General features: G+C 67.7%; 37 protein-coding genes and 1 tRNA gene (1 of these 38 cut by a window edge). 26 read left to right on the forward strand and 12 right to left on the reverse strand.

Features of this window, described 5'->3' with window-relative positions; translation table 11 throughout:
• The 3 genes in view from AB4Z48_RS21350 to AB4Z48_RS21360 are tightly spaced (at most 57 nt apart) and all read right to left on the reverse strand, a layout consistent with a single transcriptional unit that may run on beyond the window.
• Positions 1-114 carry the 5' portion of a cyclase family protein gene (locus AB4Z48_RS21350; protein WP_441617583.1) on the reverse strand. 855 nt of this gene lie to the left of the window's left edge, so 114 of the gene's 969 nt are visible here — the first part of the coding sequence; it begins with the start codon at positions 112-114; the stop codon falls past the left edge of the window.
• Positions 115-171: 57 nt separating this feature from the next.
• Entirely contained in the window at positions 172-486 is a 315-nt protein-coding gene (locus AB4Z48_RS21355) for an NIPSNAP family protein (protein WP_441617585.1), read from the reverse strand.
• A gap of 54 nt (positions 487-540) precedes the next feature.
• Positions 541-1,704, reverse strand: a complete 1,164-nt coding sequence (locus AB4Z48_RS21360; RefSeq protein ID WP_441617587.1) for an iron-containing alcohol dehydrogenase — start codon at positions 1,702-1,704, stop codon at positions 541-543.
• A 483-nt stretch (positions 1,705-2,187) separates the two neighbouring features.
• Between AB4Z48_RS21360 and AB4Z48_RS21365 the strand changes: the two genes are divergently transcribed.
• From AB4Z48_RS21365 to AB4Z48_RS21385, 5 genes are all read left to right on the forward strand, one after another.
• Positions 2,188-3,471, forward strand: a complete 1,284-nt coding sequence (locus AB4Z48_RS21365) for an MFS transporter (RefSeq protein WP_441617662.1) — start codon at positions 2,188-2,190, stop codon at positions 3,469-3,471.
• 104 nt (positions 3,472-3,575) lie between these two features.
• Positions 3,576-3,995, forward strand: a complete 420-nt coding sequence (locus tag AB4Z48_RS21370; RefSeq protein WP_441617589.1) for a hotdog fold thioesterase — start codon at positions 3,576-3,578, stop codon at positions 3,993-3,995.
• A 107-nt stretch (positions 3,996-4,102) separates the two neighbouring features.
• Positions 4,103-4,178: transfer RNA gene (locus AB4Z48_RS21375), tRNA-Cys, on the forward strand.
• A gap of 344 nt (positions 4,179-4,522) precedes the next feature.
• Positions 4,523-4,963: a GNAT family N-acetyltransferase gene (locus AB4Z48_RS21380; protein ID WP_441617591.1), complete on the forward strand. Its 441-nt coding sequence runs from the start codon at positions 4,523-4,525 to the stop codon at positions 4,961-4,963.
• A gap of 57 nt (positions 4,964-5,020) precedes the next feature.
• On the forward strand, positions 5,021-6,157 hold the full coding sequence (locus tag AB4Z48_RS21385; RefSeq protein ID WP_441617593.1) for a bifunctional nicotinamide-nucleotide adenylyltransferase/Nudix hydroxylase: 1,137 nt from the start codon (positions 5,021-5,023) through the stop codon (positions 6,155-6,157).
• 99 nt (positions 6,158-6,256) lie between these two features.
• Here the strand turns inward: AB4Z48_RS21385 and dmeF are convergent, their stop codons facing one another.
• Entirely contained in the window at positions 6,257-7,264 is a 1,008-nt protein-coding gene (dmeF, locus tag AB4Z48_RS21390; protein ID WP_441617595.1) for a CDF family Co(II)/Ni(II) efflux transporter DmeF, read from the reverse strand.
• 204 nt (positions 7,265-7,468) lie between these two features.
• Here dmeF and chrA point away from each other — a divergent pair, with 204 nt between their 5' ends.
• On the forward strand, positions 7,469-8,818 hold the full coding sequence (gene chrA, locus AB4Z48_RS21395; protein ID WP_441617597.1) for a chromate efflux transporter: 1,350 nt from the start codon (positions 7,469-7,471) through the stop codon (positions 8,816-8,818).
• Positions 8,819-8,841: 23 nt separating this feature from the next.
• Here the strand turns inward: chrA and AB4Z48_RS21400 are convergent, their stop codons facing one another.
• Positions 8,842-9,762, reverse strand: coding sequence for a LysR family transcriptional regulator (locus tag AB4Z48_RS21400; protein ID WP_441617599.1), 921 nt, complete (start codon positions 9,760-9,762; stop codon positions 8,842-8,844).
• Between the two features lie 153 nt (positions 9,763-9,915).
• On the opposite strand from AB4Z48_RS21400, the gene AB4Z48_RS21405 reads away from it, so the two are divergent.
• The 5 genes from AB4Z48_RS21405 (at position 9,916) to AB4Z48_RS21425 (ending at position 15,128) form a co-directional block, all read left to right on the forward strand.
• The gene (locus AB4Z48_RS21405; RefSeq protein ID WP_441617601.1) at positions 9,916-10,800 is read left to right on the forward strand and encodes an alpha/beta fold hydrolase; all 885 of its coding nucleotides are present in this window, start codon (positions 9,916-9,918) and stop codon (positions 10,798-10,800) included.
• Positions 10,801-10,898: 98 nt separating this feature from the next.
• Positions 10,899-11,546 carry a TetR family transcriptional regulator gene (locus AB4Z48_RS21410; protein ID WP_441617603.1) on the forward strand — a complete coding sequence of 216 codons (648 nt, stop codon included), beginning with the start codon at positions 10,899-10,901 and terminating at the stop codon, positions 11,544-11,546.
• 220 nt (positions 11,547-11,766) lie between these two features.
• Entirely contained in the window at positions 11,767-12,735 is a 969-nt protein-coding gene (locus tag AB4Z48_RS21415; RefSeq protein WP_441617605.1) for a Bug family tripartite tricarboxylate transporter substrate binding protein, read from the forward strand.
• A gap of 38 nt (positions 12,736-12,773) precedes the next feature.
• Positions 12,774-13,964, forward strand: a complete 1,191-nt coding sequence (locus AB4Z48_RS21420; RefSeq protein WP_441617607.1) for a M24 family metallopeptidase — start codon at positions 12,774-12,776, stop codon at positions 13,962-13,964.
• Positions 13,965-14,552: 588 nt separating this feature from the next.
• Entirely contained in the window at positions 14,553-15,128 is a 576-nt protein-coding gene (locus AB4Z48_RS21425; RefSeq protein ID WP_441617609.1) for an acyloxyacyl hydrolase, read from the forward strand.
• Between the two features lie 58 nt (positions 15,129-15,186).
• Here AB4Z48_RS21425 and AB4Z48_RS21430 read toward each other — a convergent pair whose 3' ends face one another.
• Positions 15,187-16,701: an aminotransferase-like domain-containing protein gene (locus AB4Z48_RS21430; protein WP_441617611.1), complete on the reverse strand. Its 1,515-nt coding sequence runs from the start codon at positions 16,699-16,701 to the stop codon at positions 15,187-15,189.
• 380 nt (positions 16,702-17,081) lie between these two features.
• Between AB4Z48_RS21430 and AB4Z48_RS21435 the strand changes: the two genes are divergently transcribed.
• The 4 genes from AB4Z48_RS21435 (at position 17,082) to AB4Z48_RS21450 (ending at position 22,140) form a co-directional block, all read left to right on the forward strand.
• Positions 17,082-18,413, forward strand: coding sequence for an aspartate aminotransferase family protein (locus tag AB4Z48_RS21435; protein ID WP_441617613.1), 1,332 nt, complete (start codon positions 17,082-17,084; stop codon positions 18,411-18,413).
• A 58-nt stretch (positions 18,414-18,471) separates the two neighbouring features.
• Positions 18,472-19,989 carry a CoA-acylating methylmalonate-semialdehyde dehydrogenase gene (locus AB4Z48_RS21440; RefSeq protein WP_441617615.1) on the forward strand — a complete coding sequence of 506 codons (1,518 nt, stop codon included), beginning with the start codon at positions 18,472-18,474 and terminating at the stop codon, positions 19,987-19,989.
• Positions 19,990-20,183: 194 nt separating this feature from the next.
• The gene (locus tag AB4Z48_RS21445) at positions 20,184-21,575 is read left to right on the forward strand and encodes an amino acid permease (RefSeq protein WP_441617617.1); all 1,392 of its coding nucleotides are present in this window, start codon (positions 20,184-20,186) and stop codon (positions 21,573-21,575) included.
• A 97-nt stretch (positions 21,576-21,672) separates the two neighbouring features.
• Entirely contained in the window at positions 21,673-22,140 is a 468-nt protein-coding gene (locus AB4Z48_RS21450; protein ID WP_441617664.1) for a MarR family winged helix-turn-helix transcriptional regulator, read from the forward strand.
• Between the two features lie 66 nt (positions 22,141-22,206).
• Here the strand turns inward: AB4Z48_RS21450 and AB4Z48_RS21455 are convergent, their stop codons facing one another.
• Complete coding sequence (locus AB4Z48_RS21455) at positions 22,207-22,983, reverse strand: enoyl-CoA hydratase-related protein (RefSeq protein ID WP_441617619.1); 777 nt, start codon at positions 22,981-22,983, stop codon at positions 22,207-22,209.
• Positions 22,984-23,100: 117 nt separating this feature from the next.
• Positions 23,101-24,507: an aminotransferase-like domain-containing protein gene (locus tag AB4Z48_RS21460; RefSeq protein WP_441617620.1), complete on the reverse strand. Its 1,407-nt coding sequence runs from the start codon at positions 24,505-24,507 to the stop codon at positions 23,101-23,103.
• Between the two features lie 209 nt (positions 24,508-24,716).
• Here AB4Z48_RS21460 and AB4Z48_RS21465 point away from each other — a divergent pair, with 209 nt between their 5' ends.
• The 4 genes from AB4Z48_RS21465 to AB4Z48_RS21480 all read left to right on the forward strand — a co-directional run bounded on the left by AB4Z48_RS21465 (position 24,717) and on the right by AB4Z48_RS21480 (position 30,268).
• Positions 24,717-25,049: a DUF2917 domain-containing protein gene (locus AB4Z48_RS21465; protein WP_441617622.1), complete on the forward strand. Its 333-nt coding sequence runs from the start codon at positions 24,717-24,719 to the stop codon at positions 25,047-25,049.
• Between the two features lie 420 nt (positions 25,050-25,469).
• Positions 25,470-28,772: a fused isobutyryl-CoA mutase/GTPase IcmF gene (icmF, locus tag AB4Z48_RS21470; protein WP_441617624.1), complete on the forward strand. Its 3,303-nt coding sequence runs from the start codon at positions 25,470-25,472 to the stop codon at positions 28,770-28,772.
• A 133-nt stretch (positions 28,773-28,905) separates the two neighbouring features.
• Entirely contained in the window at positions 28,906-29,337 is a 432-nt protein-coding gene (locus AB4Z48_RS21475) for an HIT family protein (RefSeq protein WP_441617626.1), read from the forward strand.
• A gap of 76 nt (positions 29,338-29,413) precedes the next feature.
• Positions 29,414-30,268 (forward strand): 3-hydroxybutyryl-CoA dehydrogenase, encoded by an 855-nt coding sequence (locus tag AB4Z48_RS21480; RefSeq protein ID WP_441617628.1) that lies wholly within the window; start codon positions 29,414-29,416, stop codon positions 30,266-30,268.
• Positions 30,269-30,440: 172 nt separating this feature from the next.
• Here AB4Z48_RS21480 and adeC read toward each other — a convergent pair whose 3' ends face one another.
• The 4 genes from adeC to AB4Z48_RS21500 form a co-directional block, all read right to left on the reverse strand.
• Positions 30,441-31,898, reverse strand: coding sequence for an AdeC/AdeK/OprM family multidrug efflux complex outer membrane factor (gene adeC, locus AB4Z48_RS21485; RefSeq protein WP_441617630.1), 1,458 nt, complete (start codon positions 31,896-31,898; stop codon positions 30,441-30,443).
• Positions 31,895-35,041, reverse strand: coding sequence for an efflux RND transporter permease subunit (locus AB4Z48_RS21490; protein WP_441617632.1), 3,147 nt, complete (start codon positions 35,039-35,041; stop codon positions 31,895-31,897). Before AB4Z48_RS21490 ends, adeC begins: the two co-directional genes overlap by 4 nt.
• 40 nt (positions 35,042-35,081) lie before the next feature.
• On the reverse strand, positions 35,082-36,227 hold the full coding sequence (locus tag AB4Z48_RS21495) for an efflux RND transporter periplasmic adaptor subunit (protein WP_441617634.1): 1,146 nt from the start codon (positions 36,225-36,227) through the stop codon (positions 35,082-35,084).
• Between the two features lie 689 nt (positions 36,228-36,916).
• Positions 36,917-37,585, reverse strand: coding sequence for a Crp/Fnr family transcriptional regulator (locus AB4Z48_RS21500; RefSeq protein WP_441617636.1), 669 nt, complete (start codon positions 37,583-37,585; stop codon positions 36,917-36,919).
• 245 nt (positions 37,586-37,830) lie between these two features.
• Here AB4Z48_RS21500 and AB4Z48_RS21505 point away from each other — a divergent pair, with 245 nt between their 5' ends.
• The 7 genes from AB4Z48_RS21505 to AB4Z48_RS21535 all read left to right on the forward strand — a co-directional run bounded on the left by AB4Z48_RS21505 (position 37,831) and on the right by AB4Z48_RS21535 (position 46,592).
• On the forward strand, positions 37,831-39,798 hold the full coding sequence (locus AB4Z48_RS21505; protein ID WP_441617638.1) for an AMP-dependent synthetase/ligase: 1,968 nt from the start codon (positions 37,831-37,833) through the stop codon (positions 39,796-39,798).
• 14 nt (positions 39,799-39,812) lie between these two features.
• Positions 39,813-40,724, forward strand: a complete 912-nt coding sequence (locus AB4Z48_RS21510; RefSeq protein ID WP_441617640.1) for an ABC transporter ATP-binding protein — start codon at positions 39,813-39,815, stop codon at positions 40,722-40,724.
• Between the two features lie 66 nt (positions 40,725-40,790).
• Entirely contained in the window at positions 40,791-41,705 is a 915-nt protein-coding gene (locus AB4Z48_RS21515; protein ID WP_441617642.1) for a branched-chain amino acid ABC transporter permease, read from the forward strand.
• Between the two features lie 29 nt (positions 41,706-41,734).
• The gene (locus AB4Z48_RS21520) at positions 41,735-42,811 is read left to right on the forward strand and encodes a branched-chain amino acid ABC transporter permease (protein ID WP_441617644.1); all 1,077 of its coding nucleotides are present in this window, start codon (positions 41,735-41,737) and stop codon (positions 42,809-42,811) included.
• 85 nt (positions 42,812-42,896) lie between these two features.
• Complete coding sequence (locus tag AB4Z48_RS21525; protein WP_441617646.1) at positions 42,897-44,231, forward strand: ABC transporter substrate-binding protein; 1,335 nt, start codon at positions 42,897-42,899, stop codon at positions 44,229-44,231.
• Between the two features lie 123 nt (positions 44,232-44,354).
• Positions 44,355-45,170, forward strand: coding sequence for an ABC transporter ATP-binding protein (locus tag AB4Z48_RS21530; protein ID WP_441617648.1), 816 nt, complete (start codon positions 44,355-44,357; stop codon positions 45,168-45,170).
• 171 nt (positions 45,171-45,341) lie between these two features.
• Complete coding sequence (locus tag AB4Z48_RS21535) at positions 45,342-46,592, forward strand: phenylacetate--CoA ligase family protein (RefSeq protein WP_441617650.1); 1,251 nt, start codon at positions 45,342-45,344, stop codon at positions 46,590-46,592.
• The last annotated feature ends 871 nt before the right edge of the window (positions 46,593-47,463 follow it).

The raw sequence follows: 47,463 nt of genomic DNA on the forward strand, positions 1-47,463 counted from the left end.
CAGGTAGTTCAGCGCGCCGACCTCGTCGTCCGGGCCCCACTTGCCCCAGTTGGTCGGCAGGCCTTCCAGCAGTTGCTTGATGTCAGGATTGTTGTTCGAACCGTGTACGCACATCGTGGTGTCTCCTCGTGGCGGCCGCCGCCCGCCCGCTGCGACGGCGGCCTTGTCTTGTCAGCGGATGGGCGAAAAGGCCGCGGGCCTGAGCAGTTTCGATTCCTGCCTGATCAGCATGGGGAAGGCCTTGGGCACGAAGCGCTCGAGCCAGTCCGGGTCCCGGTACAGCGCGGCACGGCGCTCGATGCGGTCGTCCAGGCTTTCATAGGCCCAGATGTGCACGACCTGGTTCAGTTCGCCGATCTCGGTGTACCACCAGCCCACCAGCGTGGCGTAGCGGGAGATGACCGGCAGGCCTTCCTTCTCGAAGTGCTGCAGGTATTCCTGCATCTTGCCGATCTGGATGGTGTAGGTGCGCATTTCGTAATGCATGGACAGTTTCCTTGTTGTCGGTGGAATGGGGCGCGCGCGCCGTGGCCGAAGCGGCTACAGCACGCCGTGATAGGCGTTGGTGATGATGCGTTCGATGTCCGCGGCGGTGGTCAGCCTGGGATTGACCAGCACGTTGCCGCTGCGCATCGAATCGCTGACCATCTGCGGCAGGAAGGCGAGGTCGACGCCGAGTTCGCGGATGGTGGCCGGGATGCCCAGCGCCTGGTTCAGCCCGACCACTTGCTGCACGACCGCGCGCGCCGCCTCCTCCGCGGACATGGCGCGGGTGTCCACGCCCATGGCGATGGCGATGTCGCGTAGCCGCTCCGGGCAGGCCGGCGCGTTGAAGGCCAGCACGTACGGCAGCAGCGCCGCGTTGGCGATGCCGTGGGCGATGTTGAACACGCCGCCGAAGGTGTGGGAGATGGCGTGCACATTGCCCAGCTTGGACTGCGAGAACGCCACGCCCGCCAGGAAGGAAGCCAGCAGCATGTTCTCCCGCGCGGCCACGTCGGAGCCGACATAGAAGGCCTTGCGCAGGTTCTCGCTGATCATGCGGATCGCGCCGATGGCCAGGGCCTGGCTGACCGGATTGGCCTGCTTCGATACATAGGATTCGATCGCGTGCGTGAGCGCATCCATCCCGGTGGCGGCGGTGATCGACGGCGGCAGCTTGAGCGTGAGGCTGGCGTCGAGGATCGCCAGCCTGGGGAACAGCGCCGGGCTGATGATGACCGTCTTGAACAGGGTTTCCTTGTTGGTGAACACGGTGGACGCGGTGCATTCGCTGCCGGTGCCCGAGGTGGTGGGAATGGCAAACACCGGCAGCGGCGCGTTCTTCAGGCGGTCATAGCCTTCGTAGTCGAGGATGCTGCCCGGGTTGGTGGCCATGGCGGCCACGCCCTTGGCGGTGTCGATGCTGCTGCCGCCGCCCACACCGATCACGGCGTCGCACTCGTGCGTCTTCAGGAAGGCCACGGCCTGGTCCAGCACGGCGGTGCTGGGGTTCGGCTCCACGCCCGGGAAGACTTCGTAGGCGATGTCCTCGGCGCGCAGCGACTGGAAAAAGCCCTCCAGCAGGCCGGAGCCCGCCAGCCCCGCGTCGGTGACGACCAGCAGCCTGCGGCGCAGGTGCGGCTTGAGCAAGGCGCCGGCCTGCGCAGCCAGGCCGATGCCGGACTTCAGCATGGTCGGAAAGTAATAGTTGAATGCGTTCATGGCGATCTCGTACAGGTTTGCCGCGACGCGCCGGCGGCGCCGAAGGGCATGGACATGGGAAGGCAGGCTGCGGCCAGGCGTGCCTGGGGGCGTGGCAGTCTTTCGGATCTGCTTGTGGGCCGGATGCCGGCGCGCCGTGCGCGGCGCCGGATGTCATCCACGGCCCATACCTTACAAACCGCGCCACCGCGGCGGTAATGAAAAGACCTGATTGGCGGATAACCAGCGCTTATCGCCGGTCCGTCGCGGTGCCGCGCCGGCGCCGCCGGTTATCGGGCGATGACGAACTCTCATTAGGCAAGCCGCCGGCGCGGCCCTACATTGCCGCCAATCCGCCATGGCCGGCACGGCATGGCGCCACCGCGCGCGCTCCGGCCGCGGCAAAAAACACAATCACAAGGACGAGACAACATGAAATCCGTTGATGCCTTCGACACCGGGGCCTCCGACGTGCCCGACGCCGCGGCCGAGATTCGCTCCGACATGCGCGCGCAGCCGCGCGCGGCCGCCCGCCCCAGCAACGTGCGCTGGCGGATCTTCCTCATCATGCTGCTGCTGACGGCGATCAACTACATCGACCGCGCTTCGCTGTCGGTGGCCTTGCCCCTGATCGCACCCGAGTTCGACCTCTCGCCCGCGGCCGAAGGCCTGGTGCTCAGCGCCTTCTTCTGGTCCTACGCGCTGATGCAGGTGCCCGTGGGCGCGCTGCTGGACCGCTATCACACGCGCGGCATCATCGCCGCGGCAACGGTGGCCTGGGGCGCCTTCCAGGCGCTGGGCGCGACTGCCCACAATGGTGTCATCCTGCTGCTTACCCGCATGGGGCTGGGCGTGGCCGAATCGCCCATCATGCCCGCCGGCGCCAAGCTGACCGGCGCGTGGCTGACGCCCAACGAGCGCGGGCGCGGCGCGGTCCTGGTCGACGGCGGCGCGCCGCTGGGCAGCGCGCTCGGCGCCATCATCATCGCGGGCCTGATCGCATGGCTGGGCTCGTGGCGCATTGCCTTCGTCATCTCGGGCGTCGGCACCATGCTGGCGGGCTGGCTGGCCTGGTACTACATCCGCAACCATCCGGCGGATCACCCCGGCGTCAACGCGGCCGAGCTCGAACACATCACGCGTGCCAACGGCGAGCGCGAGGGCGGCACGGCAGCCGCGCCGCCGCTGCGCGAACTGCTGCGCGACCGCTCCATCCTCGCCATGTTCGGCGGCTACAGCTGCGTGCTGAGCGTGTTCTACGGCCTGCTGACCTGGATGCCGAGCTATCTGCACAAGACGCACGGCCTCAATATCTCCAGCATGGGCGGCGCCACGTTCGTGATCTTCATGTCGGGCTTCGTCGGGGAACTGGTCGGCGGCTATATCGGCGACAAGTGGAAATCCTCGGGCGCGTCGCCCAACCTCGTGATGCGCAGCATGTTCAGCGGCTCCTCGCTGGTGGCGGCGGCCTGCATCCTGGCGGCGGCCTACACGGCCGATGCCGCCCGGGTCATCGTGCTGCTTTGCACCGCCATGTTCTTCATCCGCTGGTGCGGGATGTACTGGTGCCTGCCGGCCCTCATCGGCGGCACGGAGCGCACCGGCGTGCTGGCCGGCATCATGAACTTCTGCGGCAACATGGCCGGGGTGGTGGTGCCGCTACTGATCGGCGTGATCGTGCAGTGGTCCGGCTCCTACTTCCTGGCGCTGCTGTTCTTCGTGGTGATGGCGGTGCTGCTGGCTGTCTGCTCGAGCCTGATCGACTACCGGCAGCGTCCGCTGGCCTGAGGGCCACGCTGCGTTCGCCGTGGGGGCATGCCCACGGTCCGGCAGGCGTCTGACTTAGAATGGTGCGCCAGACGACAACGGATAACGAACAAGGGAGACCGTGCATGTTGTGGAAATCGACCCCATCGCTGGAAACGCTCCAGGCTCGCCACGAGGACACCGCCGTGGCGCAGCTCGGCATCGAGTTCACCGAGGTAGGCGAGGCGTCTCTCAGCGCGCGCATGCCGGTGGACCGTCGCACCGTGCAGCCCTATGGCATCCTGCACGGGGGTGCCTCCGTGCTGCTGGCGGAGACGCTCGGCAGTTGCGCGGCCAGCCTGTGCCTGGACAACGAGGCGCAGTACTGCGTGGGGCTCGACATCAACGCCAACCATGTGCGCGCGGTGCGCAGCGGCTTTGTGACGGGCACGGCCACGCCGGTCCATGTGGGCCGTACCACCCACGTGTGGGCCATCGAGATCCGCGACGACGAAGGCCGGATGGTGTGCATCTCCCGCATCACCATGTCGATCTTGTCGCGCTGATCGCCCGCGGCCGCGCCCGCCGAAGGCGTGCCGTGCAGAGTTTCCCGTTTCCGGATACACTGCGCCCGCACTGAACGAGGACGCGCATCGCAGCGTCCTCCAACAGCGGCGGGGTGGCAGAGTGGTTATGCGACGGTCTGCAAAGCCGTACACGGCGGTTCGATTCCGTTCCCCCCGCCTCCAGCACCTGGCGGTAGCGCAGGTCCAGGGCCGGATGCCGCGCCGGTGCATGCCGCGCGCGCCATGTTTGCCATGCGAGCTACGTGTACCGTGCGTGGCCGTTGCATCCCGCCAGCGGCCACCGCGCCAGCACTTTTTCCTTTCCCCCAAGTCCTCCCCGCCACGTCCTTTCGCCTCACGTCCCCCAAACGCGTGATGCATGCCGGTATTCGCACAGCATGGAAGAGCACGCCCCGATTCCTGCCGTATTCCCGGCTGGAACAAGTCCGCCGAATCATGTAGTGTGAAGTCAACGCAGTCCATCCATGACAACCTCCGCCATCGTGCGTGGCGGATAGATAATTGCAATGACAAGAGATCTGCGTGTCCGCGCAGCACAACCGGCCGACTGGCCGGCAATCGCGGAAATCCTGGAATCCTGTGGCCTCGCCAGCGACGACCTCGATCCCTCGCTGGCGCTGTTCCATATTGGCTTGCTCGACGGCAAGATCGTCGGCTGCGCCGGCACCGAGGGGTATGACGAGACCGTGGTGGTGCGCTCGGTGGCCGTGCTGCCTCCCTACCGCGACCGGGGCATCGCATCCCATATGGTTGCCGCCGCGCTGATGCGCGCACGCTCCAACGGCTGTACGCGCGCGGTGCTGCTCAGTGCCAGTTGCCCCAACTATTTTGCCCGCTATGGATTCTCGCTGATCGCGGCCGAGCGCCTGCCGCCCGCGGTGCGCGCCTCGCGCGAGTTCCAGCGCCAGGAAGGCTTGCCGCTTTGCATGTACTGCGAACTGAAGTAGGCGCATGCCCCGGGATATCCGAAGTATGAAGTCCGATGTCATGAAGACGAAACACCGATGACCTTGCCCACGCCGACGGCGCCCGCCGCCCAGCCGGATCCGGCGCCATTCGACTGCCTGGTGTACATCGGCCGTTTCGAGCCTTTCCATGACGGGCACTTCGCCATGCTGCGCCAGGCGCTGTCGCAGGCGCGCGTGGTGATCGTCGTGCTGGGCTCGGCAGGTGGGGCGCGCACGGTAAAGAATCCGTTCACCGGCGACGAGCGCCGCCGCATGATCGAGGCCGCGGTGGCCGCATGGGACGCTGCCCGCGTGCCGGATCTGCGCTTCGTGGCCGTGCGCGACTACTACGAGGGCCCGCGCTGGGCTGCCGCCGTGCGCGCCGCCGTGGGCGCGGTCCTGGGCGAGTTCCTGGGCGAGTTCCCGGGTGCGGAGCCGGGCCTGCGCGCCGAGGCGCGCGTCGGGCTGTTCGGGCATTTCAAGGATGCATCCTCGGGCTATCTCAACGACTTCCCCGGCTGGCCCCTGGTGCCGCAGCCCAGCTTCGGACAACTCAATGCGGCCGATGTGCGCGGGCAGTGGTTCGCACAGGCGGGCGCGCTCGATGGCGTGGAGCGCGTGCTGCCGCCCCCGGTCGCTGCCTTCCTGCGCGAGTTCGCCGCGCGCGAGGCCTTCGCCGTGCTGCTGGCTGAGTACCGCTTCCTCGAGGACCATCGCCACCGTTGGGCGGCCGCGCCGTATCCGCCGGTCTTCGTCACCGTGGACGCGGTGGTGCGCTGCTGCGGCCATGTGCTGCTGATCCGCCGCGGCGGCCAGCCCGGGCGCGGCGCATGGGCGCTGCCGGGCGGCTTTCTGGACCAGCACGAGCGCGTGGCCGACGCGGTCCTGCGCGAGCTCGACGAGGAAACCCGCTTCAATCTGCCAAAGGCCGAGTTGCAGCAGGCATGCCGCAGCCAGGCGCTGTTCGACCACCCCGAGCGCAGCCAGCGCGGGCGCACGCTGACCCACGCCTTCTTCTTCGACCTGCCGCTCGATGCACTGCCCGGGGTGGACGCCGCCGACGACGCGGCGGCGGTGCGCTGGCTGCCGCAGCAGGAGTTGCTGGCGCTGGAAGGGCAGATGTTCGAGGATCACCTGCTGATCCTCGACCACTTTCTCCACCTGTTCGAAGCAGGGCCCGCCCGGCCTCGCTGACCGCCCGGGTCGGCCAGCGCCAGGGCCAGGGGCGCCGTCTGGTCCACCAGCCGGATGCCGATCGGGGCCTCGCGGGCCCGCAACCGCCCGCATCCCGATTCATCCGTGCCGGTGCGCCAGCCTTTCATCCTCCCCATGTCCGCATCGGTGAATTTCCACCGTCACATGCACAAGCTCCTCGTGCACGGATAGTGCCTCCCTGACCTGCGCCGGCGTGAGCGCATTGTCGTGCGTCACCAGGCTGGCAATCACCGCGAACTTCTGCTTGCCCACGCGCCACACATGCAGGTCGGTCACGCGCGTGCCTTCGGGTCCCTGGTCGAAGCTGGCCAGTACCTCGCGCACTTCGTCCACCACCGGGTGGTCCATCTCGCGGTCCAGCAGCACGGTGCCGGTCTGCCTGAGCAGGCCGAGCGCCCAGTGGCCGACCAGCGCCGCGCCGACGAGGCCCATCACGGGGTCCAGCCAGGCCAGCCCGAGCCACCAGCCACCGGCCAGGGCCAGCACCGCCAGTACCGAGGTGGCGGCATCGGCCAGCACATGCAGGTAGGCGGAGCGCAGGTTCAGGTCGTGGTGGTGCGCACCGCCGTGACCGTGGTCGTGATCGTGATCGTGGCCGTGGTGATGGTCATGCCCGTGTTCATGCCCGTGGTGAGCGTCGCCCAGGATCAGCGCGCATGCCAGGTTGACCAGCAGCCCGACGATGGTCACCGCCATCGCTTCGCGATAGTGGATGGCCTGCGGGCTGAACAGCCGCTCCACCGAGCCGTACACCATCAGCGCGGCCACGCCGAGCAGGACGATGGCGCTGGCAAAGCCGGCCAGCACTTCGATCTTCCACGCGCCGAAGGCAAAGCGCTTGTCGCCGGCGTAGCGGCGGGCGGCGGCGTAGGCAAAGGCGGCCAGGCCGATTGCCAGCGCGTGCGAGCTCATATGCCAGCCGTCGGCCAGCAGCGCCATCGAATTGAACCACAAGCCGGCGGCGATCTCGGCCACCATGGTGGCGGCGGTGATGAGCATCACCAGGCGGGTGCCGCGTTCGGCGGCGCGATTGCCTGTGTCGAAGACGTGGCTGTGGGTCCAGCGGGAGAGGTCCTGGGTATGCATGATGGCTTTGCCCTGCGTGGCGAAATGATGTGATTGGCGCAAGCGTAACAGCGCCGGCGCGGCAGGCCGCCTTCGTCCATGCCGGCAGCGTGGTGTTGGCCCGTGCCGCCTCGCGCGGGGTTGCCCCCGGGCTGTCACGCCCATCTGCTATTGTTGGCACGCTGCCTGCCACCGTGCAAGGCCCCGACAGCCCCACACAACCCAATGCACGCCACCACCCTCGCTCCCGCGGCCGCCCCGGCGCCCATTTCCCTGCGCCAGGCTTTCTGGTACTGGCTCAAGCTAGGCTTCATCAGCTTCGGCGGCCCCGCCGGGCAGATCGCCATCATGCACGAGGACCTGGTCGAGCGGCGCCGCTGGATCTCCGAGGCTCGCTTCCTCCATGCGCTCAACTATTGCATGGTGCTGCCCGGGCCCGAGGCGCAGCAACTGGCGACCTATATCGGCTGGCTGATGCACCGTACCTGGGGCGGCGTGATGGYGGGCGGGCTGTTCGTGCTGCCGTCACTGCTGATCCTGATGCTGCTGTCGTGGGTCTACCTGCGCTTCGGCGAGGTGCCCGCGGTGGCCGGCGTCTTGTACGGCATCAAGCCGGCGGTGACGGCCATCGTGATGTCGGCGGCATGGCGCATCGGCTCGCGCGCCCTGCGCAACGGCTGGCTCTGGGCCATTGCGGCGGCCTCGTTCGTCGCCATCTTCGCGCTGGCATTGCCGTTCCCGCTGATCGTGGTGGGCGCCGCCCTGATCGGCCATGTGGGCGGGCGCCTGGCGCCTGCGCGCTTTGCTGGCGCGGGCGGGCACGGCGCCGCCAGGGCGGGCCACGGCCCCGCGCTGATCGACGACGGCACGCCGACGCCCGAGCATGCCAGTTTCACCTGGCCGCGCTTTGCGCGCGTACTCGGCGTCTTCCTGGCGATCTGGGCGCTGGCGCTGGGCGCGCTGGCATGGCGCTACGGCTGGCAGGGCACGCTCACGCAAATGGGCTGGTTCTTCACCAAGGCGGCGCTGATGACCTTCGGCGGAGCCTATGCGGTGCTGCCCTATGTGAACCAGGGCGCGGTCGAGCATTTCCACTGGCTCACCGCGCCGCAGATGATCGACGGGCTGGCGCTGGGAGAAACCACGCCCGGCCCGCTGATCATGGTGGTGGCCTTCGTGGGCTTCGTCGGCGGCTGGACGCACGCGGTGCTTGGCGCCGGCAGCGAACTGGCCTCGGGCGTGGCGGCGGCCGCACTGGTGACCCTCTTCACCTTCCTGCCGTCCTTTCTGTTCATCCTGCTCGGCGGGCCGTTCGTGGAGAGCACGCACGGCAACCTGAAGTTCACCGCGCCGCTGACCGCCATCACGGCGGCGGTGGTCGGGGTGATCGTCAACCTGGCGGTGTTCTTTGCCTCGCACGTGCTGTGGCCGGCCGGGCTGCAGGGCCGCTTCGACTGGCCTTCGGCCCTGATCGGGCTGGCCGCGGCGGTGGCACTGTTCCGCTTCAAGGCGGGGGTGATCCCGGTGATCCTCTGCTGCGGGCTGGCGGGCATGGCCATCACGCTGCTGCGCTGAGCGCCGCCAGCCGCCACCGACCGCTACCAGCCGCTGTGGGGCACGCCGGGCTCGCGGTGCGCGGCGAAGTGCTGCGCGAGGTAGTCCACGAAGGCGCGCACCTTGGCGGTGAGCTGGTCGCGCGTGAGGAAGACCGCGAACACATCGGCGGGCGGTGTCGACCAGTCGGGCAGCACCTGGCGCAGCCGCCCTGACCTGAGCATCGGCGCCACCTCCCATTCCGAGCGCATCAGGATGCCGTGGCCCTGCAAGGCCCAGCCTAGCGCCACCTCGCCATCGTTGGTGCTGGCGGGCCCGCGCACCTTCACGGTTTCCTGGCGGCTGGCCGAGCGCAGGTGCCAGGTGCCGTAGGTGGCGTCGCTCTCGCGGATCACGATGCAGCGGTGCTGCTGCAGCTCGCGCGGCGAGGCCGGCTCGCCGTGGCTGGCCAGGTAGCGCGGCGAAGCGCACAGCAGGCGGCGGTTATGTGCGATGGGGCGCGCGCTCAGGCGGGCATCGGGCAGGTCGCCCACGCGGATGCCCACGTCGAAGCCGGCCTCGGCCAGGTTGAGCGGCCGGTCGGTCAGTTCCAGCTGCACCTCCACCTCGGGGCAGGCCAGCAGGAAGGCGCCCACCGCGGGCGCCACGTGGCGCCTGCCGAAGCCGAGCGTGGCGTTGACCCGCAGCAGGCCGCGCGGTGCCACGCGGCTGCCGCCCAGGCCTTGCTCCAGCTCCTCGAGCTCGGCCAGGATGCGCGCGCCGCGTTCGAGGTAGGCCTCGCCTTCCTGCGTCACGCTCAGCCGGCGCGTGGTGCGGTTGAGCAGGCGCACGCCCAGGCGGGCCTCCAGCGCGGCCAGCCGCTTGCTGGCCGCGGATGGCGTGATGCCGAACTGCTGCGCCGCGCCGGCCAGGCTGCCGCGCTTGACCAGGGTGACGAAGAAGGCGAGGTCGGAGAAATTGTCCACGTGGCGAGCGGCGGTCGATGGCGGCGGCAAGGCGCCAGGATTGCTGAAAATGAAGACCGAATGAAAGTCTGTGAATGAAATTATAGCGGCGGGTTCAATGCTTACACTGGCATCTACGCGGATCTGCACCTGATCCCGACAGGAGGACGAATCGTGTTCGAAGGCTTCACCCCGCGCCGCGTGCAATGCGGCGACGTCGAGATCCATGCCGTGGTGGGCGGGCAGGGCCCGGCCCTGCTGCTGTTGCATGGCCATCCGCAGACACATGTGATCTGGCACAGGGTGGCCGCCACGCTGGCGCGCCATTTCACCGTGGTCGCCACCGACCTGCGCGGCTACGGCGACAGCGGCAAGCCCGCCGGCCTGCCCGACCATGCCAACTACAGCAAGCGCGCCATGGCGCAGGACCAGGTCACGGTCATGCGCACGCTCGGCTTCGAGCGCTTCCTGGTGATGGCGCACGACCGCGGCGGCCGCGTGGCCCACCGCATGGCGCTGGACCATCCCGATGCGGTGCGGCGGCTGGTGACGCTGGACATCGCGCCCACGCTGGCCATGTACGAGCAGACCAGCCTGCAGTTCGCCACCGCCTACTGGCACTGGTTCTTCCTGATCCGCCCGGCGCCGTTCCCCGAGACGCTGATCGAGGCCGATCCCGCGCTCTACCTGCGCAGCACCATGGGCAGTCGCAGCGCCGGCCTGGCGCCATTTACCGACGAGGCCATGGCCGAGTACCTGCGCTGCCTCAGGCAGCCCGGCGCGGCGCACGGGCTGTGCGAGGACTACCGGGCCAGCGCCTCGGTCGACCTCGAGCACGATCGTGCCGACATCGCCGCCGGGCGCCAGGTCGAGTGCGGGATGCTGGCCTTGTGGGGCGAGCAGGGCGCGGTGGGCCGCTGCTTCGCGCCGCTGGAGGAATGGCGCAAGGTGGCGCGCAACGTACAGGGCAAGAGCCTGCCGTGCGGCCACTATATCGCCGAGGAAATGCCGGAACTGCTGCTGGAAGAAACGCTGCCGTTCCTGCTGGCGGAGCGCTGACGCCGCGCGGCCGGGTGCTGCGCGATCGGCCGGGCTGGCATACACTCGCTGGCTTCATCCGCCGGCCAGGCGCCGGCCAACCGCACGCGATTCCGCCCATGCCGCCTCGCAAGACCGCCGCCCGTCCGGCCGAAACCCCCGTCGCCGAGCCCGCCGAAGGCCGCGCCACCAGCGACCAGGCCATCCAGCTGCTGGATGGCGCCGTGCGCCATGTGCTGGAGCACGGCATCGGCGATCTCTCGCTGCGCAGCGTGGCCGAGGCGCTCGGCACCAGCCACCGCATGCTGATCTACTACTTCGGCTCGGCCGACGGCTTCTGGGAGGCCGTGCTGCGCCGCATCCGCCATGCCGAACTGGAGTCGCGCGCCAGCCTGGCCACCGCCGAGACCGATCCGGCCCGCGCGCTCGAATTGGCCTGGGCCCGCTACTCGGCGGACAACTACCTGCCGGTCATCCAGCTGCTGTTCGAGATCTACGGGCGCGCCATCCGGGATCGCGAGCGCTTCCAGGCCTTTCTGGACGACGTGATCGGCAGCTGGATCGGCGCGCTGAGCGAGCGCTTCCACAAACAGCACGGACTGAGCGCGAGCGAGGCGAAGCTGCGCGCGCGCGTCGAGCTGGCCACGGTGCGCGGCCTGCTGCTCGACCTGGTCACCACCGGTGACCGCAAGGGCACCACCGCGGCCCTCAAGTATTTCGCGCGCATGCTCAATGCGCCGGGGGCCGCGCAGGCGTCTGACGCCTGAGCGCCTGACGACCTGATGCCACGCGGCGCCTCGATGGCGCCGCGCTGCTTTCTGGCGCGGCCACCCTCTCCGGTTCCTGCCCGGTTCCTCTCCGGTCACTTGCCTGCCGCGCGCACGCGGCCCGCGTCCGGCCGTCTTCTCTTCTTCGTGTACCACGTGGTACAGTAAACCGCATGCCGCCCTGAAGACCATGGCGGCGCGGAGGAAAAAGGAGACCGATGTGAAGAGACGCAAGCTGATGCTGGCTGCCGTGCTGGCAGCCGCGGGATGGACGTGCGGCGCGCCCGCGTACGCGCAGGACTGGCCGCAGCGCCCCGTGCGGCTGGTGGTGCCGCAGGCCGGCGGCAGCGGCAACGACGTGCTGGCGCGCGCGCTGGCCGAAGCGCTCGGCAAGCGCTGGGGCCGCGCCGTGGTGGTGGAGAACCGCCCCGGCGCCAACGGCGTGCTGGCCATCAACTACGTGCTGCAGCAGCCGGCCGACGGCTACACGCTGTTCTTTGCCGGCGTGTCCAACCTGGCCTTCAATCCCTTCCTGTATCCGTCGCTGCCCTATGTGCCGCAGCGCGACCTGGCCGGCGTGGCGATGCTGGCCAGCTCGCCGTTCGTGCTGGTGGTGGCGCCGTCGCTGCACGTGGCCAGCTTTGCCGAATTCGTGCGCCAGGCCAAGGCGCGTCCGGCCGCCATCAGTTTTGCCTCGGGCGGCATCGGCAACTCGACCCACCTGGCGATGGAACTGGTGGCCGAGCGCGCCGGCATCCGCCTGCAGCATGTGCCGTTCAACGGCGCGGGCGGCTCGACCAGCCTGTTGTCGGGCGAGACGCCCGCGATGATGAACGTGGTCGCCGGCGTGCAGCCGTATATCGCCGGCAAGAAGCTGGTGCCGCTGGCGGTGACCGGGGAGAGGCGCCTGCCGGCGCTGCCGGACGTGCCGACCTTCCGGGAACTCGGCTATGACGTGGCCGTGCCCGGCTGGTATGCCATCGTGGCCAAGGCCGGCACGCCGGCGGCGCTGGTCGGCAGGATCAACGCCGACATCAACGCGGCCCTGGACGAACCCGCCTTCAAGGAGAAGCTGGCCAGCCAGTTCCTCGACCCCATCAAGGGCCCGCCCGCGGAAGTGGAGCGCCATATGCGGCGCGACGCCGAGGCGTGGGGGCCATTCATCCGCAAGCTCGGCATCGCGCTCTGACGCACAGGGCGCAGGACACAGGACACAGGAGACAAGACATGCCCCGTATCACCACCGCCGTGCGCGACTACCGCATGGCCATGATGCACCAGCTGATGGACCGCCTGCGCGTGGACGCGCTGGTGTTCGGCACCCCGGACTTCTTCCAGTTCGCCACCAACTTCCAGCTCGACGTGTGGCCGTGGGAGCGGCCCGTGTTCGTGTTCGTGCCGCGTAGCGGCGAGCCGTTCGCGGTGATGAACGAGCTGTCCACCAACCATATGCGGCTGAGCACGGAGAACGAATCGGTGTGGCTGCGCGATGTGACGTACTACGCCGAGCATCCGCGCGTCTCGCGGCGCCTGCCGCTGGCGCCGCAGCTGCCCGAGGTGGTGGCGTCGCTGCTGGCCTCGCACGGGCTCGGCGGCGCGCGCATCGCGGTGGACGTAAGCCACCCGGTCCTGGCCGCGGCGCAGCGCCATCTGCCGGAGCTGGTGCTGCGCCCGGCCATGGCCGAGATGCGCGGCATGCGCTGGGTCAAGCATGCCGAGGAGCTGGAGGTGATGCGCGCGCTAGGCGCGCTCACGGACTGGGTGCAGGACCGCTATCGCGAGCATATCCGGCCGGGACGGCTGGTGCAGGAGCTGGACCATGCCATGTCGGCGCTGATGGTGGAAGAGGCGGCGCGCCGCTTTCCCGGCGAGGATTTCGAGATCCTCAAGTGCTGGACGCTGACCGGCGCCGCCTCGGCCTCGCCCCACGGCGACGGCGCGTCGTGCGGGGCGCGCATCGCATCCGGCGATACCATCGTCAACCTGATCCTGCCACGCCTGAACGGCTACTACGTGGAGAACGAGCGCACCTGGTTCTGCGGCAAGCCCGGCGAGCGGCAGGCGCATTGCTACCAGGTGGCCGCCGAAGCCACCGATGCGGCGGTGGCTGCCGCGGTAAGCGGGCGCCGCGTGTGCGACATGGACGCTGCCGCGCAGGCGGTGATCGAGCGCGCCGGCCTGGGCGAATACATCTTCCACCGCACCGGGCACGCGGTCGGGCTGATGCTGCACGAGTATCCGGAGGACATGGCCTTCAACACGCGGCCGTTGCTGGCGGGCGAGGTCTATTCGGCCGAACCCGGCATCTACGTGTATGGCCTCGGCGGCTTCCGCCTCGACGACACCGTGGTGGTGGGCGAGCGGCCCGAGGTCATCGTGAAGACGCCGAAGACGCTCGCCTACGCCACCGTGGCGTAGGCCTCGACCGGTCCCTTGTCGCCCCGCCCGGCCGCGCGGTGATTGCGCGGGGTGATCGCGCAGGCGCGCCCGCCGGGCCTGAGCAGCCCCGCTGATGAAGTGGATGTTGGAGCGCAAAATCGACTTCCGGCCGAGGAAGCCTGCGACGCCGCCCGGGGCAATTTGCTCGGCAGGCCGCTGCCGCCGTCGGCGTCTGCCAGCCTGGTGCGGGCGGATGCGCTCCCTGACGCGGCACGGCAACAGGGACCGGGATGGGCCGAGCAGGATGCAGCCCGGAGGTGCATAATCGCTCACCAGTACGACGAGCCCTAGCCGGAGTGGTCGACCGGCGTCCAACATACATTCATGAATGGATGTATAATTCCGGAATTATTCGCCTGGCGACAGGCGTTTGTTGCGGAATTTGACCATGACTTACCGTTTTATTGCCGGATGTATTGGCACCTGGCTTGCGATCGCCGTGACCGCGGGCTTGGTGGTGGAACGTCTCTGGTCCTGAGTACGGGTGGTCGGCCTTGCCGCGGGAGAGGTGGCAAGGTTTTCGCTAGGACTTGCCACTCTTCGCGGTAAATACCACCCACCATGCTCATGACCAATCAGAAGAAGACCGGCCTTGCCCGCCGGTTCGCATCGCAATTCAAGGCGCTTGCCGCCGTTGCCGCTTTCGGCGCCTGCGCGTCCGCGTACGCCGACCCCGCCGTCCACTTTGCCTTCGGCCGTGATCCGGGCCACAACATCAACAAGTACGAAGTCGGCGTGAACTGGGATTCCGGCTTCAACTGGGGCAACCCGCAGGGCTGGCTGTTCAAGTTGCAGTGGGAGGCCGAACTGGCCGAATGGAACACCCTGAGCGGCACCAACCACCATAACGTGACCGAGTTCGGCTTCTCGCCGATCTGGCGCCTGGAAAAGCGCGGCGGCGCCTGGGTACCGTTCCTCGAAGCGTCGGTCGGCGTGCGCATGATGAGCAGCAAGTACACCTCGGAAGAGCACCGCTCCGGCAGCCTGTTCCAGTTCTCCGACATGCTTGGCCTGGGCGTGGCTTTCGGTCCCAGGACCGCCTATGAAGCCGGCTTCCGCTACCAGCACGTCTCCAACGCCGGCATCAAGCAGCCCAATCCGGGCAGTGGTTTCTACACGGGCTACGTGCGCTATCGCTTCTGATCGCGCTTGCGGCGCCCCGGCGGCCGCGGCGCGACCCGCGGCCGGGCCGGCCTGACACTCAGGCCAGCCGCGCCAGCCCCGCTCGCGCGTTGCGCGCACCGCGCCCGATGCCCTCGGCGCTCCCTGGCGGCGTGGCCGGGCTTTGCACGCCACGCAGCGCATCGAAGAAGCGCCACAGCGCTGGCGCATCGCTCGTTGCCACATTGAAGCGGATCCACGGCGAATCCCCTTCCTCCGGCACGAAATACGAACCCGGCGCCAGCCAGATGCCATGCTCCAGCGCCTGCGTGGCCAGCCGGTTGCCGGACAGCGCGGCCTCGCCGCCGCTTTCGTCGGCGCGCACGCGCGCCCAGGCAAACATCCCGCCTTCCGGGCGCAGCAGCACTTCCAGCCCGTGCGCCTCCATCTTGTCCGTGATGCGGTCCTGCTGGCCGCGCAGCCGCTCGGCCAGCGCCGCCACGTGGCGGCCGTAGTGGCCGCTGGTCAGCACCGAGTACACCAGCCGTTCGGTCACTTCCGACGACGTCAGCCCCACCGCCATCTTGGTACGCGCCAGCGCCTTGGCCAGCTCCGGGCTGGCGGCCAGGTAGCCCACCCGCAGCGACGGCGTGATGGTCTTGGAGAAGCCGTTGACGTAGATCACGTGCGAGAGGCCGTCCATGGCCGCCAGCATCGGTGAGCCGGCCGGCGCCAGCTCGCGGTAGATATCGTCTTCCACCACCAGCAGGCGGTATTGCTCGGCCAGCTGCAGCACGCGGTGCGCGTTCATGCTGGTGAGCGTGCCGCCGGTGGGGTTCTGCAGCACCGTGTTGACGAACAGCGCGCGCGGCGCATGGGTGCGGATGGCGTGGTCGAGGGCGTCGGTGTCGAGCCCCGCGGCGGTGCGGCGCACGCCGATCACCTGCAGGCCCGCCACGCGCAGGATCTGCAGCAGGTTGCAGTAGCAGGGATCCTCCACCAGCACCGTATCGCCGGGACGCAGCAGCGTGCGCACCACCAGGTCCAGCGCCTGCGTGGCGCCCTGCGTCAGCACGACCTGCTGGGCCTGCACCGGCATGCCGTACTGGCTGAGGCCGGCGGCGATATGCTCGCGCAGCGCGGCAAAGCCGTACGGATGGCCATAGCCGGACACCTGCGCGGCGGGCACGCGCGCGGCGGCGCGCATGGCCTGGTGCAGTCCCTCTTCGTTGAGCCAGTCGCCTGGCAGCCAGCCCGCGCCCGCCTTGATCGGCACCGAATGATCGGCGAACACATCGGACAGCAGCCACGCGGCATTCAGCCCGGGCGCCTCCCAGCGCGCGGCAGGGGCCTGGCCGGCGGGGGCATGCCGATGCGCCACCGTGTAGCCCGAGCCCACCCGCGCGCTCAGGTAGCCCAGCGCGGTCAGGCGGCCGTAGGCCTCGGCCACGGTGAAGGTGCTCACGCCATGCTGCCGGGCGAAGCGCCGCACCGACGGCAGCGCCACGCCGGCGCGCAGCACGCGGCGCTCGACCAGGCTGGCGATGCCGGCCACGATCTGTTCGGTCAGGGTGTCGCCGCTACGGCGGCCGCGCACGAGTTCCAGGTTAAGCATGCATCACGCGTGGTGGGTTGGACCTGTACAGTTTAATCGCGCGGCGCGCTGGGCGGGAAGCGAGATCTTTCTCGCGTTCCATGTGGCAATGCAGCGGAATCCCGCTGCGGGCGCGGCTTTCCATGCCGCACCGCGCCATGGCACACCCGCCGGCGATGCGGCCCGGCAAACCGCCTCGTTCCTGATCTGTACGGTTGTTATAGTCGAACCTGTACGGTCAGGCGATGTTTTGTCGACCGTATATTCTTTATGGGAGGGCCTCCCGCTACAGTGGCCACATTCACCGGCAGTGCCCAAGGCAATGCCGGGATGCCCAGCGAAATAAACCGGGCGCGGCGCCGATCGCCGCCGCCCAAGACGAACCCCCTGAGGAGGAACGTATGGATGCCGCCAAGACCGTGATCCCCGATCTCGATGCCCTGTGGATGCCGTTTACCGCCAACCGCCAGTACAAGGCGGCGCCGCGCCTGCTCGCCTCGGCCAGCGGCATGTACTACACCACGCACGACGGCCGCCAGGTCCTCGACGGGTGTGCCGGCCTGTGGTGCGTGGCCGCCGGCCACTGCCGCACGGAGATCACCGAAGCGATCACGCGCCAGGTGCAGACGCTGGACTACGCGCCGCCGTTCCAGATGAGCCATCCGCTGACCTTCGAGGCCGCCACCAAGGTGGCCGCGATCATGCCGTCCGGCCTCGACCGCATCTTCTTCACCAACTCGGGTTCGGAATCGGTCGACACCGCGCTGAAGATCGCGCTGGCCTACCACCGTGCGCGCGGCGAAGGCCAGCGCACCCGCTTCATCGGCCGTGAGCGCGGCTATCACGGCGTGGGCTTCGGCGGCATGGCGGTTGGCGGCATCGGCCCGAACCGCAAGGCCTTCGCGGCCAACCTGATGCCCGGCACCGACCACCTGCCGGCCACGCTCAATATTGCCGAGGCGGCCTATTCCAAGGGCCAGCCGCAATGGGGCGCGCACCTGGCCGAAGACCTGGAGCGCATCCTGGCGCTGCACGATCCGTCCAACGTGGCGGCCGTGATCGTCGAGCCCCTGGCCGGTTCGGCCGGCGTGCTGGTGCCGCCGGCGGGCTATCTGGAAAAGCTGCGCGAGATCACCAGCCGCCACGGCATCCTGCTGATCTTCGACGAAGTCATCACCGCCTTCGGCCGCCTGGGCGCCGCTACCGCGGCCGAGCGCTTCAAGGTCACGCCGGACCTGATCACGATGGCCAAGGCCATCAACAACGCAGCCGTGCCGATGGGCGCGGTGGCGGTCAAGCGCGAAGTGCATGACACCGTGGTCAACTCCGCCGCGCCGGGCGCGATCGAGTTCCTGCACGGCTACACCTACTCGGGCCACCCGCTGGCGGCAGCCGCGGCCATCGCCACGCTGGACCTCTACAAGCGCGAGAACCTGTTCGGCCGCGCCGCCGACCTGGCTCCGGTTTTCGAGACCGCGGTGCACGGCGTGCGTGGCGCGCCGCATGTCAAGGACATCCGCAACCTCGGCCTGGTGGCCGGCATCGAGCTCGAGCCGCGTCCGGGCCAGCCCGGCGCGCGCGGCTACGAAGCCTTCCTCAAATGCCTGGAGCGCGGCGTGCTGGTGCGCTACACCGGCGACATCCTGGCCTTCTCGCCGCCGCTGATCATCACGGAAGAGCAGATCGGCCACATGTTCGATACCGTGAAGCAGGTCCTGCAGGACGTGCAGTAACGGCAAATCGCCGCGGATGCCTGCAAGGATCCGCGGCGGCAAGACAAGGAATACTGACGTGAACATCGCAGAAAACCGGCAGATCGCCGACATCCAGCATTACATCGGCGGCATCGCGCGCGCCGGTTCGTCGGGCCGCTTCGCCGACGTCTTCAACCCGGCCACCGGCGCCGTGGCCGGCCGCGTGGCGCTCGGCACCGCGCAGGACGTGGCCGCCGCGGTGGCGGCCGCGCACGCTGCCTTCCCGGCCTGGTCCGAGACCGCGCCGCTCAAGCGCGCGCGCATCCTGTTCAAGTTCAAGGAACTGCTGGACCGCCACCATGACGACCTGGCCGCGCTGATCACGCGCGAGCACGGCAAGGTGTTCTCCGACGCCAAGGGCGAAGTCACGCGCGGCATCGAAGTGGTGGAATTCGCCTGCGGCATCCCCAACCTGCTCAAGACCGATTTCACCGACAACATCGGCGGCGGCATCGACAACTGGAACCTGCGCCAGCCGCTGGGCGTGGTGGCCGGCATCACGCCGTTCAACTTCCCGGTGATGGTGCCGATGTGGATGTTCCCGGTGGCGCTGGCCTGCGGCAACACCTTCGTGCTCAAGCCGAGCGAGCGCGACCCCTCGCCCTCGCTGCTGATCGCCGACCTGCTCAAGCAGGCCGGCCTGCCCGACGGCGTGTTCAACGTGGTGCAGGGCGGCAAGGAAGCCGTTGACGCGCTGCTCGCGCACAAGGACGTGCAGGCGCTGTCGTTCGTCGGCTCCACGCCGATCGCCGAGTACATCTATACCGAAGGCACGAAGCACGGCAAGCGCGTGCAGGCCCTGGGCGGCGCCAAGAACCACCTCGTGGTGATGCCCGACGCCGACCTGGACCAGGCCGTGGACGCGCTGATCGGCGCCGCCTACGGCTCGGCCGGCGAACGCTGCATGGCGATCTCGGTCGCCGTGGCGGTGGGCGAGGTGGCCGACCAGCTGGTGCCGCGCCTGGCCGAACGCGCGCAGGCGCTGAAGATCCGCAACGGCATGGAAGCCGATGCCGAGATGGGCCCGCTGGTGACCGCCGCCCACAAGGCCAAGGTGGAAGGCTATATCGCCCGCGGCGTGGAAGAAGGCGCCACGCTGGTGACCGACGGCCGCGGCCACAAGGTCGAGGGCCATGAGGAAGGCTTCTACGTGGGCGGCACGCTGTTCGACCACGTCACGCCGGACATGACCATCTACAAGGAAGAGATCTTCGGCCCGGTACTGTCGGTGGTGCGCGTGCACGACTTTGCCCAGGCGGTGGACCTGATCAACGCGCACGAGTACGGCAACGGCGTGTCCTGCTACACCAGCGACGGCGGCGTGGCGCGCGCGTTCTCGCGCCAGATCCAGGTGGGCATGGTCGGCATCAACGTGCCGATCCCGGTGCCGATGGCGTGGCACTCGTTCGGCGGCTGGAAGCGCTCGCTGTTCGGCGACCACCATGCCTACGGCGAGGAAGGCATCCGCTTCTACACGCGCTACAAGAGCGTCATGCAGCGCTGGCCGGACAGCATCGCCAAGGGCGCGGAGTTCACCATGCCGGTGGCGAAGTAGTCCCCGGGCTGTTGCCGGGTGACAAGGAAAGCACGGGTTTGCGCCCGTGCTTTTTTGTTTTCCGGCTGGTGGCGGGCAAGCGCGGTGCCGCGGCAGCCCGGATACGGCGGCACCGCGCGAAGTGACGTCCGCGCACGGAGGCCAAGGTAAACTACGCCGCTTTTCAGAGCCGAGAAGCGCCAGGAGTGCCCGCCATGAGTCTGTTCCGCACCAAGAACATCGAGGCCATGCTGGCCGCCGCGCGCGACGACGGCCTGAAGAAAGTGCTGGGCCCCGTCGACCTGATCATGATGGGCATCGGCGCCATCATCGGCACCGGCATCTTCGTGCTGACCGGCACCGGCGCGCTGACCGCCGGGCCCGCCCTGACGGTCTCCTTCGTCATCGCCGCGCTGGCGTGCGGGTTTGCCGCGCTGTGCTACGCCGAGTTCGCGTCCGCGATCCCCGTCTCCGGTTCCATCTACACCTACAGCTACGCCACGCTCGGCGAGATCGTGGCGTGGATGATCGGCTGGGACCTGCTGCTCGAATATGGCCTGGCCACCTCGGCGGTGTCGGTGGGATGGTCGGGGTATTTCCAGTCGCTGATGGGCGGCTTCGGCATCCACCTGCCGGCGGCGCTGAGCGCCGCGCCGGGTGCGGTGCCGGGCGTGGAGACGCTGTTCAACCTGCCGGCCGCGGTGATCATGCTGGCGATCACCTGGGTGGTGTCGTACGGCGTGCGCGAATCGGCGCGGCTCAACAATGTGATGGTGGCCATCAAGATTGCGGTGGTGCTGCTGTTCATCGCGGTGGGCGTGTGGCATGTGAAGCCAGCCAACTGGCATCCGTTCGCGCCGTTCGGCCTCGACGGCATCTTCAACGCGGCGGCGCTGGTGTTCTTTGCCTTTATCGGCTTCGACGCGGTGACCTCCGCCGCCGAGGAAGTGCGCAACCCGCGCCGCGACCTGCCCATCGGCATCATCGGCTCGCTGGCGGTCTGCACCGTGCTGTACGTGACGGTGGCGGCGATCATGACCGGCATCGTGCCGTTCGCCAAGTTTGCCGGCGTCGATCACCCGGTCTCGCTGGCGCTGCAGTACGCCGGGCAGAACTGGGTAGCCGGCTTCGTCGACCTGGGTGCGATCCTGGGCATGACCACGGTGATCCTGGTGATGACCTTCGGCCAGACCCGCATCATCTTCGCCATGTCGCGCGACGGCCTGCTGCCGGAGCGGCTGTCCAGGGTGCATCCGGTGCATGCCACGCCGTTCTTCGCTACCTGGACCGTGGGCATCGTGTTCGCGGCGATCGCCGCCTTCGTGCCGCTCAACGTGCTGGCGGAGCTGATCAATATCGGCACCCTGTCGGCCTTCACGCTGATCTCGGTGGCGGTGCTGGTGCTGCGCAAGACCCGGCCCGAACTGCCGCGCGCCTTCCGCTGCCCGGGCGTGCCGGTGGTGCCGCTGCTGTCGGTGGGCTTCTGCCTGTTCCTGATGGCCCACCTGCAGGCACTGACCTGGATCGCTTTCCTGGCCTGGCTGGTACTGGGCCTGGCCATCTACTTCCTCTACGCGCGCCGCAACGCCGTGTTGCACGGCGGCTGAGGGCCGGCGCCGCAATGCTTCGCAGGCGCGGGCATCGGCGAGTCCGGGCACCTGCGGGCGTGATAAGGTTCGCATGCGAAGCGCTTCGCGCACGCTCATGTGCAACCACGGATTCGGAGACGACAAGTTGAAGGACGATTCGGAACGGCGGCTGGTCTACCTGCTGAACGTCGGCCAGCGGCGGCTGCAGCGCTGGACGCAGGCGCGCACGGCGCTCGGCGGCGTGACCGCCGCGCAGGCGGGATTGCTGTTCTTCCTGGGCAAGAACAACGGCGTGCTGATGAGCGAAGCGGCCGCCGCGCTCGACATGGGCGCGCCCGGGATGAGCGGCCTGGTGGACAGGATGGCCGTGGCGGGCCTGGTGGAGCGTCGGGCCGATGCCGCCGACGGCCGTGCTTCGCGCGTCTGGCTGACACCGGCGGGCCGCGCCGCGCATGGCCGCTCGAAGGCGGGCCTGGTGGAGCTGAACGCCCGGCTGTCCGATGGCTTCAGCGAAGCGGAAATGGCTGTCGTCGCGCGCTGGCTGCAGAGCCTGCAGGATAAATTCCCCGCAGTCGAGGACTGAGCCGCGGCGGTACCCAGGCATTCAGGGCGCAGCCGGCGTGCGCCCTGAATCTGGCCTGAACGTGGCCTAGGTGCGTGTCACCCGCGAGAAATCCGCGGGCCGGCGCTGTGCGAAGGCCGCAAAGGCTTCCTTCGCTTCCGCGCTCATCAGGCGCTCCTCGAAGCAGGCGCTCTCCGCATCCATCTGCGCAACCAGCGCCTGCCCGTTGCGCATCAGCCGCTTCATGGCCTGGAGCGCGCCGGATGGCTTCGCGGCGATACGCCCGGCCATTGCCGCCGCCTCGGCATGCAACTGGCCTGCCGGCACGGTCCGGTTGGCGATGCCCCAGGCCAGCGCCTGCGTGGCCGCGACCGGTTCGCCGAGCGCGAACATCTCGAACGCGCGGGCATGGCCCACCCGCAGCGGCATCAGCAAGCTCGACGCGGCTTCCGGCACGAGCGCCAGGTTGATGAACGGCGTGATCAGCTGGGCATCGTCGGCCAGCAGCACATAGTCGCAATGCAGCAGCATGGTGGTGCCGACGCCGACCGCCTTGCCCTGTACGGCGGCGATCAGCGGCAAGCTGGTGGTGGCAAGGCTGCGCAGGAAGCGGTGCACATGCCGCTCGGCGGGGCCGTCGCCGGCGGCCTGGGCGGCGAATTCACTGACGTCGTTGCCTGCGCTGAATGTGTCGCCGGCGGCACGGATGACGATGACGCGGACCTCCGGGTCACCCGGTGCGCCTTCGATGGCATCGGCGAGTGCGCAGTACATGGCGTTGGACAGCGCATTCTTCTTGTCGGTACGCGAGATGGTCAGCGTGAGCACGCCGCCGGCGAGGTCGGTTTCGAGTTGCGGAATCACTTCGGTCTCCTGAGATAATGTTCGCATGCGAAGTATATATGTTTCGCATGCGAAGTAAACCTCGGGGCCGCCGCCGTCGCCGCCGCTTGATGGCTGGCGGGGCAGGGGCGTTCCGCCCTATTTCTCGAGCGCGCCGGCCTCCTGCAGGAAGGCCAGCGCGCGCGGCTCCTCCACGAACGCCGAGTTGATGCGGATCCAGGGCGAGGTCTCGCCGCCGGGGCGGAAGTAGTTGCCCGGCGCCAGGGTCACGCCATGCCGCTCGGCCAGCGTCACCAGTTCGCGCGAATCTTCCACGCCGCGCGTGCGCGCCCACAGGAAGTTGCCGCCCGCGGGTTCGCAATACACCTCCCAGCCCGCGCCGTGGAGCCGCCGCACCGCGCCCGCGGTGGCCTGGCGCACGCGCAGGCGCAGGCGCTCCATGTACTTGCGGTAGGCACCGCGCTCGAGCAGCGCCGCCGTCACGGCTTCGGCGAAGTGCGAGCCGGCCACGCTGGTCAGCACCTTCACATCCACCAGATCCTTGACCAGCGCCTTGTCGGCCACCAGGTAGCCAATGCGCAGCGAGGCGGACACGGTCTTGGAGAAGCCGCCGATATAGATCACGTGCTCGAGCTGGTCGAGCGTGGCGAGGCGGTCGGTGTAGTGGGTCTGGAAGTCCGAGAAGATGTCGTCCTCGACGAAGCGGAAGCCATGCCGCCGCGCCAGCTCCAGCAGGCGGAACGCCACCGGCGGCGCCAGCGTCGAGCCGGTGGGGTTCTGCAGCACGCTGTTGGTGAAGAACAGCTTGGGCTTGTGCTCGCGCAGCAAGGCCTCGGTGGCGTCCGGGTCGGGGCCGTTGGCGGTGTGCGGCACGCCCACCAGGCGCACGCCCTGCAGGCGCAGCAGCCCGAACAGGTTGTAGTAGCCGGGATCCTCCACGAATACCGTGTCGCCCGGCTTGAGCAGGCGGCGCACCACCAGGTCCAGCGCCTGGCTGGCGCCGCTGGTGATCAGCACCTGCGGCAGCTCCGCCGTGATGCCGAGCTGCCGCACGCGCGTGAGCACATGCTGGCGCAGCTCCGGCAGGCCCATCGGCGTGGCGTAGTGGATCACGCTGGCCACCTCCGTGCGTGAAACCTGGCGGATGGCCTGGGTCAGGCCCTCGAGGTCGCGCCAGTGCTCCGGCATGAAGCCGCCGGCCAGCTTGAGCATGGTGCTCGGGTGGTTGAACTGCTCCAGGATATGGTCCGACAGGTCCTCCGCCAGGCTCGGGTCGGACCAGCCGTTGGCCGCGCGCGCCAGCAACGGGCTGTCGGCGACGAAAAAGCCCGAGCCGTGGCGCGAATCGAGCAGGCCTTGCGACACCAGCCGGTCATAGGCCTCGATCACCGGGAAGCGGCTGATGCCATGTTCCGCCGCCATCTGACGGATCGACGGCAGGCGCGCGCCGGGCCGCGCGTCGCTCGAACTGATCCAGCTTTTGACCTCGTTGACGATCTGGTCGGTGATGGGCACGCCGGTGGAGGGGACGAGGGTCAGCTTCATGGTGTCGGGGCGCCGGGGCGCGGCCCCAGCCATCGAAGTGTCAGGAAAAACTACTGAACAGTGCATGGAAAACTGTTCACAACTGTTCATGTGATTGTAGTTGCCGCCGTGAATAATAGAAGGCATGCGGAGGAGGTACCCGCGCCGGCCCCATCGGTGGTGCCGGCAGGGCCCGGAGCACACCGCAATGCAGAGACAGGAGCGGCAAAATGCGTGAACTACGAATCTTCGAACTGGATGAACCCGGCCGGCCGGTGGGCTGGCGCGCCCGCGAAGGGCAAACCGTCAAGGCGATCGAAGGGCGCCTGTGGCTGACCGTGGAAGGCCATCATGCGGATATCTGGCTGCTGCCCGGCGCCACCTGCGCGCTGCCGGCCGGCGCCATGGTATGGCTCTCCGGCGAGAGCGAGGGCGCGCGCTTCACGCTGGCCGAGAACCCGGCGCCGCTGTCGTGGCGCTGGCTGGGCGGGATGGCGCGTGCGCTGGGGCATCGGCTGGGACAGCGGCGCGCCTTCACGCAGTGCCCGGAACCCGGGATGTGACCTGACCGTGCGCCGGCGGCGAGTTGATCGCCAGCCAGGCGCGCTGCATACGCAGAGCAGCCAGGCTTGCGCCCGGACCGCCCGTCCGGCGCAGGCCGCCATTGCGCCGGCTCCGGCGGCCATCGCCGCCATGCCCGGTGTCTCGCCTCCCCCCGGTCCTCCCCCCGAACCTCCCCCCGAACCTCCCCCCGACTGTACCGGCACATTCGCCGCCAACTGTGCGACGATAGCCACCATGGTCGCCTGGGCGGCACGGCGGGCAATGCCTGTGTCGCTTGATTGCCGTTAACGTTAACGTCATATAATCAAGCGGCAGTGCCGGCGCCAGCCAGATTGCCCGCATCGCGAGCCGAGCCGCCACCAGAGCGGCCGCCGCGCCAGACCCTGCGGAAGGCCCGAACACCGAACCAGGTGGAGACAATGACCGATCTTTCCGATGTGCAGAAGGGTTCGCAGCCAGGCGCCGCCCGTCCGGCGCAGGGACCGAAGGGTCCCGTCAACAAGGTGCGTTTCGTCACCGCGGCCTCGCTGTTCGACGGCCACGACGCGTCCATCAACATCATGCGGCGCATCCTGCAGTCTTCCGGCTGCGAGGTGATCCATCTCGGGCACAACCGCTCGGTGCAGGAAGTGGTCAGCGCGGCGCTGCAGGAAGATGTGCAGGGCATCGCCATTTCCAGCTACCAGGGCGGCCACCTCGAGTATTTCAAGTACATGATCGACCTGCTGCGCGAGCGCGGCGGCGAACATATCCAGGTGTTCGGCGGCGGCGGCGGTGTGATCGTGCCCGACGAGATCCGCGCGCTGCAGGCCTACGGCGTGGCGCGCATCTTCAGCCCAGAGGACGGCCAGCGCATGGGCCTGGCCGGGATGATCGCCGACATGGTGCAGCGCTGCGATATCGACCTCGCGCGCTACGCCCCCACTACGCTCGACGCGGTGAAAGGCGGCGACCGCCGCGCGCTGGCGCAGCTGATCACGGCGCTGGAGAACGGCAAGGCCGATCCTGCGCTGGCCGAAGCGCTGCGTGCCGAGGCGGCGCACGTGAAGACGCCCGTGCTGGGCATCACCGGCACCGGCGGCGCCGGCAAGTCCTCCCTGACCGACGAGCTGATCCGCCGCATCCGGCTGGACCAGCGCGATGCGCTGTCCATCGCCGTGATCTCGATCGATCCCTCGCGCCGGAAATCGGGCGGCGCGCTGCTGGGCGACCGCATCCGCATGAATGCGATCAACCACCCGCACATCTTCATGCGCTCGCTGGCCACGCGCGAGGCCGGCTCGGAGATCTCGCAGGCGCTGCCCGATGTGCTGGCCGCGTGCAAGGCGGGCGGCTTCGACCTGATCATCGTGGAGACCTCGGGCATCGGCCAGGGCGACGCCGCCATCGTGCCGCATGCGGATCTGTCGCTATACGTGATGACGCCCGAGTTCGGCGCCGCCAGCCAGCTCGAGAAGATCGACATGCTGGACTTCGCCGATTTCGTCGCCATCAACAAGTTCGACCGCAAGGGCGCGCAGGACGCCTGGCGCGACGTGGCCAAGCAGGTGCAGCGCAACCGCGAGCAATGGCACGGCAAGCCCGAGGACATGCCGGTCTACGGCACCCAGGCCTCGCGCTTCAACGACGACGGCGTCACCATGCTCTACCAGGGCCTGCTCGCGGCGCTCGCCACGCGCGGCCTGCGCGCCGCCGCCGGCGTGCTGCCGCAACTGGCCGGGCGCGTCTCCACCGGGCAGAACGTGATCGTGCCGCCCGCGCGCAACCGCTACCTGGCCGAGCTGGCCGATGCCGTGCGCGCCTATCACCGCCGCGTGGACACGCAGAGCCGGCTGGCGCGCGAGCGCCAGCAATTGCGCGAGGCGCGCCGCATGCTGCTGGCAGCGCCCGGGCAGGCCGCGGACAGCGCAGGAGATGCCCTGCAGGCGCTCGCCGCCGGGCGCGACGCCGCGCTCGGCGCGCACGAGCGCAAGCTGCTGGCGATGTGGCCAGAGATGCGCCGGGCCTATGGCGGCGACGAATACGTGGTGAAGATCCGCGACAAGGAGCTGCGCACCACGCTGACCAGCACGACCCTGTCCGGCACCACCATCCGCAAGGTCGTGCTGCCGCGCTTCGAGGACGACGGCGAGGTGCTCAGGTGGCTGATGCGCGAGAACGTGCCCGGCAGCTTCCCGTACACCGCCGGCGTGTTCGCCTTCAAGCGCGAGAACGAAGATCCCACCCGCATGTTCGCCGGCGAGGGCGACGCCTTCCGCACCAACCGCCGCTTCAGGCTGGTGTCCGAGGGCATGGACGCCAAGCGCCTGTCCACCGCCTTCGACTCGGTCACGCTGTACGGCGAGGACCCGCACACGCGCCCGGACATCTACGGCAAGGTGGGCAACTCGGGCGTGTCGATCGCCACGCTGGACGACATGAAGGTGCTGTACGACGGTTTCGACCTGACCAGCCCGTCCACCTCGGTGTCGATGACCATCAACGGCCCGGCCCCGACCATCCTGGCGATGTTCATGAACACCGCCATCGACCAGCAGCTCGACAAGTTCCGCGCCGACAACGGCCGCGAGCCTACCAACGGCGAGGAAGCCAAGATCCGCGCCTGGGTGCTGCAGAACGTGCGCGGCACCGTGCAGGCCGACATCCTCAAGGAAGACCAGGGCCAGAACACCTGCATCTTCTCCACCGAGTTCTCGCTCAAGGTGATGGGCGATATCCAGGAGTACTTCGTGCACCACCAGGTGCGCAACTTCTACTCGGTGTCGATCTCCGGCTACCACATCGCCGAAGCCGGGGCCAACCCGATCTCGCAGCTGGCCTTCACGCTGTCCAACGGCTTCACCTACGTGGAAGCCTACCTGGCGCGCGGCATGCACATCGACGATTTCGCGCCCAACCTGTCGTTCTTCTTCTCCAACGGCATGGACCCGGAATACAGCGTGCTGGGCCGCGTGGCGCGCCGCGTCTGGGCGGTGACCATGCGCGACAAGTACGGCGCCAACGAGCGCAGCCAGAAGCTCAAGTATCACATCCAGACCTCGGGGCGCTCGCTGCATGCGCAGGAGATCGACTTCAACGACATCCGCACCACGCTGCAGGCGCTGATCGCCATCTACGACAACTGCAACTCCCTGCACACCAACGCCTATGACGAAGCCATCACCACGCCCACCGGCGAATCGGTGCGCCGGGCGCTGGCCATCCAGCTCATCATCAACCGCGAATGGGGCGTGGCCCGGTGCGAGAACCCCAGCCAGGGCAGCTTCCTGATCGAAGAGCTCACCGACCTGGTGGAAGAGGCGGTGATGCAGGAGTTCGAGCGCATCGCCGAGCGCGGCGGCGTGCTCGGCGCCATGGAGACCGGCTACCAGCGCGGCAAGATCCAGGAAGAATCGCTGCACTACGAACAGCTCAAGCACGACGGCACGCTGCCCATCATCGGCGTGAACACCTTCCGCAACCCGGCTGGCGACCCCACCCCGCAGTCGCTGGAGCTGGCGCGTTCCAGCGACGCGGAAAAGCAGAGCCAGCTCGCCCGCCTGGCCGATTTCCACGCGCGCAACGCGTCTGCCGCGCCGGCCATGCTGCAGCGCCTGCGCCAGGCGGTGATCGACAACGAGAACGTGTTCGCCGTGCTGATGGACGCGGTGCGCACCTGCTCGCTGGGGCAGGTCACGCACGCGCTGTTCGAGGTGGGCGGACAGTACCGCCGCAATATGTGACGTGCCGGCGCAGCCGCTTTTTCGGGCAATGCGCAGGGCCAGGTAGCGCTATGTAGAGACATTGCCCTGCGTTAAACTTCAAGGCTGCGCCCGCCAGAGCCGCCCGGCAAGCCAATCAGCAACGAGACCAGACATGAGCAAGACGTACGATCCCAACAATATCTTCGCCCGCATCCTGCGTGGCGAACTGCCCTGCAACAAAGTCTATGAAGATGCCGATACGATCGCCTTCATGGACATCATGCCGCAGTCCGACGGCCACACGCTGGTGGTGACCAAGGAGCCCGCCGCCGAGATCTTCGACTTGTCCGAAGCCGCGGCGGGCGCCGCCATCCGCACCACCCAGCGCATCGCGCGCGCGGTGCGCGCCGCTTTCAACCCGGACGGCATCTCGATCGGCCAGTTCAACGGCGCCGCCGCCGGCCAGACGGTGCCGCACGTGCATTTCCATATCGTGCCGCGCTACGCCGACCGTGCCCTGCGCGGCCACGGCACCGACATGCAGGACCCGGAGATCCTCGAGCAGCACGCCGAGCGCATCATCGCCGCGCTGCGCGAAGCCTGAGCGCGCGCCTGCAGCCCGGATCGGACAAGCTGAATCAAGCAATCAGAATCAAGCAACCAGCAACAAGGAAGAGAAGATGGGAATCAGGACAGTTGGCATCGTAGGCGCCGGCACCATGGGCAACGGCATCGCGCAGGCATGCGCCGTGGTGGGCCTGAACGTGGTGATGGTGGACATCAGTGAAGCGGCGGTGCAGAAGGGCATCGCCACCGTCGCGGGCAGCCTGGACCGCCTGATCAAGAAGGACAAGATCAGCGAAGCCGACAAGGACGCTGCGCTGGCATGCATCAAGGGCTCGACCGCCTATGACGATCTCAAGGCCGCCGACATCGTGATCGAAGCCGCCACCGAGAACTTCGACCTCAAGGTCAAGATCCTCAAGCAGATCGACGCCATCGTCGGCGACGACGTGGTGGTGGCATCCAACACGTCCTCCATCTCGATCACCAAGCTGGCGGCAGTCGTCAGCCGCCCGGCCAACTTCATCGGCATGCACTTCTTCAACCCGGTGCCGATGATGGCCCTGGTCGAACTGATCCGCGGCCTGCAGACCAGCGACACCGCGCACGCACTGGTCGAGGCGCTGTCGAAGCAACTCGGCAAGTATCCCGTCACGGTCAAGAACAACCCGGGCTTCGTGGTCAACCGCATCCTCTGCCCGATGATCAACGAAGCCTTCTGCGTGCTGGGCGAAGGCCTGGCCGCGCCGGAAGAGATCGACGAAGCCATGAAGCTGGGCTGCAACCACCCGATCGGCCCGCTGGCGCTGGCCGACATGATCGGCCTGGATACCATGCTGGCGGTGATGGAAGTGCTGTACACGGAGTTTGCCGATCCGAAGTACCGCCCGGCGATGCTGATGCGCGAGATGGTGGCCGCGGGCTACCTGGGCCGCAAGACCGGGCGCGGCGTGTACGTCTATAGCAAGTAAGACGGCAGGCAGACGCCAGGCGCCAAAAAGGAAAGGCCGGCGACGGGATGCCCGTCGCCGGCCTTTTTTTGTGCAGGGGGCTTGCGTCCCGCTTGACACGGTTGCTCTACCACGCGCGGGAGAGCCGTGCGCCGCGCCGTCCTCCCGGGCGATACAGCGGCCTGGAACCCGCCTACGAAGCCGGCGTCCCCGCCGCAGGCGCCGGTACCACCGACGCAGCCTTCCACCCGCCGCCAAGCGCCTTGTACAGGTTGACCTCGCTGCTCAGCTGGTTGAACCGGTTGCCGATCAGGATCTGCTGCGCATTGAACAACTGGCGCTGCGCGTCGAGCACGGTCAGGTAGTTGTCGACACCCGTGCGGTAGCGTTCCTCGGCAAGCTTGTAGTAGTCCTGCGTCGCATCCACCAGGCGCAGCTGCGCCGCGAGCTGGTCGCCGAAGGTGCCGCGCGCGGCCAGCCCGTCGGCGACTTCGCGGAACGCCGTCTGGATGGTGCGCTCGTACAGCGCGACGTTGATGTCCTTCTGGATGCGCGCGTAGTCGAGGCTGGCCTGCAGGCTGCCGGCCGTGAACAGCGGCAGGTTGATGTGCGGCTGGAACAGCCACGTGCCGGAGCCCGCATCGAACAGGCCGGAGAGCTGGTTGCTGGCAGTGCCGGCCGACGCGGTCAGGCTGATGCTGGGGAAGAATGCCGCCCGTGCCGCGCCGATGTTCGCGTTGGCCGACAGCAGCTGGTGCTCGGCCGCGAGGATGTCGGGCCGGTTCTGCAGCAGATCCGAAGGCAGGCCGGCGGGAACGTCGGCGATCAGTTTCTGGTCCAGGGCCAGGCCCGCGGGCAGGTCGGCCGGCATGCTGCTGGTGCCGAGCAGTTGCAACAGCGCGTTCTCGTCCTGCGCCACCTGCCGCGTGTAGCGCGCCAGGCTGGCGCGCGCGGTCTCGACGCTGGTCTGCGACTGGCGCAGGTCCAGGCGCGAGGCAATGCCTTCGTCGTAGCTGCGCCTGGTCAGGCGGTAGGTGCGCTCGTAGGTGCCGAGCGTGTCGCGCGTGAGCTGCAGCAGCGCCTCGTCCGCGCGCAGTGCCAGGTAGGCATCGGCCACGCTCGCCACCAGGGCGATATGGGTGCTGCGCATGGCCTCCTGGCTGCTGAAGTAGCGCTCGAGCGTGGCGGTGCTCAGGCTGCGCACGCGGCCAAACAGGTCCAGCTCCCACGCGGTGGTGCCGAGCGACACGCCGTAGCTGCTGCTGATGAGGCGCCGGCCCGTGGTCGACAGGTCGGCGGGCACGCGCTGGCGCAAGCCGGACGCGCTGGCATCCACCTCGGGGAACAGGTCCGCGCGCTGGATGCGGTACTGCGCGCGGTAGGCTTCTACGTTGAGCGCGGCCACGCGCAGGTCGCGATTGTTGTCCAGCGCGGCTTCGATGAGCCGGCGCAGGCGCGGATCGGCAAAGTAATCGCGCCAGCCGAGGTCGGCCGCTGCGGGTGCCGCCGCATCGGCCGGCGGGTAGGCCGGGCCTTGCGGGTAGGCCGCGTCCACGGGCGCGGCCGGGCGATCGTAGTGCGGGATCAGGCTGCAACCGGACAGCGCCGCGAGCGCCGCCGCGGCGGCCAGGCAAATCACGTGTTTCTTCATTGGAGCGCTTCCTTGTTGAGCGTGCCGGCGTCGTCGCGCTTCTTGCCCTTGAACAGCGAGCCTACCGCGACGAAGAACAAGGGCACCCAGAAGATGGCCAGGATGGTCGCGGTGATCATGCCGCCGATCACGCCCGTGCCGATGGCGTGCTGGCTGCCGGCGCCGGCGCCGCTGGAGATGGCCAGCGGTGCCACGCCGAGCATGAACGCAAGCGAGGTCATCACGATCGGGCGCAGGCGCATGCGGCAGGCCTCGATCGCCGCTTCGACCATGCCCTTGCCCTGCTCGTGCAGCTCCTTGGCGAACTCCACGATCAGGATCGCATTCTTGGCCGACAGGCCCACCGTGGTCAGCAGCCCCACCTGGAAGAACACGTCGTTGGACAGGCCGCGCAGTAGCGTGGCGAGCAGCGCGCCGATCACGCCCAGCGGCACCACCAGCATCACCGAGAACGGGATCGACCAGCTCTCGTAGAGCGCGGCCAGGCACAGGAACACCACGAGCAGCGACAGCGCATACAGCGCGGGCGCCTGCGAGCCCGACAGCCGTTCCTCATACGACAAGCCGGTCCACGCGTAGCCGATGCCCGGGGGCATCTGCTTCATGATCTCCTCCACCGCGGCCATCGCCTCGCCCGAGCTGCGGCCGGCGGCCGGCTCGCCCAGCACTTCCACCGCCGGCACGCCGTTGTAGCGCTGCAGCTTGGGTGAGCCGAAGCCCCACTTGCCGGTGGCGAACGCCGAGAACGGGACCATGGCGCCCTTGTCATTGCGCACGAACCACTTGTCGACGTCGTCCGGGTTCATGCGCGAATTGGGCTCGCCCTGCAGGTAGACCCGCTTGACGCGGCCGCGGTCGACGAAGTCGTTGACGTAGCTCGAGCCCCAGGCGATCGACACGGTGCTGTTGACGTCCGTCAGCGACACGCCGAGCGCGCGCGCCTTTTCGTCGTCGATATCGAGCATGTACTGCGGCTGGTCGTTCAGGCCGTTCGGGCGCACGCGCTGGAGCACCGGGTTCTTCGACGCCAGTTGCAGGAACTTGTCGCGTGCATTCATCAGCGCCTGGTGGCCCAGGCCGGCCTGGTCCTGCAGGTACAGGTCGAAGCCGGTGGCGTTGCCGAGCTCCTGCACGGCGGGCGGCGCGAACGCGAACGACAGCGAATCGCGGAACGACATGAACTTGCGCTGCGCGCGCTTGGTGAGGTCGAACACGCTGGTATCGTCTCCGCCGCGCTCCTCCCAGGGCTTGAGCAGGACAAACGCGAGGCCCGAGTTCTGGCCGCGGCCGGCGAAGTTGAAGCCGTTGACCGTGAACAGCGAGTCCACCACCTTGCCCTCGTCCTTCAGCAGGTAGTTGCGCATCTGGTCGAGCACCTTCTGCGTGCGCTCGGCGGTCGCGCCCGGCGGTGTCTGCACCTGGGCGTACAGCACGCCCTGGTCTTCTTCCGGCAGGAACGAGGTCGGGATGCGCGTGAACAGGAAGGCCATCCCGGCCACGATCGCGACATAGAGCAGCAGGAACGGCACGCGCCGGCGCAAGATCCCCTTCACGCTGCGCTCGTAGCCCTGCGTGGTCGAGATGAACTTGCGGTTGAACCAGCCGAAGAAACCTGTCTTGTGCTCGCCGTGGTCGCCCTTGTCGATTGGCTTGAGCATGGTCGCGCACAGCGCCGGCGTCAGGATCAGCGCCACCAGGACCGACAGCACCATCGACGAGACGATGGTGATCGAGAACTGCCGGTAGATCACGCCGGTCGAGCCACCGAAGAATGCCATCGGCAGGAACACCGCCGACAGCACCATCGCGATGCCGACCAGCGCGCCCTGGATCTGCCCCATCGACTTGCGCGCGGCCTCCCTGGGCGAGAGCCCTTCCTCGGCCATCACCCGCTCGACGTTCTCCACCACCACGATCGCGTCGTCCACCAGCAGGCCGATCGCCAGCACCATGCCGAACATGGTCAGTGTGTTGATCGAGTAGCCGAACGCGGACAGCACGCCGAAGGTGCCGAGCAGCACCACCGGCACGGCGATGGTGGGGATCAGCGTGGCGCGCACGTTCTGCAGGAACAGGTACATCACCAGGAACACCAGCACGATGGCTTCCAGCAGCGTCTTCACCACCTCGTGGATGGAGCCCGCGATCACCGGCGAGGTGTCGTACGGGAACACCACTTTCATGCCCGACGGGAAGAACGGCTGCAACTGGTTCAGCGTGGCGCGGATTGCCTTGACCGTCTCCAGCGCGTTCGCGCCGCTGGCCAGGCGCACGGCGATGCCGGATGCCGGCTGGCCGTTGTACTGCGCGTTGATGTTGTAGTCCTGCCCGCCCAGCTCCACCTTCGCGACGTCCTTGAGCCGCACCTGCGAGCCATCCGGGTTGACTTTGAGCAGGATGTTGCCGAACTGCTCGCTGGTCTGCAGGCGGGTCTTGCCGATCACGCTGGCGTTGAGCTGCTGGCCGCTGACCGCCGGCAGCCCGCCCAGCTGGCCGGAGGCCACCTGCACGTTCTGCGCCTTGATGGCGTTGCTGACGTCGAGCGGGGCGAGCTGGTAGCTGTTGAGCTTGGCCGGATCGATCCACACCCGCATGGCGTATTGCGAGCCGAAGACCTGGAAGTCGCCCACGCCGTAGGTGCGCGACAGCGGATCCTGGATGTTCGAGACGATGTAGTTCGACAGGTCTTCGCGCGTCACCTTCGGATCGCTGGAGACCAGGCCCACGATGACCAGGAAGTTACGCACCGACTTGGTGACGCGGATGCCTTGTTGCTGCACTTCCTGTGGCAGGAGCGGTGTCGCCAGCTGCAGCTTGTTCTGGACCTGCACCTGCGCGATGTCGGGGTTGGTGCCCTGCTCGAACGTCACGGTGATGGTCATGCTGCCGTCGGAGTTGCTCTCCGACGAGATGTAGCGCAGGCGGTCCAGGCCATTGAGCTGTTGCTCGATGACCTGCACGACCGTGTCCTGCACCGTCTCGGCGGAAGCGCCGGGGTAGTTGACCGAGATGGCGATGGTCGGCGGCGCGATCGCCGGGTACTGGCTGATCGGCAGCGCCCGGATCGAGAGCACGCCGGCCAGCATGATGACCAGCGCGATCACCCAGGCGAAGATCGGGCGATCGATGAAGAAATTAGACATGGAGGATCCTTATCCCTTGTTCCTTACCCTGCGTGCGGTATCAGGACTTGGCCCGCGCGGCGGCGTCCGATGCCCCGCCAGCGGCCGTCGTGGCTGCCGGCACGGGCCTGACCTTCGCGCCCGGGCGGACGAACTGCAGGCCGTCGACGATGAGGCGGTCGCCGGCATTGAGGCCACTGGTCACGAGCCACTTGTCGCCGACCGCGCGGTCGGTCGTGAGCGGGCGCAGCTCGACCTCATCCTTCGCGTTCACGACCAGCGCGGTGGCCTGGCCCTTCAGGTCGCGCGTCACGCCGACCTGCGGCGCCAGGATCGCGTTGGCCTTGACGCCTTCGCTCAGGCGCGCATGGACGAACATGCCCGGCAGCAGCACATGGTTCGGGTTCGGGAACACCGCGCGCAGCGTCACCGAGCCGGTGCCCTGGTCGACCGACACCTCGGAGAATTCAAGCCTGCCGCTTTCCGGGTACGCGGTGCCGTCCTCGAGCTTCAGGCTTACCCTGGCCGCGTTCGAGCCCGCGCCCTCGAGCTTGCCGTCGGCCAGTTCGCGGCGCAGGCGCAGCAGCGTGGCCGACGGCTGGGTCACGTCGACATAGATCGGGTCGATCTGCTGGACCGTCGCCAGCGCGGTTGCCTGGCCATTGACCGCGAGCGCGCCCTCGGTGACGTTGGAGCGCCCGATGCGCCCGGAGATCGGCGACAGGACCTTGGTGTAGCGCAGGTTGATCTCGGCACGCTGGACCGCCGCCTGCGCCTGCAGGAAGGACGCCCTGGCTTCGGCCGCGGCCTGCTTGCTGACCGCTTCGTCGGCGACCAGCTTGCCATAGCGCTCCGCCAGCAGCCGGGTCGATTCCAGCGTGGCCTGCGCGCTCTTGTAGGTGGCCTCGTAGGTCGAAGGATCGATCTGGTACAGCTGCTGCCCCTGCTTGACGTCGCTGCCTTCCTTGAACAGGCGGCGCTGGATGATGCCGTCGACCTGCGGCCGCACTTCGGCGACCAGGTAGGCCGAAGTCCGGCCCGGCAGTTCGGAATTGACCATGACCGATTCCGGTGCCAGCGTCACCACGCCCACCTGTGGCGGCGGCGGGGTCCCGGCTTGTTCCTTTTTGCCGCATCCGGCGAGCGTCGCCAGGGCAATCCCCAGCACGCCCGGAATCAAAGCACGCATGGTGCGCGATCGTTGCATTGCGATTTCCTAGAAGATTGAAAGACTGCGGAACCATGACGGCCGTGCGCCGCCGCGACAGTCCGTGATGCGGTCGCAGCGGTAAGCCGGCACGGTAAATTGCGTGCGCCGCCGGCGCGCGGCGGCGTGGGCGGCCCGGACGCCAGGTGCCCTCGGGACTGCGCCGGTCCCCGGCGAATCCATCAAGGAATATGCCGCCCCGGCTGTTGCCAGGGCTGGCCTGACGCTTGCCTACCGATGTACAGGTAGGCGATTCTATCCCGCCTATCGAGGGTTTTCCCGGGGATTGTCTTGCCGGAATATTTCAAACGATTAATGGCCCGTAACAAACCGGGACGACCTGCGGCAAGATGCCGCAGATTTCGCCTGCGGCCGGTCCCAGGTGCCTGATCAGGCAGCCCGGACGGCACGATTCAGGTGCGGTTTTGCCGCATTTTGCAGCTTGCCGGTGCGGCCGGGCCTTCAATCACGCCGCCGGCGCAGGCAGCTTCAATTAATTTCAATATCTGCATCAAAGGCTTTGACCCCCGGGGTCGGCAACCCGCGGTGGTGACCGGTGCGCACCGCAGGGGGCGGAGCGGAAGGCCCGAAGTGCGCATCGTGCGCATCGTGTGGATCGTGTGGATCGTGTGCATCGTGTGCATCGCCGGGAAACATGCCCGTCCCGCTCGCAGCCATTCCCGCTTCATTCACTCCCCATACTGCCGCAAGCCGTCCAGGTCGAGTACCTCGATCACCCCGTAGTCCACTTTCACCAGGCCCTGCTGCTCCAGCACCTTCAGCGCCTGGTTGGCCCGCTGCCGCGATATGCCCGCCAGCAAGCCGATCTCTTCCTGCGAAATCTCGAGCGTGGTGCCCAGCCCGGGGTACAGGTGTTCGTTGAACAACGAAGACACCGCGCGCGCCACGCGCGAATCGATGTCGAGCAGGCGCTCGTATTCCACTGCTGCGATGAACTGCCCGAGCCGCTCGTTGAACTGCGTGAGCAAGAAGCGAGTGAACGGCAGGCTGGTATCGAGCAGCCACTGGAAGGTGTCGAGCGGAAGGAAGGCAATGCGCGAGCGGCGCAGCGCCATCACGTCGTACTTGCGGATCTCGCGCTTGAGCACGGCGCCTTCGCCGAACCAGCCACCGGTGGGCACGCCGGTGAAGGTGACCGACTTGCCCGAGGGCGAGACGGTGGTGATCTTCACGATCCCCTCGAGCACGCCCATCCAGTGCTCGGCCACGTCGCCCTTGTGGCAGACGTAGTCGCCCTGGCTATATTCGCGCACACACATGGCGCGGCGCACACGGTCGCGTTGCTCGGGACTGAGATCGGCTGCCCATACGCAGCGATCCACAAAATCGTTAAGCATTAGCTGAAAACCCTTCCCGTAGGGATTAACCCCGAATTGTCACCGGCGTGACAACCGGGGGAAATGGCATGAACTATCTTACGATCACCACGAACCGCGAGTGCGCGCCAGGAAAGGCGCGGCGGGCTTGATGCGCTGCGGCGAACGCATGTTTGCGTCGCCGGGCAAAACTGGCCAAGTATAACCAGCGGATGCAGGCTTGACACCGGTGGCGGATCCCCGCCACCGAGGGACAGGAGACAGCGATGCAGGAACCGTCGGCGACGACCTTCCCGCGCCTGCTGCTGGCGCATGCCCAGCAGCGGCCCGGAAGCCCGGCTTACCGCGAGAAGGATCTCGGAATCTGGCAGACCTACAACTGGGCGCAGGCCGCGCAGGAGGTGCGCGCGCTGGCCTGCGGCATGGCAGCGCTGGGCTTTACGCGCGGCATGAACCTGGCAGTGGTCGGCGACAACCGCCCGCGCCTGTACTGGGCCATGAGCGCCGCGCAGGCGCTCGGCGGCGTGCCGGTGCCGCTGTACCAGGACGCCATCGGCGGCGAGATGGTCTATGTGCTCAACGACGCCGAGATCGATTTCGCCATCGTCGAAGACCAGGAGCAGGTGGACAAGCTGCTCGAGGTGCAGGCCCAGCTCGCGGAGCAGGGCCGCACCGTGCGCCACGTCATCTATGAAGACCCGCGCGGGCTGCGCGGCTACGATCATCCGGCGCTGATGTCGTACCAGCGCCTGCAGGAAATCGGCCGCGAGTTCGACCGCGCCAACCCCGGCTACTTCGACGCGGCCGTCGAGGCCGGCTCGCCCGACGACACCGCCATCATCCTCTACACCTCCGGCACCACCGGCAAGCCGAAGGGCGTGTGCCACTCGCACCGCGGCCTGATCGGCGCGGCGCGCAACGGTTGCGCGTTCGACGGGCTGGTGGCCGGCGACGATGTGCTGTCCTACCTGCCGATGGCATGGGTCGGCGACAACCTGTTCTCGTACGCGCAAGCCCTGGTGGCCGGCTTCACGGTGAACTGCCCGGAGTCGCGCGATACCGTGATGACCGACCTGCGCGAGATCGGCCCCACCTATTACTTCGCGCCGCCGCGCATCTACGAGAACCTGCTCACGCAGGTGATGATCCGCATGGAAGACGCGGGCTGGCTCAAGCGCCGCTTGTTCCACTGGGCCATGAACGTGGCGCGCCGCTGCGGCACGGACATGCTGGACGGGCGCCCGGTGCCGCTGGCCGACCGCCTGCGCTACCTGGCGGGCGAGGTGCTGATCTACGGGCCGCTGCGCAATGTGCTTGGCATGAGCCGTATCCGCGTGGGCTATACCGCCGGCGAGGCSATCGGGCCGGACCTGTTCCGCTTCTACCGCTCCATCGGCGTCAACCTCAAGCAGTTCTACGGCCAGACCGAGACCTGCGCCTATGTCTGCCTGCAGCCCGACGGCAAGGTCAAGTTCGACTCCGTGGGGCCGGCCGCGCCGGGCATGGAGATCCGCATCGCCGACAACGGCGAGGTGCTGGTGCGCGGCGTGGGCCTGCTCAAGTCCTACTACAAGCGCGACGACGCCACCCGCGAGGCCATCAACGACGAAGGCTATTTCATGACCGGCGACGCCGGCGTGATCGATGCCGACGGCCACCTCAAGATCATCGACCGCGCCAAGGACGTGGGCAAGCTCGCCGACGGCTCGATGTTCGCGCCCAAGTACATCGAGAACAAGCTCAAGTTCTTCCCCTACATCAAGGAAGCCGTGGCCTTCGGCACGGGCCGCGACAATGTCTGCGCCTTCGTCAACATCGATTTCGACGCGGTGGGCAACTGGGCCGAGCGGCGCCACCTGCCGTACGCGGGCTATATCGACCTGGCCGGGCGGCCGGAAGTGATCGAGATGATCGGCGAGTGCGTGGCGCAGGTGAACGCGGACCTGGCTGCGGACGCCATGCTGGCCGGCTCGCAGGTCGCGCGCTTCCTGATCCTGCACAAGGAGCTGGACCCCGACGACGACGAACTGACGCGCACGCGCAAGGTGCGGCGCGGCTTTATCGCCGACAAGTACGCGGTGCTGGTCGACGCGCTGTTCGCGGGCAAGGCGGAACAGTTCATCGAGACGCGCGTGAAGTTCGAGGACGGGCGCGAAGGCAGCGTCTCGGCCACCTTGAAGCTGGTTGACGTGAAGCGCTTTCCGCCCGCCGCCGGCGCGGCGCGCGCGGCATGAGCGGGGGCGGGAGGATGACGCAGATGGCATGGCAAGGCGTAGCGCGCGGCGGCGATGGCCAGCCCGCATGGAGCGGCGCGTCCGCGGTGGCGACCGAGGCGGAACTGCCGCAGGACAGTGCGCAGGCCGCGGCCGCGCAGGCGCAGGAGCGGCACGCCGGCGAGGTGATCCTGGACCTGCAGCATATCTCGCTGTCGTTCGGCGGCGTGAAGGCGCTCACGGATATCTCGTTCGATGTGCGCGAGCATGAGATCCGCGCCATCATCGGCCCCAACGGCGCGGGCAAGAGTTCCATGCTCAACGTCATCAACGGGGTCTATCACCCGCAGCAGGGCCGCATCGTGTTCCGCGGCGAGGAACGCCGCAAGATGCATCCCACCGAGGCCGCGCGCCAGGGCATCGCGCGCACCTTCCAGAACATCGCGCTGTTCAAGGGCATGACCGTGCTCGACAACATCATGACCGGGCGCAATACCAAATTCCGCAGCGGCCTGCTGGCCAACGCGCTGTGGTGGGGGCCGGCGCGCAACGAGGAAATGCAGCATCGCCGCAAGGTCGAGGAAGTGATCGACTTCCTGGAAATCCAGGCCATCCGCAAGACGCCGGTGGGACGCCTGCCCTACGGCCTGCAAAAGCGCGTGGAGCTGGCGCGCGCGCTGGCGGCCGAGCCTTCCATGCTGCTGCTCGACGAACCCATGGCGGGCATGAACGTGGAAGAGAAGCAGGACATGTGCCGCTTCATCCTGGACGTGAACCACCAGTTCGGCACCACCATCGTGCTGATCGAGCATGACATGGGCGTGGTGATGGATATCTCCGACCGCGTGGTGGTGCTCGACTACGGCAAGAAGATCGGCGACGGCACCCCCGACGCGGTCAAGGCCAATCCGGACGTGATCCGGGCCTACCTCGGCGCTGGCCACTGAGCACGCACCGCGCGGTACGGCAAGACACAAGAAGCAGAAAACAGGGAACAAGGAACAAGGAACACCATGACGTTCTTCTTCGAGATCCTGATCGGCGGCCTGCTGTCGGGACTGATGTATTCGCTGGTGGCGCTGGGCTTCGTGCTGATCTACAAGGCGTCGGGCGTATTCAACTTCGCCCAGGGTGCGATGGTCTATTTCGCCGCGCTGGCCGTGGTGGGGCTGATGGACAAGGGCCTGCCGATGTGGGCCGCGGTGATCGGCGCGTTCGGCGTGATGCTGGTGGTCGGCATCAGCACCGAGCGGCTGGTGCTGCGCAAGCTGGTCAACCAGCCGCCCATCACGCTGTTCATGGCCACCATCGGGCTGTCCTTCTTCCTCGAGGGGCTGGGGCCGCTGCTGTTCGGCAACGAAGTGCGCCCGATCAACCTCGGCATCGTCGACGAGCCGATCGAGGCCATCCTGACGCGCTTCAATATCGTGCTGTCCAAGTTCGACCTGGCGGCAGCCGCCATCGCCGGCATCCTGGTGGGTGCGCTGGCGCTGTTCTTCCAGTTCACCAAGGTGGGCCGCGCGCTGCGCGCGGTGGCGGACGATCACCAGGCGGCGTTGTCGCTGGGCATTCCGCTGCAGCATATCTGGGCCATCGTGTGGGGCGTGGCGGGTTTCGTCGCGCTGGTGGCGGGCATGTTGTGGGGCTCGCGCAATGGCGTGCAGTTCGCGCTGACGCTGACCGCGCTCAAGGCGCTGCCGGTGCTGATCCTGGGCGGCTTCACCTCGGTGCCGGGCGCCATCGTCGGCGGGCTCATCATCGGCGCGTCGGAGAAGCTGGCCGAGATCTATATCCCCCCGGTGTTCCAGTCCGCCTTTGGCGGCAACTTCGGCGGCATCGAAGGGTGGTTCCCATACGTATTCGCGCTGCTGTTTCTCCTCGTCAGGCCGGAAGGATTGTTCGGCGAGAAACATATCGACCGCGTCTGAGCGGCACGGCCCCAACAGGAGACAACCCCATGTTCTATCGTGAAGCCGGCCAGTTCAAGACCAGCTATGTGGCCGACAGCCAGGTATTCCCCATCCGCCAGGATCGCATCGGCGTTGCGGTGCTGATGGCGGTGGCCTTCGTGGCGATTCCGTTCACCGCATCGGAATACTGGTTCTCCGCCATCCTGATCCCGTTCCTGATCTTCGCGCTGGCGGCACTCGGCCTGAACATCCTCACCGGCTACGCCGGCCAGCTCTCGCTCGGCACCGCTGCCTTTATGGCGGTGGGCGCCTATGCCGCGTACAACTTCCAGTTGCGCATCGAGGGCCTGCCGGTCTTGCTGACCTTCATCCTGGCCGGCTTGTCCGCCGCGGTGGTGGGCGTGGCGTTCGGCCTGCCGTCGCTGCGCATCAAGGGCTTCTACCTCGCCGTGGCCACGCTGGCGGCGCAGTTCTTCGTGGTGTGGGCGCTGACCAAGTTCCCCTGGTTCTCCAACAACAGCTCCTCCGGCGTGATCACCGCGCAGAAGCTCGCGCTGTTCGGCATCGCCATCGACACGCCGGTGAAGAAATACCTGTTCGTGCTGGCGCTGGTGACGGTGCTGGCGGTGGTGGCCAAGAACCTTGTGCGATCCAGCACCGGGCGTGCATGGATGTCGGTGCGCGACATGGACGTGGCGGCGGAAGTCATCGGCATCCCGCTGATGCGCACCAAGCTGCTGGCCTTCGCCGTCAGCTCGTTCTACTGCGGCGTGGCCGGCGCGCTCTACGCGTTCTGCTACCTCGGCTCGGTGGAGCCGGACGGCTTCTCGCTGGACCTGTCGTTCCGCGTGCTGTTCATGATCATCATCGGCGGCGTGGGCAGCATCCTGGGCTCCTTCCTCGGCGCGGCGTTCATCCTGCTGCTGCCGATCTTCCTGGACAACCTGCTGCCGCCGCTGGCCGCGCTGCTGCACCTGCCGTTCACCAACGCGGCGGTGTCGCATATCCAGCTGATGGTGTTCGGCGCGCTGATCATCTTTTTCCTGGTAGTGGAGCCACACGGCCTGGCGCGGCTGTGGCAGATCGCCAAGGAGAAGCTGCGCCTGTGGCCGTTCCCGCATTGAACAACGGAGCAAGCTTTCGAGGTCGGACCAAGCAGAACGGGTATTCCATAACAAACACACACCTTTCAAGGTGAAGGAGACTGTCATGACCATCCTGATTCGCAATCTGCAGCGCATCGCGCTCGCGGTGAGTGCGTCGGCCGCGCTGCTGGCACCGCTGGCCGCGCAGGCCCAGAGCGGCGAGCAGTTCGTGGCGCTGCCCAGCTACCGCGTGGGGCCGTACGGCGCCAACGGGCAGTCCTTTTACGGCGGTTTCATCGATTACCTGAACTACGTCAACCTGAAGGACGGCGGCATCAATGGCGTCAAGCTCTCGTGGGAAGAGTGCGAGACCGAGTACAACAACGCCAAGGGCGTGGAGTGCTACGAGCGCCTGAAGGCCAAGAGCGCGGCCAGCAAGGGCACGGCCTACCACACCATGTCCACCGGGATTTCCTACGCGCTGGTGGACAAGACCTCGGCCGACAAGGTGCCGCTGGTGATGATGGGCTACGGCCGCACCGATGCGGTGGACGGCTCGGTCTTCCCCTATGCCTTCCCGCTGGTCACCACCTACCAGATGCAGGTCTCGGCCATCGTCAAGTTCCTGGCGGGCAAGAACGGCGGCTCGCTGGCCGGCAAGAAGATCGTCTACCTGTATCACGACTCAGCCTACGGCAAGGAGCCCATCGTGGCGCTGGAAGCCGAAGCCAAGCTCGGCAAGTTCAACCTGGTCGAGATCCCGGTGGCGCACCCCGGCAACGAGCAGGGCGCGCAGTGGCTGAAGATCCGCCAGGAGAACCCGGACTACGTGATCTTCTGGGGCTGGGGCGTGATGAACCAGACCGCGCTCAAGGCCGCGCAGAAGGTGGGCTTCGCGCGTGACAAGATAATCGGCTCCTGGTGGGCCGGCTCCGAGGAAGACACGGTGCCCGCCGGCGACGCCGCCAAGGGCTATATGAGCGCTACCTGGAATGTGGCCGGCAAGAACGTGCCGTTGATCGCTGACATCGACAAGGTCGTGTACGGCGCCGGCAAGGGCAATATGCAGGACCGCAACAAGGTCGGCTCGGTGCTCTACAACCGCGGCGTCTCCGCTGCGGTGGTGACCGTGGAAGCCATCCGCGTGGCGCAGGGCAAGTTCGGCAAGGGCAAGGTCATGAGCGGCGAGGACATGCGCTGGGCCTTCGAGAACCTCAATCTCACCAACGCGCGCCTGCAGCAGCTCGGCGCCACCGGCCTGCTGCCCGAGATCAAGACCAGCTGCGACAACCACGAAGGCTCCGGCAAGGTGAAGATCCAGCAATGGGACGGCACCAAGTGGACGGTGGTGTCCGACTGGATCGAAGGCAACAAGAACCTGATCCACCCGCTGTTCAAGGCGACCGCGGCGCAGTATGCGAAGGAGAAGGGGATTGCGCCGGCCTGCATGAAGTCTTGAGCGGCTGACAGGCATGTTGCCTGTCGGCTCCCCCTTTCCCGCAGGCGGGAGGGGGGAGCCGCAAACAAGCGAAGCAAGCGAAACAAGCAACGCAAGTCAGGAACACACCCACCGAGCCGTACCATGACCCTCTTGTCCGTCAACAACATCGAAGTCATCTACGACCACGTCATCCTGGTGCTCAAGGGCGTTTCGCTCGATGTGCCGGAAGGCCGGATCGTGGCGCTGCTGGGCGCCAACGGCGCGGGCAAGACCACCACGCTCAAGGCCATCTCCAACCTGCTGCACGCGGAGCGCGGCGACGTTACCAAGGGCTCGATCGAATACCGCGGCGACCGCGTGGACCGCCTCACCCCCAACGAACTGGTCAAGCGCGGCGTGATCCAGGTGATGGAAGGGCGCCACTGCTTCGCCCACCTGACGCTGGAGGAGAACCTGCTCACCGGCGCCTACACGCGCGGGCTGTCGCGCGCCGAGACGCGCGACGCGCTGGAGCGCATCTACGCCTATTTCCCGCGCCTGAAGACGCGCCGCAAATCGCAGGCGGGCTACACCTCCGGTGGCGAGCAGCAGATGTGCGCGATCGGCCGGGCCATGATGGCCAAGCCGAGCATGATCCTGCTCGACGAACCCTCCATGGGTCTGGCGCCGCAGATCGTCGAAGAGATCTTCGAGATCGTGCGCGACCTCAACCAGCGCGAGAAGGTCAGCTTCCTGCTCGCCGAGCAGAACACCATGGTGGCGCTGCGCTACGCCGACTATGGCTACATCCTCGAGAACGGCCGCGTGGTGATGGATGGCGAGGCCGAAGCGCTGCGCTCCAACGAGGACGTGAAGGAGTTCTACCTCGGCGTGGCCGCGAACGATGGCGAGGGCGGCGGGCGCAGTTCCTTCCGCGATGTCAAAAGCTATCGCAGGCGCAAGCGCTGGCTCGCCTGAGACGGGCTCATGGTTCTGCCGTGCGCCTCGGATGCGCGGCGAGCCGCTCGTTGCGAACCTTGAGCCCCGAGCCTTGAGTCTTGAGCCTTTCCCGGTGTGATTTCCCGGGCTGGGCGGAATTCTTTTTTCACAGTGTTAGCCGCTTATTCACACGCGACCCCAAGCCAAACCATGTCTGAACACTTCGATTCGCTGGAAACGCGCGCGCCGGACGTACGCGCGCAGGCCCTGCTGGCGGACTTGTCGCGCCAGGTAGCCCATGCCAAGGCGCATGCGCCGTACTTCGCGGATCTGCTGCGCGAGGTGGACCCGCGTGCGCTGGACTCGCGCGCCGCGCTGGCGGCGCTGCCGGTGACGCGCAAGTCGGAGCTGACGCAGCGGCAGCGCGCGATGCCGCCGCTGGGCGGGCTCAACGCCACGCCGCTGGGCGGCCTGCGGCATATCTTCCAGTCGCCCGGCCCGATCAATGAGCCGGACGGCCACGGCGCGGACTGGTGGCGCATTGCGCGCGCGATGTTCGCCGCGGGCTTTCGCGCCGGGGACCTGGTCTACAACACGTATTCCTATCACTTCACGCCGGCCGGCATGATGATGGAGTCGGGCGCGCACCGGCTGGGCTGCTGCGTGTTCCCGGCAGGCGTGGGGCAGACCGAGTCGCAGGTGCAGGCGCTGGCCAGCCTGCAGCCGGCGGCCTACGCCGGCACGCCGTCGTTCCTGCGCATCCTGCTGGAGAAGGGCGACGAACTGGGCTTGCCGTGCACCGGCCTGCGCAAGGCGCTGGTATCGGGCGAAGCGCTGCCGCCGTCGCTGCGCGCGTGGTTCGGCGAGCGCGGCATCCGCGTGCAGCAGATGTACGGCAGCGCGGACGTGGGGCTGATCGCCTACGAAACCGAAGGCGGCGACGGCTGGGTGGTGGACGAAGGCGTGCTGGTGGAAATCGTCGAACCCGGTGGCACGCAGCCGATGCCCGAAGGCGAGGTCGGCGAGGTGGTGGTCACCGTGCTCGGCAATGGCGACTATCCGCTGATCCGCTTCGGCACCGGCGATCTCTCCGCCTTCGTGGCAGGGTCCGGCGAGCGCGCCAGCCCGTGCGGGCGCACCAACCTGCGGCTCAAGGGATGGCTTGGCCGGGCTGACCAGACCACCAAGGTCAAGGGGATGTTCGTGCATCCCGGGCAGGTGGGGGAAGTCATGCGGCGGCATCCCGAGGTGCGCGCGGCGCGCCTCGTGGTCACGGGGCGCGTTGGGGCCGATGTGATGACCTTGCATTGCGATGCCGCGGGGGATGATGAAAACCTGGCCCGCGCGATCGGGGAATCGGTGCGGGAGGTGTTGCGCTTGCGGGGGGAGGTGCGTTTTGTCGCTGCGGGGTCGTTGCCGCAGGATGGGAGGGTGATTGAGGATGCCAGGAGTTATGAGTGAGGGGGGGTGGTCTGGGGATGAGAGGGCGCCTGTGTCTGTGGCTGGGCCTTTTGGGTCATTGAGGCGCATGCAAGTGCGCCTGCCTCTGTGGGCCTGGCGGCCCGGGCCTTTTGAGTCCTTCAGGTGTATGCAAGTGCGCCTGTGTCTGTGGGCCTAGCGGCGCGGGCTTGGTAGCCCGTTCGGGCACATGTAAGTGTCACTTTTCTTTTCTCGAAAAGAAAAGTAACCAAAAGAAAGCGATTCTTGCAGAAGGCTGGGCGCTCAGATTTTATGGGTGGTGGTGGTTTCGTGGTGGGCGCGTTGGCTTCGATGGGACTGCTGGCGCTACCGGCTCGCTCGCCTGCGGCATCGTGGGTGGCGTTCGATTCGTGGTGGCGCTGCATGATGGCGCTGGCCCAGGTGGTTCAGGCTGCTGCCGCGACCGGGGTGGATGGGTGCGGCATAGGAACGGCGCTGGTTTCGTGGTGGGCACGGTGGCCCCTATTTGAGCTCGGTGCCCGGGGGCTCCTGACAGGTCCACAGGTCCGCTCAGTGCCCAAGGGCACCGGCTTGAGAAGTAACCCAGCACACCCGCGCCCCGGTCCACCACGCCCACCACGAAAACACGAGGATGCTATATCGTGGCCGCCCGAGCCGGTAACGGCAGATGCCCGAATGGCCTGGGCCTCAGCCATCATGGAGCCGTAAYGTGAAACGGCCACMTCCRGSATGSCAKCGCGGCCAGCGCCGGTAGCGTCAGCAGCCCAATCAAAGCCAACGCGCCCACCACGAAACCAGCCTCAGACGAGAAGTCTGAGCGCCCAGCCTTCTGCAAGAATCGCTTTCTTTTGGTTACTTTTCTTTTCGAGAAAAGAAAAGTGACACTTACATG

The organism is Cupriavidus sp. 2TAF22, assembly GCF_052115045.1.
Lineage (GTDB): Bacteria > Pseudomonadota > Gammaproteobacteria > Burkholderiales > Burkholderiaceae > Cupriavidus.

Excerpts from the sequence above, each read along its gene's own strand:
- AB4Z48_RS21510 (WP_441617640.1), top strand. The coding sequence starts at position 39,813 with ATGACGCAGATGGCATGGCAAGGCGTAGCGCGCGGCGGCGATGGCCAG.
- AB4Z48_RS21420 (WP_441617607.1), top strand. The coding sequence starts at position 12,774 with ATGCCCCGTATCACCACCGCCGTGCGCGACTACCGCATGGCCATGATG.
- AB4Z48_RS21360 (WP_441617587.1), bottom strand. The coding sequence starts at position 1,704 with ATGAACGCATTCAACTATTACTTTCCGACCATGCTGAAGTCCGGCATC.
- AB4Z48_RS21480 (WP_441617628.1), top strand. The coding sequence starts at position 29,414 with ATGGGAATCAGGACAGTTGGCATCGTAGGCGCCGGCACCATGGGCAAC.
- AB4Z48_RS21435 (WP_441617613.1), top strand. The coding sequence starts at position 17,082 with ATGGATGCCGCCAAGACCGTGATCCCCGATCTCGATGCCCTGTGGATG.
- AB4Z48_RS21450 (WP_441617664.1), top strand. The coding sequence starts at position 21,673 with ATGTGCAACCACGGATTCGGAGACGACAAGTTGAAGGACGATTCGGAA.
- AB4Z48_RS21500 (WP_441617636.1), bottom strand. The coding sequence starts at position 37,585 with ATGCTTAACGATTTTGTGGATCGCTGCGTATGGGCAGCCGATCTCAGT.
- AB4Z48_RS21525 (WP_441617646.1), top strand. The coding sequence starts at position 42,897 with ATGACCATCCTGATTCGCAATCTGCAGCGCATCGCGCTCGCGGTGAGT.
- dmeF (WP_441617595.1), bottom strand. The coding sequence starts at position 7,264 with ATGCATACCCAGGACCTCTCCCGCTGGACCCACAGCCACGTCTTCGAC.
- AB4Z48_RS21445 (WP_441617617.1), top strand. The coding sequence starts at position 20,184 with ATGAGTCTGTTCCGCACCAAGAACATCGAGGCCATGCTGGCCGCCGCG.
- AB4Z48_RS21495 (WP_441617634.1), bottom strand. The coding sequence starts at position 36,227 with ATGCAACGATCGCGCACCATGCGTGCTTTGATTCCGGGCGTGCTGGGG.
- AB4Z48_RS21520 (WP_441617644.1), top strand. The coding sequence starts at position 41,735 with ATGTTCTATCGTGAAGCCGGCCAGTTCAAGACCAGCTATGTGGCCGAC.
- AB4Z48_RS21430 (WP_441617611.1), bottom strand. The coding sequence starts at position 16,701 with ATGCTTAACCTGGAACTCGTGCGCGGCCGCCGTAGCGGCGACACCCTG.
- AB4Z48_RS21535 (WP_441617650.1), top strand. The coding sequence starts at position 45,342 with ATGTCTGAACACTTCGATTCGCTGGAAACGCGCGCGCCGGACGTACGC.
- AB4Z48_RS21460 (WP_441617620.1), bottom strand. The coding sequence starts at position 24,507 with ATGAAGCTGACCCTCGTCCCCTCCACCGGCGTGCCCATCACCGACCAG.
- AB4Z48_RS21425 (WP_441617609.1), top strand. The coding sequence starts at position 14,553 with ATGACCAATCAGAAGAAGACCGGCCTTGCCCGCCGGTTCGCATCGCAA.
- AB4Z48_RS21380 (WP_441617591.1), top strand. The coding sequence starts at position 4,523 with ATGACAAGAGATCTGCGTGTCCGCGCAGCACAACCGGCCGACTGGCCG.
- AB4Z48_RS21365 (WP_441617662.1), top strand. The coding sequence starts at position 2,188 with ATGCGCGCGCAGCCGCGCGCGGCCGCCCGCCCCAGCAACGTGCGCTGG.
- icmF (WP_441617624.1), top strand. The coding sequence starts at position 25,470 with ATGACCGATCTTTCCGATGTGCAGAAGGGTTCGCAGCCAGGCGCCGCC.
- AB4Z48_RS21370 (WP_441617589.1), top strand. The coding sequence starts at position 3,576 with ATGTTGTGGAAATCGACCCCATCGCTGGAAACGCTCCAGGCTCGCCAC.
- AB4Z48_RS21385 (WP_441617593.1), top strand. The coding sequence starts at position 5,021 with ATGACCTTGCCCACGCCGACGGCGCCCGCCGCCCAGCCGGATCCGGCG.
- AB4Z48_RS21355 (WP_441617585.1), bottom strand. The coding sequence starts at position 486 with ATGCATTACGAAATGCGCACCTACACCATCCAGATCGGCAAGATGCAG.
- AB4Z48_RS21490 (WP_441617632.1), bottom strand. The coding sequence starts at position 35,041 with ATGTCTAATTTCTTCATCGATCGCCCGATCTTCGCCTGGGTGATCGCG.
- AB4Z48_RS21475 (WP_441617626.1), top strand. The coding sequence starts at position 28,906 with ATGAGCAAGACGTACGATCCCAACAATATCTTCGCCCGCATCCTGCGT.
- AB4Z48_RS21530 (WP_441617648.1), top strand. The coding sequence starts at position 44,355 with ATGACCCTCTTGTCCGTCAACAACATCGAAGTCATCTACGACCACGTC.
- adeC (WP_441617630.1), bottom strand. The coding sequence starts at position 31,898 with ATGAAGAAACACGTGATTTGCCTGGCCGCCGCGGCGGCGCTCGCGGCG.
- AB4Z48_RS21410 (WP_441617603.1), top strand. The coding sequence starts at position 10,899 with ATGCCGCCTCGCAAGACCGCCGCCCGTCCGGCCGAAACCCCCGTCGCC.
- AB4Z48_RS21515 (WP_441617642.1), top strand. The coding sequence starts at position 40,791 with ATGACGTTCTTCTTCGAGATCCTGATCGGCGGCCTGCTGTCGGGACTG.
- AB4Z48_RS21465 (WP_441617622.1), top strand. The coding sequence starts at position 24,717 with ATGCGTGAACTACGAATCTTCGAACTGGATGAACCCGGCCGGCCGGTG.